The 55,567-nt window shown below is 60.7% G+C and carries 51 protein-coding genes and 3 pseudogenes (2 of these 54 only partly in view); 32 read left to right on the top strand and 22 right to left on the bottom strand.

What is annotated here, in order from left to right; genetic code table 11:
- Positions 1-227, top strand: partial view of a hypothetical protein gene (locus AC2CGW_RS00740; protein ID WP_186666313.1) — the 3' portion only. Its footprint begins 7 nt before the window's first position; 227 of the gene's 234 nt are visible here — the last part of the coding sequence; the start codon falls outside the window, past its left edge; the stop codon is at positions 225-227.
- Between the two features lie 49 nt (positions 228-276).
- Here AC2CGW_RS00740 and sulA read toward each other — a convergent pair whose 3' ends face one another.
- Complete coding sequence (gene sulA, locus AC2CGW_RS00735; protein ID WP_186666312.1) at positions 277-753, bottom strand: SOS-induced cell division inhibitor SulA; 477 nt, start codon at positions 751-753, stop codon at positions 277-279.
- 13 nt (positions 754-766) lie between these two features.
- Positions 767-1,375 (bottom strand): transcriptional repressor LexA, encoded by a 609-nt coding sequence (gene lexA / locus AC2CGW_RS00730; protein ID WP_054894445.1) that lies wholly within the window; start codon positions 1,373-1,375, stop codon positions 767-769.
- A gap of 241 nt (positions 1,376-1,616) precedes the next feature.
- On the opposite strand from lexA, the gene AC2CGW_RS00725 reads away from it, so the two are divergent.
- The 3 genes from AC2CGW_RS00725 to nagZ are packed head-to-tail and all read left to right on the top strand — an operon-like array spanning position 1,617 to position 3,916.
- Positions 1,617-2,330: a TetR/AcrR family transcriptional regulator gene (locus AC2CGW_RS00725; RefSeq protein ID WP_186666311.1), complete on the top strand. Its 714-nt coding sequence runs from the start codon at positions 1,617-1,619 to the stop codon at positions 2,328-2,330.
- 40 nt (positions 2,331-2,370) lie between these two features.
- Positions 2,371-2,892 (top strand): L,D-transpeptidase, encoded by a 522-nt coding sequence (locus tag AC2CGW_RS00720; RefSeq protein ID WP_186719916.1) that lies wholly within the window; start codon positions 2,371-2,373, stop codon positions 2,890-2,892.
- Between the two features lie 25 nt (positions 2,893-2,917).
- Positions 2,918-3,916, top strand: coding sequence for a beta-N-acetylhexosaminidase (nagZ, locus tag AC2CGW_RS00715; RefSeq protein WP_186666670.1), 999 nt, complete (start codon positions 2,918-2,920; stop codon positions 3,914-3,916).
- Positions 3,917-3,947: 31 nt separating this feature from the next.
- Here the strand turns inward: nagZ and AC2CGW_RS00710 are convergent, their stop codons facing one another.
- From AC2CGW_RS00710 to mfd, 3 genes are read right to left on the bottom strand one after another with little or no spacing between them, the layout of a single operon-like run.
- Positions 3,948-7,256, bottom strand: coding sequence for a DEAD/DEAH box helicase (locus AC2CGW_RS00710; RefSeq protein ID WP_484573374.1), 3,309 nt, complete (start codon positions 7,254-7,256; stop codon positions 3,948-3,950).
- 3 nt (positions 7,257-7,259) lie between these two features.
- Positions 7,260-7,835, bottom strand: a complete 576-nt coding sequence (locus AC2CGW_RS00705; protein WP_186719920.1) for a CsiV family protein — start codon at positions 7,833-7,835, stop codon at positions 7,260-7,262.
- Positions 7,836-7,844: 9 nt separating this feature from the next.
- The gene (gene mfd, locus AC2CGW_RS00700; RefSeq protein ID WP_186666304.1) at positions 7,845-11,294 is read right to left on the bottom strand and encodes a transcription-repair coupling factor; all 3,450 of its coding nucleotides are present in this window, start codon (positions 11,292-11,294) and stop codon (positions 7,845-7,847) included.
- 167 nt (positions 11,295-11,461) lie between these two features.
- Here mfd and AC2CGW_RS00695 point away from each other — a divergent pair, with 167 nt between their 5' ends.
- From AC2CGW_RS00695 to sthA, 3 genes are all read left to right on the top strand, one after another.
- A complete protein-coding gene (locus tag AC2CGW_RS00695; protein ID WP_186666302.1) occupies positions 11,462-12,925 on the top strand; it encodes a glyceraldehyde-3-phosphate dehydrogenase in 1,464 nt (487 codons plus the stop codon).
- 132 nt (positions 12,926-13,057) lie between these two features.
- Entirely contained in the window at positions 13,058-14,056 is a 999-nt protein-coding gene (locus tag AC2CGW_RS00690) for an FAD:protein FMN transferase (protein WP_484573373.1), read from the top strand.
- A gap of 202 nt (positions 14,057-14,258) precedes the next feature.
- Entirely contained in the window at positions 14,259-15,653 is a 1,395-nt protein-coding gene (sthA, locus tag AC2CGW_RS00685) for a Si-specific NAD(P)(+) transhydrogenase (protein ID WP_186666298.1), read from the top strand.
- Positions 15,654-15,701: 48 nt separating this feature from the next.
- Here the strand turns inward: sthA and AC2CGW_RS00680 are convergent, their stop codons facing one another.
- Positions 15,702-16,418 carry a glycerophosphodiester phosphodiesterase gene (locus tag AC2CGW_RS00680; RefSeq protein ID WP_125929357.1) on the bottom strand — a complete coding sequence of 239 codons (717 nt, stop codon included), beginning with the start codon at positions 16,416-16,418 and terminating at the stop codon, positions 15,702-15,704.
- A 31-nt stretch (positions 16,419-16,449) separates the two neighbouring features.
- Positions 16,450-17,034: a PilZ domain-containing protein gene (locus AC2CGW_RS00675; protein WP_186666294.1), complete on the bottom strand. Its 585-nt coding sequence runs from the start codon at positions 17,032-17,034 to the stop codon at positions 16,450-16,452.
- 93 nt (positions 17,035-17,127) lie between these two features.
- Here AC2CGW_RS00675 and AC2CGW_RS00670 point away from each other — a divergent pair, with 93 nt between their 5' ends.
- From AC2CGW_RS00670 to AC2CGW_RS00660, 3 genes are read left to right on the top strand one after another with little or no spacing between them, the layout of a single operon-like run.
- Positions 17,128-18,378 carry a lipoprotein-releasing ABC transporter permease subunit gene (locus tag AC2CGW_RS00670; protein WP_065861986.1) on the top strand — a complete coding sequence of 417 codons (1,251 nt, stop codon included), beginning with the start codon at positions 17,128-17,130 and terminating at the stop codon, positions 18,376-18,378.
- A 7-nt stretch (positions 18,379-18,385) separates the two neighbouring features.
- Positions 18,386-19,069 (top strand): lipoprotein-releasing ABC transporter ATP-binding protein LolD, encoded by a 684-nt coding sequence (lolD, locus tag AC2CGW_RS00665; protein WP_186666292.1) that lies wholly within the window; start codon positions 18,386-18,388, stop codon positions 19,067-19,069.
- 56 nt (positions 19,070-19,125) lie between these two features.
- Entirely contained in the window at positions 19,126-20,370 is a 1,245-nt protein-coding gene (locus AC2CGW_RS00660) for a lipoprotein-releasing ABC transporter permease subunit (protein ID WP_186708366.1), read from the top strand.
- A gap of 23 nt (positions 20,371-20,393) precedes the next feature.
- On the opposite strand, the gene AC2CGW_RS00655 is transcribed toward AC2CGW_RS00660, so the two are convergent.
- Together AC2CGW_RS00655 and cinR are read right to left on the bottom strand one after the other, a co-directional pair.
- Positions 20,394-21,731, bottom strand: coding sequence for a heavy metal sensor histidine kinase (locus AC2CGW_RS00655; protein ID WP_186666669.1), 1,338 nt, complete (start codon positions 21,729-21,731; stop codon positions 20,394-20,396).
- Positions 21,728-22,408: a two-component system response regulator CinR gene (cinR, locus tag AC2CGW_RS00650; RefSeq protein ID WP_186708364.1), complete on the bottom strand. Its 681-nt coding sequence runs from the start codon at positions 22,406-22,408 to the stop codon at positions 21,728-21,730. The genes AC2CGW_RS00655 and cinR overlap by 4 nt, the downstream gene beginning before the upstream one ends.
- 207 nt (positions 22,409-22,615) lie before the next feature.
- Here cinR and AC2CGW_RS00645 point away from each other — a divergent pair, with 207 nt between their 5' ends.
- Positions 22,616-23,110, top strand: a complete 495-nt coding sequence (locus tag AC2CGW_RS00645; RefSeq protein ID WP_288376032.1) for a cupredoxin domain-containing protein — start codon at positions 22,616-22,618, stop codon at positions 23,108-23,110.
- A 67-nt stretch (positions 23,111-23,177) separates the two neighbouring features.
- Positions 23,178-24,008, top strand: coding sequence for an NADPH-dependent 7-cyano-7-deazaguanine reductase QueF (queF, locus tag AC2CGW_RS00640; RefSeq protein ID WP_186666287.1), 831 nt, complete (start codon positions 23,178-23,180; stop codon positions 24,006-24,008).
- 82 nt (positions 24,009-24,090) lie between these two features.
- Here the strand turns inward: queF and AC2CGW_RS00635 are convergent, their stop codons facing one another.
- A complete protein-coding gene (locus AC2CGW_RS00635) occupies positions 24,091-24,354 on the bottom strand; it encodes a DUF4404 family protein (RefSeq protein ID WP_063545619.1) in 264 nt (87 codons plus the stop codon).
- Positions 24,355-24,477: 123 nt separating this feature from the next.
- On the bottom strand, positions 24,478-25,041 hold the full coding sequence (gene pcrP / locus AC2CGW_RS00630; protein WP_186666286.1) for an HAD superfamily inactivated hydrolase PcrP: 564 nt from the start codon (positions 25,039-25,041) through the stop codon (positions 24,478-24,480).
- Positions 25,042-25,240: 199 nt separating this feature from the next.
- On the opposite strand from pcrP, the gene AC2CGW_RS00625 reads away from it, so the two are divergent.
- The 6 genes from AC2CGW_RS00625 (at position 25,241) to rssC (ending at position 29,010) form a co-directional block, all read left to right on the top strand.
- Entirely contained in the window at positions 25,241-25,948 is a 708-nt protein-coding gene (locus AC2CGW_RS00625) for an MlaA family lipoprotein (RefSeq protein ID WP_186666285.1), read from the top strand.
- A gap of 167 nt (positions 25,949-26,115) precedes the next feature.
- Positions 26,116-26,304: a LysR family transcriptional regulator gene (locus tag AC2CGW_RS00620; protein ID WP_186666284.1), complete on the top strand. Its 189-nt coding sequence runs from the start codon at positions 26,116-26,118 to the stop codon at positions 26,302-26,304.
- A gap of 104 nt (positions 26,305-26,408) precedes the next feature.
- Entirely contained in the window at positions 26,409-26,588 is a 180-nt protein-coding gene (locus AC2CGW_RS00615; protein ID WP_186666668.1) for a LysR substrate-binding domain-containing protein, read from the top strand.
- 9 nt (positions 26,589-26,597) lie between these two features.
- Positions 26,598-27,014 carry an aldo/keto reductase gene (locus tag AC2CGW_RS00610; protein ID WP_484573372.1) on the top strand — a complete coding sequence of 139 codons (417 nt, stop codon included), beginning with the start codon at positions 26,598-26,600 and terminating at the stop codon, positions 27,012-27,014.
- A 332-nt stretch (positions 27,015-27,346) separates the two neighbouring features.
- Entirely contained in the window at positions 27,347-28,531 is a 1,185-nt protein-coding gene (gene rssB, locus AC2CGW_RS00605; RefSeq protein ID WP_484573371.1) for a two-component system response regulator RssB, read from the top strand.
- Positions 28,528-29,010: an anti-sigma factor antagonist RssC gene (rssC, locus tag AC2CGW_RS00600; protein ID WP_054894422.1), complete on the top strand. Its 483-nt coding sequence runs from the start codon at positions 28,528-28,530 to the stop codon at positions 29,008-29,010. The genes rssB and rssC overlap by 4 nt, the downstream gene beginning before the upstream one ends.
- A gap of 27 nt (positions 29,011-29,037) precedes the next feature.
- Here the strand turns inward: rssC and AC2CGW_RS00595 are convergent, their stop codons facing one another.
- The 3 genes from AC2CGW_RS00595 to dusA all read right to left on the bottom strand — a co-directional run bounded on the left by AC2CGW_RS00595 (position 29,038) and on the right by dusA (position 33,274).
- The gene (locus tag AC2CGW_RS00595; protein WP_186719938.1) at positions 29,038-30,930 is read right to left on the bottom strand and encodes an alkaline phosphatase D family protein; all 1,893 of its coding nucleotides are present in this window, start codon (positions 30,928-30,930) and stop codon (positions 29,038-29,040) included.
- A 202-nt stretch (positions 30,931-31,132) separates the two neighbouring features.
- Positions 31,133-32,059 carry a transaldolase gene (gene tal, locus AC2CGW_RS00590; RefSeq protein WP_186666276.1) on the bottom strand — a complete coding sequence of 309 codons (927 nt, stop codon included), beginning with the start codon at positions 32,057-32,059 and terminating at the stop codon, positions 31,133-31,135.
- 195 nt (positions 32,060-32,254) lie between these two features.
- Entirely contained in the window at positions 32,255-33,274 is a 1,020-nt protein-coding gene (gene dusA / locus AC2CGW_RS00585; RefSeq protein ID WP_484573370.1) for a tRNA dihydrouridine(20/20a) synthase DusA, read from the bottom strand.
- 93 nt (positions 33,275-33,367) lie between these two features.
- Between dusA and AC2CGW_RS00580 the strand changes: the two genes are divergently transcribed.
- Positions 33,368-34,489 (top strand): tyrosine-type recombinase/integrase, encoded by a 1,122-nt coding sequence (locus AC2CGW_RS00580; RefSeq protein WP_484573369.1) that lies wholly within the window; start codon positions 33,368-33,370, stop codon positions 34,487-34,489.
- Here the strand turns inward: AC2CGW_RS00580 and AC2CGW_RS00575 are convergent.
- Together AC2CGW_RS00575 and AC2CGW_RS00570 are read right to left on the bottom strand one after the other, a co-directional pair.
- Positions 34,490-34,612, bottom strand: a pseudogene (locus AC2CGW_RS00575) (pyocin activator PrtN family protein); the annotation flags it as partial. It abuts the gene before it with no gap.
- Positions 34,611-35,102, bottom strand: a pseudogene (locus AC2CGW_RS00570) (DNA cytosine methyltransferase); the annotation flags it as partial. The pseudogenes AC2CGW_RS00575 and AC2CGW_RS00570, both read right to left, overlap by 2 nt.
- A 23-nt stretch (positions 35,103-35,125) precedes the next feature.
- Between AC2CGW_RS00570 and AC2CGW_RS00565 the strand changes: the two are divergent.
- Positions 35,126-35,644: a lysis system i-spanin subunit Rz gene (locus AC2CGW_RS00565; protein WP_484573368.1), complete on the top strand. Its 519-nt coding sequence runs from the start codon at positions 35,126-35,128 to the stop codon at positions 35,642-35,644.
- A 78-nt stretch (positions 35,645-35,722) separates the two neighbouring features.
- Here the strand turns inward: AC2CGW_RS00565 and AC2CGW_RS00560 are convergent, their stop codons facing one another.
- Positions 35,723-38,005, bottom strand: coding sequence for an NACHT domain-containing protein (locus AC2CGW_RS00560; protein WP_484573367.1), 2,283 nt, complete (start codon positions 38,003-38,005; stop codon positions 35,723-35,725).
- A gap of 112 nt (positions 38,006-38,117) precedes the next feature.
- Here AC2CGW_RS00560 and AC2CGW_RS00555 point away from each other — a divergent pair.
- Positions 38,118-38,258, top strand: a pseudogene (locus tag AC2CGW_RS00555) (IS5/IS1182 family transposase); the annotation flags it as partial.
- Positions 38,259-38,676: 418 nt separating this feature from the next.
- Here the strand turns inward: AC2CGW_RS00555 and AC2CGW_RS00550 are convergent.
- Positions 38,677-39,366 (bottom strand): SOS response-associated peptidase family protein, encoded by a 690-nt coding sequence (locus AC2CGW_RS00550; protein WP_484573366.1) that lies wholly within the window; start codon positions 39,364-39,366, stop codon positions 38,677-38,679.
- Between the two features lie 106 nt (positions 39,367-39,472).
- Between AC2CGW_RS00550 and AC2CGW_RS00545 the strand changes: the two genes are divergently transcribed.
- Both AC2CGW_RS00545 and AC2CGW_RS00540 read left to right on the top strand, forming a co-directional pair.
- Positions 39,473-39,901, top strand: coding sequence for a LexA family protein (locus AC2CGW_RS00545; RefSeq protein ID WP_484573365.1), 429 nt, complete (start codon positions 39,473-39,475; stop codon positions 39,899-39,901).
- Positions 39,891-41,162 carry a Y-family DNA polymerase gene (locus tag AC2CGW_RS00540; protein ID WP_484573364.1) on the top strand — a complete coding sequence of 424 codons (1,272 nt, stop codon included), beginning with the start codon at positions 39,891-39,893 and terminating at the stop codon, positions 41,160-41,162. Before AC2CGW_RS00545 ends, AC2CGW_RS00540 begins: the two co-directional genes overlap by 11 nt.
- Positions 41,163-41,218: 56 nt before the next feature.
- Here the strand turns inward: AC2CGW_RS00540 and AC2CGW_RS00535 are convergent, their stop codons facing one another.
- The 3 genes from AC2CGW_RS00535 to AC2CGW_RS00525 all read right to left on the bottom strand — a co-directional run bounded on the left by AC2CGW_RS00535 (position 41,219) and on the right by AC2CGW_RS00525 (position 44,487).
- Positions 41,219-42,430, bottom strand: coding sequence for a hypothetical protein (locus AC2CGW_RS00535; RefSeq protein ID WP_484573363.1), 1,212 nt, complete (start codon positions 42,428-42,430; stop codon positions 41,219-41,221).
- Between the two features lie 600 nt (positions 42,431-43,030).
- On the bottom strand, positions 43,031-43,819 hold the full coding sequence (locus AC2CGW_RS00530; RefSeq protein ID WP_484573362.1) for a sensor histidine kinase: 789 nt from the start codon (positions 43,817-43,819) through the stop codon (positions 43,031-43,033).
- Positions 43,816-44,487: a PDDEXK family nuclease gene (locus AC2CGW_RS00525; protein WP_484573361.1), complete on the bottom strand. Its 672-nt coding sequence runs from the start codon at positions 44,485-44,487 to the stop codon at positions 43,816-43,818. The genes AC2CGW_RS00530 and AC2CGW_RS00525 overlap by 4 nt, the downstream gene beginning before the upstream one ends.
- A gap of 695 nt (positions 44,488-45,182) precedes the next feature.
- On the opposite strand from AC2CGW_RS00525, the gene AC2CGW_RS00520 reads away from it, so the two are divergent.
- From AC2CGW_RS00520 to AC2CGW_RS00480, 9 genes are all read left to right on the top strand, one after another.
- Positions 45,183-45,368 carry a hypothetical protein gene (locus tag AC2CGW_RS00520; protein ID WP_081255346.1) on the top strand — a complete coding sequence of 62 codons (186 nt, stop codon included), beginning with the start codon at positions 45,183-45,185 and terminating at the stop codon, positions 45,366-45,368.
- A 137-nt stretch (positions 45,369-45,505) separates the two neighbouring features.
- Positions 45,506-46,747: a M20/M25/M40 family metallo-hydrolase gene (locus AC2CGW_RS00515; protein ID WP_484573360.1), complete on the top strand. Its 1,242-nt coding sequence runs from the start codon at positions 45,506-45,508 to the stop codon at positions 46,745-46,747.
- A 494-nt stretch (positions 46,748-47,241) separates the two neighbouring features.
- Positions 47,242-47,724 (top strand): formate dehydrogenase subunit gamma, encoded by a 483-nt coding sequence (locus AC2CGW_RS00510; RefSeq protein WP_186666258.1) that lies wholly within the window; start codon positions 47,242-47,244, stop codon positions 47,722-47,724.
- A complete protein-coding gene (locus AC2CGW_RS00505; protein ID WP_484573359.1) occupies positions 47,721-49,271 on the top strand; it encodes a formate dehydrogenase beta subunit in 1,551 nt (516 codons plus the stop codon). Before AC2CGW_RS00510 ends, AC2CGW_RS00505 begins: the two co-directional genes overlap by 4 nt.
- Complete coding sequence (gene fdhF / locus AC2CGW_RS00500) at positions 49,268-52,156, top strand: formate dehydrogenase subunit alpha (protein WP_484573358.1); 2,889 nt, start codon at positions 49,268-49,270, stop codon at positions 52,154-52,156. The genes AC2CGW_RS00505 and fdhF overlap by 4 nt, the downstream gene beginning before the upstream one ends.
- Positions 52,153-52,356, top strand: coding sequence for a formate dehydrogenase subunit delta (locus AC2CGW_RS00495; protein WP_065861968.1), 204 nt, complete (start codon positions 52,153-52,155; stop codon positions 52,354-52,356). The genes fdhF and AC2CGW_RS00495 overlap by 4 nt, the downstream gene beginning before the upstream one ends.
- Positions 52,357-52,452: 96 nt before the next feature.
- Positions 52,453-52,620, top strand: a complete 168-nt coding sequence (locus tag AC2CGW_RS00490; protein ID WP_186666252.1) for a YhfG family protein — start codon at positions 52,453-52,455, stop codon at positions 52,618-52,620.
- Between the two features lie 3 nt (positions 52,621-52,623).
- Positions 52,624-53,232: a Fic/DOC family protein gene (locus tag AC2CGW_RS00485; protein ID WP_426352172.1), complete on the top strand. Its 609-nt coding sequence runs from the start codon at positions 52,624-52,626 to the stop codon at positions 53,230-53,232.
- 94 nt (positions 53,233-53,326) lie between these two features.
- Positions 53,327-55,138 carry an ABC transporter ATP-binding protein/permease gene (locus AC2CGW_RS00480; protein ID WP_426352171.1) on the top strand — a complete coding sequence of 604 codons (1,812 nt, stop codon included), beginning with the start codon at positions 53,327-53,329 and terminating at the stop codon, positions 55,136-55,138.
- A 67-nt stretch (positions 55,139-55,205) separates the two neighbouring features.
- Here the strand turns inward: AC2CGW_RS00480 and AC2CGW_RS00475 are convergent, their stop codons facing one another.
- Positions 55,206-55,567, bottom strand: partial view of an electron transfer flavoprotein-ubiquinone oxidoreductase gene (locus tag AC2CGW_RS00475; protein ID WP_186666247.1) — the final stretch only. 1,303 nt of this gene lie beyond the right edge of the window; 362 of the gene's 1,665 nt are visible here — the last part of the coding sequence; the start codon falls outside the window, past its right edge; its stop codon occupies positions 55,206-55,208.

Here is a 55,567-nt window from a genome sequence, read left to right as displayed (position 1 = left end):
CGTCCTTTCTAGAAATTGTCGAATTGCCTGATGGCCGGATCGAACTGCGCCGTGCCGAGGACGAGGGTTCGCTGGTTACCCTGGATTTCTCCGAAGATGCCAAGGCATTTCTTCAAGGGCAGCATGTAGAAGTGGCCAAAGCCATGCTCAGCGTTGGTGTGCAGATGGCAGGTAAATTGATCGAAGGCGACTTCGAGCGTGATGAGGGGCCGCGTGTTCTGCATTGAACACGCCAGTTGAGTCATCATTGCAGATCGTACAGGCAAAGCCTGAACATCAGCCGAGGCGGATGTTCAGGCTTTGTGCGTTTCCGCAGGTGGCGGCACGAACGAGCTGTTGGCGGATGCTGGTATTGACGTTGCCGAGCCAGCTGACCACGGTGTGACTATGGCCCAGGCGTAGCGCTTCGCAGGCCAGTTGCAGGGCGCTTTGGTTGCTTCCGGGGTGCAGCAGCAGGATGCGTTCGCGATTCAGGCCCGCCTCACGCAGCCAGGTTTGGGTGAGGCTGGCCGGCGGTGCGATCAGTGTCAGCCAGCGCGCATCATCTTCTTCGCTCAGCTCGCGCAGGATAGGGGCCAAAAGGCTCTGGCAGTGCCCTGGCGCGCCGCGCAGGGACAGTTCACTGAACAGTTCAGGTTGGCCGGGCTTGCGCGGTTCCTCTCGACTTTTCAGGCCTGGCAGTACCGGCTGTGCGAGAAAGGCTTCGAACAATGGCAATTGTGCGGGCTGCGATAAATGGGCGGACTGCTGCATGACGCCTCCTGGATCAGCGGCGAATGACGCCGACGCTCAAGCCCTCGATCACCAGCTCCTGATCTTTCAGGTCGACTTCGATGGGGGCGAATTCGGGGTTTTCGGCAATCAGCCAGACCTTGCTGCCCTCGCGCTTGAAGCGCTTGACGGTAACTTCGTCACCGATGCGGGCGACCACGATCTGGCCGTTGCGGGCTTCGCGGCAGGTGTGCACGGCGAGCAGGTCGCCGTCGACGATGCCGATATCCTTCATGCTCATGCCGTGGACGCGCAACAGGTAGTCGGCGCGGGGATGGAAGAAGGCTGGATTGATGTTGCAGGATTCCTCGATGTGCTGCTCGGCGAGGATCGGGGCACCTGCTGCAACACGACCGATGATCGGCAGGCCGCTGTCGTCAGGCTTGGCTTCGAGGCCAGGGATGCGAATGCCGCGGGAGGCGCCAGGCGTCATCTCGATGGCGCCTTTGCGCGCCAAGGCCTTGAGGTGCTCTTCGGCGGCATTGGGCGACTTGAACCCTAGCTCTTGTGCGATTTCTGCGCGGGTAGGCGGGAAACCGTTGTCTTCGAGGCAACGTTTGATGAAGGCCAGGATCTCGGCTTGGCGTGGCGTCAGTTTCAGCATGGCGAGTGGCTCTGTCTTTTTATACAGTGACTGGGATTATATACAGTACGGGGGCTGCTGCAAGCGCCGCGCTTCAAGAAAATCGCCGCGATCTGCCAGGCGTTGTGCCCAGCCCTTGATATTTGTGGCTTGCAGCTTGAGCCACGGCGCTTTAAAAAGGGCGACCGTCGGGTCACCGAACCTTGACATGCGCGTGCTTGAAACGTATGTTTCAAACAACTGTTTGTCAGGCGGATAAGTCATGGCCCAATCGGAAACCGTTGAACGCATTCTCGATGCTGCCGAGCAGCTGTTCGCGGAAAGAGGTTTCGCGGAAACTTCGTTGCGTTTGATCACCAGCAAGGCCGGGGTCAACCTGGCGGCGGTGAATTACCATTTCGGCTCCAAAAAGGCGCTTATCCAGGCGGTATTCTCGCGCTTCCTCGGTCCGTTCTGTGCCAGCCTGGAGCGTGAGCTCGAGCGCCGCCAGGCGCGCCCGGAGCAGAAGCCGACGCTCGAAGAGCTGCTGGAGATGCTGGTGGAGCAGGCCCTGGCCGTGCAACCGCGCAGCAACAACGACCTGTCGATTTTCATGCGTCTGCTGGGTTTGGCCTTCAGTCAGAGTCAGGGCCACCTGCGCCGCTACCTTGAAGACATGTACGGCAAGGTGTTCCGGCGCTACATGCTGTTGGTCAACGAAGCTGCTCCGCGCATTCCCCCCATCGAGCTGTTCTGGCGCGTGCATTTCATGCTGGGTGCCGCGGCGTTCAGCATGTCCGGTATCAAGGCGCTGCGCGCCATCGCTGAAACCGATTTTGGCATCAACACTTCGATCGAGCAGGTCATGCGCCTGATGGTGCCGTTCCTCGCCGCCGGCATGCGTGCCGATACCGGGGTGACCGACGAGGCCATGGCGGCCGCGCAACTGCGACCACGCAGCAAGAGCGCAGTCAGCGGTACGCCAGCCAAGGCTTGAGCACTGGGCGCAGCAGGGCGCTTCGGCTAAGCTAGCGCCCATGCCCGACCTTGATTTCCTGCACATCTCCCTCGCAGACCAACGCCTTTACGGATTTTTCCGGGGGACGTTGTGCGTGCGCCTGGATGTTTCCACTGCGCGTCTGGGAGCGGGTGAACTCAAGGGTTCCGGCTGCACACCGCGTGGCCTGCATCAGGTCAGGGCGAAGATCGGCGCTGGATTGCCGCAAGGGGCTGTACTCCGCAGCCGACGCTGGACCGGCGAAGTCTGGTCGTGCGCTCTGCATGAGCAATTTCCAGGCCGAGACTGGATTCTCACCCGAATCCTCTGGCTCAGTGGCTGCGAACCGGGCGTCAACCGCCTGGGTCGAGTCGATACCTTTAGTCGTTACATTTACCTGCACGGCACGCCGGACAGCGAACCGCTGGGCGTGCCGTTGTCCCATGGCTGCGTGCGCCTGCGCAACCGCGAGCTGTCGGATCTGTTCGAGCGCGTACCGCTCCATTGTCCGGTGCGCATAGACGAGGCTGCCTGCCCGCAATGGGCCTCTCTGGATATTTAATGAAGGACACCCTATGACTGCCAGCCTGCAAGGCTCCCTGATGGTGGATATCGCCGGTCAATGGTTGACCCCCGAGGATCGTCACCTCCTGCGCCAGCCCGAAGTGGCCGGTCTGATCATCTTTGCCCGTAATATCGATAGCCCACGCCAGGTGCGTGAGCTGTGCGCCTCGATCCGTGCTATTCGTCCTGACCTGATCCTGGCGGTCGATCAGGAAGGTGGTCGGGTCCAGCGTCTGCGCCAGGGCTTCGTACGTTTGCCCGCCATGCGTGCCATCGCCGACAACGCCAACGCCGATTACCTGGCCGAACAATGCGGTTGGCTGATGGCGACCGAAGTTCTCGCGGTCGGCCTGGACCTGAGCTTTGCGCCGGTGCTGGACCTCGATCACCAGCGCAGCGCGGTGGTTGGTAGTCGTGCCTTCGAGGGCGATCCACAGCGCGCCACGCAACTGGCCGGTGCTTTTATTCGTGGCATGAACGCCGCAGGCATGGCGGCCTGTGGCAAGCACTTCCCGGGGCACGGTTGGGCCGAGGCCGACTCGCACGTGGCGATCCCGACCGATGAGCGCAGCCTGGCGCAATTGCGCGAGGCTGACCTGGTGCCGTTCACCCGCCTCAGTGGGCAACTGGCAGCGGTGATGCCGGCCCACGTGATCTACCCCCAGGTCGACAACCAGCCGGCAGGTTTCTCGCGGCGCTGGCTGCAGGACATCCTGCGTGGTGAGCTGGGCTTCGAGGGGGTGATCTTCAGTGACGACCTGTCCATGGCCGGTGCGCATGTGGTGGGCGATGCGGCCAATCGCATCGAGGCGGCGTTGAGCGCCGGTTGCGACATGGGCCTGGTGTGCAATGACCGGGCGGCGGCGGAGCTTGCACTGAGCGCGGCGCAGCGCTTGAAGGTGCGGCCTTCGCCACGTATCGCCGGCATGCGCGGGCGGGGCTTTGCGCGCACCGACTACCGGCATCAGCCGCGTTGGCTCGAGGCGCTGGGGGCTTTGAAGGACGCGCAGTTGGTGGATTGACCGGGGTGTCTGCGAAGTAGGCGCCCCGTATTCAGCGCCCTCGCTTGCCCGGCAACGGCGCGAACAGTGCTTCGATCTCGTCATCCCCGAGCCGCCACTGACCGGCCTGCCCACCATCGAGCAGGCCGGCCGCGAGGGCGGCTTTCTCTTGCTGCAACTGCTGGATCTTTTCTTCCACCGTGCCGCGGGTGATCAGCTTGTAGACGAACACCGGCTTGTCCTGACCGATGCGGTAGGCGCGGTCGGTTGCCTGGTTCTCGCTGGCCGGGTTCCACCAGGGATCGTAGTGAATCACCGTGTCGGCAGCGGTCAGGTTCAGGCCAGTACCGCCGGCCTTGAGGCTGATCAGGAACACTTCACTGTCGCCGCTCTGGAACTGTTGAACCGGCGCGCGGCGGTCGCGGGTGTCTCCGGTCAGCAGGCTGTAGCGAATGTCGCGCTTTTCCAGCTCCTGTTCGATCAGTGCGAGCATCGAGGTGAACTGGGAGAACAGCAACACTCGGCGGCCTTCACTGAGCAGTTCCTCGAGCATTTCCATCAAGCTGCCCAGCTTGCCCTTGTCGGCTTGATTGCCCTTGGCTTCCACGCCTTTGACCAGGCGCAGGTCGCAGCACACCTGGCGAAGCTTGAGCAGGGCATCGAGGATGACGATCTGGCTGCGTGAGGCGCCGTTACGGGCGATTTCATCGCGCACCTTCTTGTCCATCGCCACGCGCACGGTTTCGTAGGTGTCACGCTGTGCATCGCTGAGGTCCACCCAGTGAACCATCTCGCTCTTGGCCGGCAGCTCGCGGGCCACCTGCTCCTTGCTGCGGCGCAGCAGGAAAGGGCGGACCCTGCTGGCCAGGTGGGCCAGGCGCTCGCGGTCGCCATGACGTTCGATGGGGGTGCGGTAATCCTGGTTGAAACGTTTCTGATCGCCCAGCCAGCCGGGCATCAGGAAGTGGAAGATCGACCATAGCTCACCCAGGTTGTTCTCCATGGGCGTGCCGGTCAGGCACAGGCGCTGGTTGGCCTGCAGCTCCCGGGCGGCCTGGGCGGCCTTGCTGGTGCTGCTCTTGATGTTCTGTGCTTCGTCCAGCACCAGCACGTGCCAGGCTTGGGCCTGCAGTTGCTCGAGGTCGCGTGGCAGCAGGGCATATGTGGTCAGGATCAGGTCGTACTCGTGCAGTGCGCCGAAGAACCGGGTGCGGCCCGGGCCGTGCAGGGCCAGGACACGCAGGTCGGGTGCGAAGCGCTGGGCTTCGTCAAGCCAGTTGGGCACAAGGCTGGTGGGCATCACTGCCAGGGCGGGATGGGTCAGGCGCCCGGCTTCTTTTTCCAGCAGCAGGTGGGCAAGGGTCTGCAGGGTCTTGCCCAGGCCCATGTCGTCGCCGAGGATGCCGCCGGTGCCCATCTCGCGCAGGGCCTGCAGCCAGTTCAGGCCCTGCTGCTGGTAGGGGCGCAAGGTCGCGGCCAGGCCCTTGGGTGGCTCGACCTCCAAGTCACGCGCATCGCGCAGGCGCCGACCCAGGTCACGCAGTTGTTCGCCACCTTCCCATTGCAGGGGCAGGTGCTCGATATCGTTAAGGCGTGCGGCATCGGCGCGTTCCAAGCGCAGCGTCGGGCCGGTGGCATCCTCGTGCAGGTACAGCTCGCCGAGGGTGCCCATGACTGCCTTGATCCGCCCGTAGGGCAAGGCGACACGCATGGCCGGACTGTCCAGGCGGCCGCGGTTGAGGTCGATCAACAGGTGTTCATCGTCGCCGCGCCGCGCAAGTTCGCTGGGGCGCAGCAGTTCGGGGCTGCTGCGCAGCAACTGCAGGACAATCGGCAGCAGGCTGTGGCGCTGGCCGTCGACGACGATGCCCAGTTCCAGGTCGAACCATTCGTGGCCGGGGGCTTCCTGAATGTTGGCGTACCAGTCTTCCACCTCGTGGAGGCTGAATGCGAAGTCGCGGTGGACATCCACCTTCCAGCCTGCCTCGCGTAGTCGCAGCAGCTCTTCGCGGGCAAAACGCAGCCAGGTTTCGTCGTCGGGCAGTTGGAACATCTCGCCGGCGCTGTCGGGCAGGGCCTTGCTCTGGCGCGTGGCAGGCTTGAAACCGAGCTTGCGCAGGGTGTCGCGCAGGCGTTTTTCATGCTGCGGCTGGCGGCGAATGCGTTGGCTGGTGCTGTCTACCAGGCGGCTCAGCGGCTTGTCGTCGGGGCCGCTGGTGCGCAACCCGTCGTAGTCGAACGAGAGCGCGGCGCGGTGTTGCATCTGGCGCTGCATGCGTCCGGTCTTGGGCATGTAGGCGCTGAATTCGAGGCTGCCAAGGGTCAGGTGGGGGATGGGCTCGATGTTGTCGAGCAGTTCCTGCTTCACCGTTGTCGGGGTTGGCAGTCGGTGGTTCAGGGCGTTGAGTTTGTGGCTGAGTGGCACGATCAGGTGTTCCGGTACATCGGGTGCGAGCGAGAGCTGGATGGCGGTGTGCGGGTCGAGACTGTGGGCGACGGTACCGACTTCTCTGGTCATGACATCGAAGTAAAACAACGGCACCAGCGGCAGGACGCAAAGCAGCGGTTTGTCGGCGCTGTACCACATGCCGCGGTATTCGCCGCTGTCCAGGCGCACCCAGCGAAATTCCGCCTGGCGCTCCTGGCCGCGGCGCAGCAGCGGCAATTCTTCCATGAACATCAGGCGTCCGGTTTCCAGCACCCGTTGCAGTAGCTCGCCGCCTTCCTGGCCCTTGAGCACGTAGCCGCGCTCCTGGCCGTAGGGTGCGTTCTGTGCCGACAACTGGCGCAGGATGCGCAGATCTTCTTCCTTGACGAACTTGGGCGGCTCGTAGAGCAGTTCGTACAGCGAGTGCACCCGGCTGTAGCGTATGCCGTCATCGCTGCGAGTGCCCTTGCGAACGCGCAGGGCGCAGCCCTGATCGCCCAGCAACATGAGCTGGTAGCAGACCATGCGTCCGCGTTTGTCTTCGCCAGGCTGGTGGGTGCTGGGGCGTTGCTCAAGGCCCTGCAGCCAGTGTTGCAGGTGATGGGGCAGGTGATCGCTGGCCGCCGGTTGTGCCGTATGGCGGTGGGCGAGCGTGTAGAGCACGGCGGCGCAGTGCTTGCAGTTCTCGCCGACCGGGCAGGTGCACTGACCGCGAACATGGCAGTGTCCGGCGGAGGTGAAGGTGATGATGATCCGTTGACGATAACGGCTGTCGCCGCTGCCGCTGCAGGTTGCCTCGATGCGCGCATCGCCGTGGGAGAGGATCTCTACCCTGCCTTGCTCGGCATAGCGTTCACCACGCTGCAGGGCTCCGGCGTCGAATTCGCGCTTCCAGCTTGGATTTTCCGCAACCTGCTTCTGCACGTCACTCACGTGTCACTGCTCCATCATTTCCGGATCCAGTGTCGGCAGCTTGCGCATCCCGGACGGTGCAACCTTGATCAACAGCGCCAGGTGCCCGCCGTCGAGGAAGGTCAGCTGGCCGTTCTTCACATTGCTGTTGCTTTGCTTGAATTGCTCGCTGCGCAGCACGCTGCCGTTGCCGTCCAGTTCGTTGACCCAGAAGTTGGCCTCGATGCGCGTGAAGCGGCCCTCGGCGATGCTCAGGTTGCCCTCGATGGGGAAGTGCCCGAACTGCTCGTCGCCTGCGCCCACGGCAATGCGGCTGGGCTCGCTGCCCACCTGCTGCTGCCAGGCCTTGTGCAGCAGCACAGTGTAGTCGGCAGTGGCTTGCAGGCGGGTGGCTTCGTCAGCCAGTGCCAGCGGGCGCTCGGCGTCCTTGGCCAGGCGCGGCGCGCCGGCGCTCCAGTTTTCGGGGGCGAACGGGCTGGTCACGGCAGGCACGGCGTTCTGCCGCAGGAGGAGGATTTCCACCTGATAAGGGCCTTCGGCGAAGGCCGTTACTGGCGCGATGAGCGTCAGCAACAAGGTCAGGCAACGAATGGCGCGCATGGAGCTTCCTTAATTTGACTGTGGGGCCAGGCGCTCGAACAGCGCCTCCAGGGTATTGAAGCGTTCTTCCGGGCGTTCCATCGGCACCAGGAAGCGGAACTGGGTCGCGCCTTCGAACTTATAGCGCTTGGGCTGGCCCTGGATCAGTTTGATCAGGGTCAGCGGATCGACCGGTGTTTCGGCCTCGAACTCAAGCTTGCCGCCATTGGGGCCGGCATCGACCTTCTTGATGCCAAGCTTCTCGGCCTGCAGCTTGAGCAGCGTCAGGCGCATGAGGTTCTTGGTCGGCTCGGGCAGCAGGCCGAAGCGGTCGATCATCTCCACTTGCAGGTCCTTGAGCCCTTCTTCGTCGGCCGCCGAGGCGATGCGCTTGTACAGGATCAGGCGGGCGTGCACATCGGGCAGGTAGTCTTCGGGGATCAGCGCCGGCAAGCGCAGGTTGATCTCCGGGCCGCCGCCCAGTGGTTGCTCGAGATTGGGTTGGGTGCCCTTGCGGATCGCCTTGACCGCACGTTCGAGCATTTCCATGTAGAGAGTGAAACCCACTGCCTGGATCTGCCCGCTCTGGCCTTCGCCGAGCAACTCGCCGGCGCCGCGGATCTCCAGGTCGTTGGTGGCCAGCACGAAGCCTGCGCCCAGGTCCTGGGTGTTGGCGATCGCCTCCAGGCGCTTTTCGGCATCGCCGCTGATCTGTTGGCGGGGCGGGGTGAGCAGGTAGGCGTAGGCCTGGTGGTGGCTGCGTCCGACCCGGCCGCGCAGCTGGTGCAACTGGGCCAGGCCGAACTTGTCGGCACGTTCGATGACGATGGTGTTGGCGCTCGGGACGTCGATGCCGGTCTCGATGATGGTCGAGGCGATCAGCACGTTGAAGCGCTTGTGGTAGAAATCGCTCATCACCTGTTCGAGTTCGCGCTCGCGCATCTGCCCGTGGCCAATGCCGATGCGGGCCTCGGGCACCAGTTCGGCGAGGTCGGCGGCGCATTTCTCGATGGTCTTCACATCGTTGTGCAGGTAATAGACCTGACCGCCACGCAACAACTCACGCAGCAGCGCTTCCTTGACCGTGCTCTTGTTCTGCTCCATGACGAAGGTGCGCACCGACAGGCGTCGCGCCGGCGGAGTGGCGATGATCGACAGGTCGCGCATGCCGGCCACGGCCATGTTCAGGGTGCGCGGGATTGGCGTGGCGGTGAGGGTGAGGATGTCCACCTCGCTGCGCAGCGCCTTGAGCTGTTCTTTCTGGCGTACGCCGAAACGGTGCTCTTCGTCGATGATCGCCAGGCCCAGGTCCTTGAAGCGTACGTCGTCCTGCAGCAGCTTGTGGGTGCCGATGAGGATGTCGATCTTGCCTTCGGCAAGGTCTGCGGCGGCGGCGGCCACTTCCTTGGCGGACTTGAAGCGGCTCATCACTTCGACCGTCACCGGCCAGTCGGCAAAGCGATCGCGGAAGCTGTTGTAGTGCTGCTGGGCGAGCAGGGTGGTGGGGACCAGGACAGCGACCTGGCGACCGCTGTGCACCGCGATGAAGGCTGCGCGCATGGCCACTTCAGTCTTGCCGAAGCCGACATCGCCACAGACCAGTCGGTCCATGGGCTTGGCCGCAAGCATGTCGAGGCGCACGGCCTCGATGGCGGCCTGCTGGTCGGGCGTCTCCTCGAACGGGAAGCCGGCGCTGAAGGTGGCGTAGTCGGCGGCCGGGTCGGCGAAGGCGTAGCCCTTGCGCGCAGCACGGCGGGCATAGATGTCGAGCAGCTCGGCGGCCACGTCGCGCACCTGTTCGGCGGCCTTGCGCTTGGCCTTCTGCCAGGCTTCGGAGCCAAGTCGGTGCAGTGGCGCCAGGGCGTCGTCGCTGCCGGTATAGCGGGCGATCAGGTGCAGGTTGGCCACCGGCACATAGAGCTTGGCGCCCTCGGCGTATTCCAGGGTGAGGAACTCGGCGGCCTGGCCGTCGATTTCCAGGGTGGCCAGGCCCAGGTAGCGGCCCACGCCGTGATCGATGTGCACCACAGGGGCGCCTTCGCGCAGCTCGGTGAGGTTCTTGATCACTGCGTCGTTGGCCGCTTCGCCGCGCTTGTCGCGACGTCGGCGCTGCATCACGCGCTGGCCGAACAACGGGCTTTCAGCCACAAGGGCCAGGCTCGGGTCATCCAGCAGCAGGCCGTCATCGAGCGGGGCGATGGTGATCGCCAGGCGCTCGCTGCCAGTGATGAAATCGTCCCAGCCCTCGACGGTGTGCGGGCGCAGCTTCAGGCGTTCGAGCAGCTCCAGCAGTACCTCGCGGCGGCCTGCCGATTCGGCGGTGAACAGCACGCGGCCGGGGAACTGGTCGAGGAAGTTCGACAGCTCAGCCAGCGGCTGGTTGGCCTTGGCCTCGATGGCAAGGTTGGGCAGGGCGCGGGCCGGGAAGCGCTCGCGGCCAGCGCCTGGCTCGAGTTCGTCGGCGCTGACCACCACGCGCGGCCATTGCTTGAGGCGGGCGAAGCAGTCCTCGACCGGCATGAACAGCTCGGCCGGTGGCAGCAAGGGGCGGCTGAGGTCGCCGCGGCGCTCTTCGTAGCGCCCGCGTACGTCGTTCCAGAAGTGTTCGGCGGCCTGCTCGACACCGGGCAGGGAGAATACCTGGGTGTCTGCCGGCAGGTAGTCGAAGAGTGTCGCGGTCTCTTCGAAGAACAGTGGCAGATAGTATTCGATGCCGGCCGGGATGATGCCGCTGGTCAGGTCCTGGAAGATCGCACTGCGCCGGAAGTCGACGTCGAAGCGCTCTCGGAAACGGGCCTTGAAGCGTGTCACCTCATCCTTGTGCATAGGGAATTCGCGGGCCGGCAGCAGGCGGATCGAGTCGACCTTGTCGACCGAGCGCTGGGTCTCCGGGTCGAAGGTGCGCAGGGTCTCGATCTCGTCGTCGAACAAGTCGATGCGATACGGCGCCTTGCTGCCCATGGGGAACAGGTCGATCAGCGCGCCGCGCACGGCAAATTCACCATGCTCGTAGACCGTGTCGACGCAGCGGTAGCCGCTGGCTTCCAGGCGGGTGCGCATCTGCTCGACGTCGATCTTCTGGCCCACGTCCAGCACCAGGCTGCTGCCCAGCAGGAAACGGGTCGGGGCCAGGCGGTGCAGGGCGGTGGTGATCGGCACCACGAGAATGCCGTGGTCCAGCTCTGGCAGTCGGTAGAGGCTGGCAATGCGCTGGGAGATGATGTCCTGATGCGGCGAGAACAGGTCGTAGGGCAGCGTTTCCCAGTCGGGGAAGGGCAGCACCGGGAGCTGCGGGGCGAAGAAACGCAGCTCCTGTTCCAGGCGGTCGGCGGCCTGGCTGTCGGCAGTCAGCAGCAGGGTAAAGCGCCCGGCGCTGCTGGCGGCCTCGGCGATGGCGAGACTGAGGGCGGCACCGGGCAGGTTGCCCCAGGTTTGTTTGCCGGCCGTGGCCGACAGTTGCGGAAGGCGCAGAACTGACACGGAAGATCCGACTCCAAGCGTTGCGGCAAAGAGGTCAATTGTACCGGCGACGCTGCTCGCTGTCAGGCTCGAAAGGCCATGGCGGCTGGCTTTGCGGGTAGCGACAGGCGCTCATTGCCCGATACGCATCGGGGCGTCATAATGTAGCCCCTTTTTTCTGTCCCTACATGTGGAAGGTTCCCGTGACTCAGAAGCCCGACCAGTGTCTTGGTGAGTGGATCGATCGTGAAGCCCTGGCTGAAGCGATGATCCCGCTTATCGGTCAGCTCTACCGCAACAACAATGTGGTGAGCTCGATCTATGGCCGCAGCCTGATCAACCGTTCGGTTATCTCGATCCTCAAAGCGCATCGCTTTGCACGTCACCGTCAGACCGACGAGACCGAACTGTCCGTACACGAGACATTCCCCCTGCTCAAAGCCATGAGCGAGCTGAAACTGGGCGCCGCCTCGGTCGACCTGGGCAAGCTGGCCAACAAGTTCAAGCAGGAAGGCAACGGTCGCACTGCCGAGCAGTTCGTCCGTGAAGAGCTGGCTGATGTGGTTGGCCAGCAGAACGCTTCGGCGCGCAAGGGCACCGACGTCGTCCTGTACGGCTTCGGCCGCATCGGCCGCCTGCTGGCGCGCATCCTGATCGAGAAGACCGGTGGCGGCGACGGCCTGCGCCTGCGTGCCATCGTCGTGCGCAAGGGCGCCGAGAACGACCTGGTCAAGCGTGCCAGCCTGCTGCGCCGCGATTCGGTCCATGGCCCGTTCGATGGCACCATCACCATCGATGAAGCCAACAACACCATCACCGCCAACGGCAACCTGATCCAGGTCATCTACGCCAAGAGCCCGAGCGAAGTCGACTACACCCAGTACGGCATCGAAAACGCACTGATCGTCGACAACACCGGCGTCTGGCGTGATGCCGACGGCCTGGGCCAGCACCTGGCCTGCCCGGGCGCTGCCCGTGTGATCCTCACCGCTCCTGGCAAGGGTGCGCTGAAGAACATCGTGCACGGCATCAACCATGGCGATATCGCCGCCGATGACAAGATCATCTCCGCGGCGTCCTGCACCACCAACGCCATCGTGCCGGTGCTCAAGGCCATCAACGACCAGTACGGCATCGTCAACGGCCACGTCGAGACCGTTCACTCGTTCACCAACGACCAGAACCTGATCGACAACTTCCACAAGGGCAGCCGTCGCGGTCGTGCCGCGCCGCTGAACATGGTCATCACCGAAACCGGCGCCGCCACTGCCGCAGCCAAGGCACTGCCAGTGCTCAAGGGCAAGTTGACCGGCAACGCCATTCGCGTACCGACACCGAACGTGTCGATGGCCATCCTGAACCTGAACCTGGAAAAGGCCACCAACCGCGAAGAGCTCAACGAGTACCTGCGCCAGACCGCCATGCACTCGGAACTGCACAAGCAGATCGACTACGTCAGCTCCCAGGAAGTGGTTTCGACCGACTTCGTCGGCTCGCGCCACGCCGGTGTGGTCGATGCCGAAGCGACCATCTGCAACGATAACCGTGTTGTCCTGTACGTCTGGTACGACAACGAATTCGGTTACAGCTGCCAGGTCGTTCGCGTGATGGAAGAAATGGCCGGTGTGAACCCGCCAGCGTTTCCACGCTGATAGGCTTGTAAGGCGATGAAAAAACGGGAACCTTCGGGTTCCCGTTTTTTTTATGTTGTGTCTGTGCCGGCCCGGCAAAGGTAAACGTTCGTCCCGCCACAGAAGCGGCACAGGCAACCGAGAATCTGAATCTTGCGCAAAGCCTTCCTGCTTATCCTGATGCTGCTATCGGCCTGCGACCAGCAACCCACGCTGGAGCGCCTGGGCGGTCCGACCATGGGTAGCAGCTACAGCATCCAGTATGTTCGCAGCCCCGGCGGCCCGGCGCCGAGCCAGGTGCGCGAGGCAGTCGAAACCATCCTGCATGGCATCGACGCGTATTACTCCACCTACCGTGACGACTCCGTTGTCAGCCGTTTCAACCAATTGCCGGCCAATCAATGTCTGACCATCCCGCAGGGCATGCTCGAGCTGGTCACCTTCGGCCAGCACCTGGCCGATGTGAGCGAGGGGGCGTTCGACCTCAGTGTCGAGCCACTGCTCAACTTGTGGGGTTTCGGCCCGCAGGCCCGCCAGGAGCAGGTGCCCGATCCCCAGGCCCTGGCTTTGGCCCGTCAGCGCGTAGGTTATCGTCACCTGCACATCGACGGCGAGCGTCTGTGCAAGGACGTTGCGCTGGAGTTGGACTTCAACAGCATCGCTGCCGGTCACGCCGTCGACCTGATCGCCGAGCGCCTGCGGGCGATGGGTATCGACAGCTTTGTCGCCGAAGCCACCGGCGAGTTGCAGGCCGCAGGCCGCAAGCCCGATGGCAGCCCTTGGCGCATCGCACTGGAACTGCCGCGCGAGGATCGCCAGATCGCTCGCCAGGTGATAGCCATCGATGGCCTGTCGGTGTCGACCTCGGGTGACTACCGCAACTATTTCGACGACAATGGCCGGCGCTATTCGCACACCTTCGATGCCCGCCTGGGGCGTCCGGTGGTGCACGATCTGGCTGCGGTCACCGTGCTGGACCGCTCGGCGCTGATCGCCGACGGTTACTCGACGCTGCTGTTGATTCTCGGGCCCGAGCGCGGCTGGGATTTTGCTGTGGCCCACGGCATCGCTGCCGTATTGGTGACCCGGGTCGAGGGTGGTTTCGTCTCCCGTTCCACGCCAGGTTTCCAGCGGGTGTTGAAAGGCGGGTGAAAGTCAGGGCACGGATGATCGCGGCCACGGAAACGGCGAAATGACATGTAGTGCAGGCAAAGATGGCCTACGACGCGACCAAGGGTTAATGTGCGCGGCGTTCACGCTTGATTAGACTGCACCCGAATTTTTTCATGGCGCCCCGGCGGCATGATGAGCCCCGCGGCCAGCCGGCCGGCGGGCCAGTTCTGAAGGAGTACGCATGGCTGTCTACAACTACGACGTAGTGGTGCTGGGTTCCGGCCCGGCCGGAGAAGGCGCGGCAATGAACGCCGCCAAAGCGGGGCGCAAGGTCGCAATGGTCGACAGCCGTCGCCAGGTCGGCGGCAACTGCACCCACCTGGGCACCATCCCGTCCAAGGCACTGCGTCACTCGGTGCGGCAGATCATGCAGTTCAACACCAACCCGATGTTCCGCGCTATTGGTGAGCCGCGCTGGTTCTCCTTCCCCGACGTGCTCAAGAGCGCCGAGAAGGTGATTTCCAAGCAGGTTGCCTCGCGCACCGGCTACTACGCGCGCAACCGCGTCGACGTGTTCGTCGGCACTGGCAGCTTCGCCGACGAGCAGACCGTCGAAGTGGTCTGCCCCAACGGCGTGGTCGAGAAGCTCAACGCCAAGCACATCATCATTGCCACCGGCTCGCGCCCTTATCGCCCGGCCGACATCGACTTCCACCACCCGCGCGTCTATGACAGCGACACCATCCTCAGCCTGAGCCACACGCCGCGCAAGCTGATCGTCTACGGTGCCGGGGTGATCGGTTGCGAATACGCCTCGATCTTCAGTGGCCTGGGTGTGCTGGTCGAGCTGGTCGACAACCGTGGCCAACTGCTGAGCTTCCTGGATTCGGAAATCTCCCAGGCGCTGAGCTACCACTTCAGCAACAACAACATCACCGTACGCCATAACGAGGAGTACGAGCGTGTCGAGGGCCTGGACAACGGGGTGATCCTGCACCTGAAGTCGGGCAAGAAGATCAAGGCCGACGCCTTGCTGTGGTGCAACGGCCGTACCGGCAACACCGACAAGCTTGGCCTTGAGAACATCGGCATCAAGGTCAACAGCCGCGGCCAGATCGAGGTCGACGAGAACTACCGCACCAGTGTGCCGAACATCTACGGTGCCGGTGACGTGATCGGTTGGCCGAGCCTGGCCAGCGCCGCCCACGACCAGGGCCGTTCGGCGGCCGGCAGCATCGTCGACAACGGCAGCTGGCGCTTCGTCAACGACGTGCCGACCGGTATCTATACCATTCCGGAGATCAGCTCGATCGGCAAGAACGAGCAGGAGCTGACCCAGGCCAAGGTGCCATACGAAGTGGGCAAGGCGTTCTTCAAGAGCATGGCGCGTGCGCAGATCGCCGGCGAGCCGCAGGGCATGCTGAAGATCCTGTTCCACCGCGAAACCCTGGAAATCCTTGGCGTGCACTGCTTCGGTTACCAGGCTTCGGAGATTGTCCACATCGGCCAGGCGATCATGAACCAGCCGGGTGAGCTGAACAATCTCAAGTACTTCGTCAACACCACCTTCAACTACCCGACCATGGCCGAAGCCTATCGGGTAGCTGCCTACGACGGTCTGAACCGGCTTTTTTGAGCGGCTCCGGCCGGTGGCCTGAGCCGGTCGGGGAGACCGATTTCAGCCCTACCCGAGGGTGGTCTTGGCCAAACCGGGAAAGTCTGTAATCAGGCTGTCCACGCCAAAATCGGCGAGTCGGCGCATCAGCGCCGGCTCGTTGACCGTCCACACCGACACATGCAAACCCTGCTTCTGCGCCTTGAGCAGGCGTTCGGGGGTGCACAGTGTCCAGTTCAGCGCGAGCATCTCGCAGCCATAGTTCTGTGCGACTTTCAGCGGGTCGAGCCAGGCGTACTCGGCAACCAGCCCGCGCGCGATGTCGGGCACCAGTTCCTGCGCTGCCCCCAGCACTTCCCGCGAGCTCGAGGTGATGGTCACCTTGTCGAGCAGGCCATACTGTTGGGCCAGTTCGCGAATCGCCAGCACCGTGCTTGCCGCGCGGGTGCGCGAAGCACTCTTGACCTCCAGCTGCCAGTGGGCAAAGGCGCATTTCTCAAACAGCTCTTCAAGGCGCGGAATAGGACAGGGCTGCACATGTCCGGGGCCGCCCTTGCGTGCGTCGTAGGTGACCAGGTCCGCTGCCGAGTGTTCGACGACCTTGCCGCGTCGCCCAGTGGTGCGCTTGAGGGTCGGGTCATGGATCACCATCAGCTCGTTGTCGGCCGACAGGTGCAGGTCCAGCTCGCAACGGTCGACGCCGTGCGACAGGCACTGGCGGAAGCTGGTCAGGGTATTCTCGGGCGCTTCGCCCTTGGCGCCGCGATGGCCGTAGATCAGGGTCACGTTCGTTCCTTCAGGTCAAAAGGGAAAAGGCTCAGGATTGCGGATTGTTCTGTTCGATCTGCTGACGCCGCTGCTGTTGCTGGCGCTGCAGGATGTAGCGGGCCAGGAGCTGGCGCTGGGCATCGGTCATGTCGATGAACTCGGTGCCAACCTCGAAATCGCCTTCGGGGCGCGGGTCGCAGTGGGTGACGCGGCCACGCAGCAACAGGCCGTGGGCGCGTGGCATCAGCACCATCTTCACCTTGACCCGGGTGCCGGGCGCGATCTGCTGCGCCTGGGCGAACTCGACACCGCCTTCGGAGATGATCACCCGCTGCGGCTGGCCGATCTCGCCGATCAGCGTGTGCGCGACTACCGCGCTGAGCAGGTCGAGGCGTTTGTTCTGGGCGCGCAGGAAGGCAGCCAGGGTACGGTCCTTGTCGCTGAGCTGGCGCAGCAAGTGCTGGGATTCGAAGTCCGACAGGTGCAGCTCGCTGAGCAGGTTGAACAGCGGTGAATCATCCTGCAACAGTTCTGGCTCAAGGGCTTCGGCGGCGCTCAAGGGGCTGATTTCCAGTGCGATCCTGTCTTCGATGCGGTAGTATTCCCGGCGATCTTCTTCGTCTAATGTCGTCATGGCGAACCCATGGTTGCGGCGGTGGTCCGAGTGTAAAGCCGCCGTAGGCGCCTCGCCACCAGGACGTTCCCTTTCATCCGAACAAGCCCCGACATGTTCAGACCTCTCTTCGTATTCATCGGTACGCGCTACACCCGTGCCAAGCGACGCAACCATTTCGTCTCGTTCATTTCCCTGACCTCGATGATCGGCCTTGCCCTGGGCGTGGTAGTGATGATCGTGGTGCTGTCGGTGATGAATGGCTTCGATCACGAGATGCGCACCCGCGTCCTTGGCATGGTTCCCCACGCCACCATCGAGGGCGACCAGCCCATCGGCGACTGGCAGGCCCTTGCTCAACAAGTAAAGCAGAATCCGCACGTGCAGGCGGTCGCGCCCTTCACGCAGATGCAGGGGCTGCTCACCCATGACGGCAAGGTGCAGAAGATGCTGCTCAACGGCATCCAGCCGGATCGCGAGCGTGAGGTGTCGATCATCGACAACTTCCTGCAGCAGGGCAGCCTCGACCAGTTGGCGCCCGGCGAATGGGGCATCCTCATCGGTGACAAGGCCGCCACCAAGCTGGGTGTGAAGGTCGGCGACAAGGTCACGTTCGTCGCGCCCGAGGTGAGCATCACCCCGGCCGGGATGTTCCCGCGCATGAAGCGCTTTACCGTGGTCGGCACCTTCCATGTCGGCGCCGGCGAGATCGACGGCTACCTGGGGCTGACCAACCTCTCCGACCTTTCGCGCCTGCACCGCTGGAAGGCCGACCAGGTGCAAGGCCTGCGCCTGAAGTTCGATGACCTGTTCAAGGCGCCGCGCGAGGCCTGGAGCATCGTCCAGCAGCTGGGCGAGCACCAGTACTACGCCCGCGACTGGACCCGCACCCAGGGCAACCTGTACCAGGCGATTCGCATGGAGAAGTCGATCATCGGCCTGCTCCTGCTGCTGATCGTCGCGGTGGCGGCGTTCAACATCATTTCCACCCTGGTGATGGTGGTCAATGACAAGCGTGGCGACATTGCCATCCTGCGTACGCTTGGCGCCACGCCCCGGCAGATCATGGCGATCTTCATGGTCCAGGGCACGGTGATCGGCGTGGTCGGCACACTGATCGGCGCGGTGGTCGGGATCATCGCCGCGCTCAACGTCAGTGCGGCGATCGCTGGCGTCGAGACCCTGATCGGGCACAAGTTCCTCAATGCCGATGTGTACTTCATCGATTACCTGCCGTCGCAGATCATCGCCCAGGACGTGTGGATGGTCTGCGGTGCGGCGCTGGTCCTGAGTTTCCTCGCCACCCTGTATCCGGCCTGGCGTGCAGCGCGCACCCAGCCTGCAGAGGCGCTACGTTATGAGTGAGTCGCGCATGAGTGATAAAGCCGTACTGAGTTGCCGCAACCTGGGCAAGTCCTATGACGAGGGCCCGGAGTCGGTGCAGGTGTTGTCGGGCCTGAGCCTGGAACTGCACCCGGGTGAGCGGGTGGCCATCGTCGGTAGCTCCGGCTCTGGCAAGAGCACGCTGCTCAACCTGCTGGGCGGCCTCGATACGCCAACCCAAGGCAGCGTCTGGCTGGCCGGGGAAGAACTTTCGGCGCTTGGCGAGCGTGATCGCGGCTTGCTGCGCAACCGCGCCCTGGGTTTCGTCTATCAGTTCCACCACCTGCTGGCAGAATTCACGGCACTGGAAAACGTCTGCATGCCGCTGCTGATCGGTCGTACACCCATCCCGGAAGCACGTCAGCGGGCTGAGGCGCTGCTCAAGCGTGTAGGCCTTGGCCATCGACTGAATCACAAACCTGCCGAGCTGTCCGGCGGTGAGCGCCAGCGCGTGGCGATTGCCCGTGCGCTGGTCAACCAGCCGGGCCTGGTGATGCTCGACGAACCCACCGGCAACCTCGACCACCACACCGCCCTGGGGATCCAGGAACTGATGCAGGAACTGTCGACGGCGTCGCGCACGGCGTTCCTGGTGGTGACCCACGACCTGAGCCTGGCACGCAAGATGGACCGTGTGCTGAGCCTGGAAGACGGTCGTCTGGTCTCGATCTGATTGCATGGGGCTGCCTGCGCGGCCCCAATCTACTGTTCAACTGGGTGTTCGCGTACATGTTCAGACCCTTGCCCTTGTTCATCGGTGCCCGCTACACCCGTGCCAAGCGCCGCAATCACTTCATCTCGTTCATCTCCATGACCTCGATGATCGGCCTTTCCCTGGGCGTGCTGGCGATGATCGTGGTGTTGTCGGTGATGAACGGTTTCCAGCGTGAGATGAGCTCGCGCGTGCTGGGGCTGGTGCCCCATGCCAGCATCCTTGGCGTACAGCCGCTGGATAACTGGCAAAGTGTTGCCGAAACCGCGCTGAAGAATCCGGCGGTTATCGCCGCGGCGCCTCTGACGGAAATGGAAGGCATGCTCTCCTACAAGGGCGCGATGCAGCCGATCCAGGTCAGCGGTATCGACCCGGCGCAGGAGGGCAAGGTCTCCATCGTCGGCCAGCATATCGTCCAGGGGGCCTTGCAAGCCCTGCAGCCGGGTGAGTATGGCGTGGTGCTCGGGGAACTGACGGCCCGTCGCTTTCGTCTGAACACCGGCGACAAGGTCACCCTGATCGTCCCGGAGGTGAGCAGTGCGCCTGGTGGTATCACCCCGCGCATGCAGCGCCTGACCGTGGTCGGCATCTTCAAGGTCGGTGCCGAGCTGGATGGTTCGCAGGCCTACATCCATATGGCCGACGCCGGCGAGATGCAACGCTGGGCGCCGGGCCAGGTGCAGGGCGTACGCCTGAAGCTGCACGACCTGTACGCTGCACCGCAGGTGTCCAAGGCGATCGCTTCGGGCCTGGGCGATGCCTACCGCGCCGATGACTGGTCGCACACCCAGGGCAGCCTGTTCAGTGCGATGAAGATGGAAAAGACCATGATCGGACTGCTGCTGCTGATGATCATTGCCGTGGCAGCGTTCAACATCATCGCCACTCTGGTGATGGTGGTGAACGACAAGGGCGCCGACATCGCGATTCTGCGCACCATCGGGGCGACGCCGGCGCAGATCATGGGCACCTTCATGGTCCAGGGCAGCCTGATCGGTATCGTCGGCACCCTGATCGGCGGGGTGTTGGGCGTGATCGGTGCGCTCAACGTCAGCGCCATCGTCGGTTGGCTGGAACGCACCAGCGGCCAGCATATCTTCACCTCCGACATGTACTTCATCAGCAGCCTGCCGTCGCAGTTGCAGTGGGGCGATGTCGCGATCATCTGTATCGCGGGCTTGGTGATGAGCTTCCTGGCCACGTTGTATCCGGCCTATCGCGCGTCGCAGATCGAGCCTGCAATGGCATTGCGCTACGAGTGACGTGTGGCCCACGCCAGCCTGCCTCAGCCTGTCTGGGGCAGGTCGATCACGAAGCGTGTCCATCCCCCTTCACAGCGAGCCTGAATCCCCCCGCCATGGGCCAGTACGATGGATCGGGTGATCGCAAGTCCCAGCCCGGCATGCTCGCTGCTTCCTTCATGGCGCATCGGATCCTCCCGATAGAAGCGGTCGAACAGGCGCGGCAGCGCCTGCGCTGCTATCGCGGGGCCGGTATTGGCGATCTCTATGTGCAATCCCGGTGACAGCGTCACCTCGATGGTCCCACCAGGCGGGGTGAAGCGCAGCGCGTTGTCCAGCAGGTTGGACAGGGCTCGGCGCAGCATGTGCCGGTCGCCCGCTGTTTGCGCTTCGCCGCGGCGCAGCAGGGTGATGCCGGCATCCTCGGCCAGTGGCGCGTAGTACTCCAGCAGTGCGTCGGTCTCGGTCGCCAGGTCCAGGGCCTGTCGGCTGGGCATCAGCAGACCGTGGTCGGCCTTGGCCAGGAACAGCATGTCGTTGACCATCTGCGCCATGTGCTGCAGTTCTTCGAGGTTGCCGTGAAGGGCTTCGCGGTATTCCTCCAGGCTGCGGGGGCGGGTGAGGGTGACCTGGGTGTGGGTCAGCAGATTTGACAGCGGCGTGCGCAGCTCATGGGCGATGTCGGCGGAAAACGCCGAGAGGCGCTGAAAGGCATCATCCAGGCGTTGCAGCATGGCGTTGACGGTCTGGCCGAGCTCGGCGAGTTCTTCAGGCAGTTGCGCCACTGGCAGGCGAGTGGTGAGCGAGCGCGCATTGACGCTGGCGGCCACCGCGCCCATCTGGCGCAACGGTCGCAAGCCTCGGCGTGCAGCCCAGGCGCCGAGGAGGGCTGTGGCCAGCGCGCAGAGCCCGACGGTCAGCCAGATCAGCTGCTGCATGCGTTGCAGAAAGTGCTGATGGTGGGTGATGTCGAGAAACAAGGTGATCTGAGCGTTTGGCAAGGCCTGGCACAGGCTGCGGTAGTCCATGCCGTCACTGTGCAGGGTGGCCAGGCCCGGCTGGCGGGGCTCTTGCGGCAAGCCTGCGCGGCTGTCGAACCACAGCGTACCGTCGTTGCCGCGAATGCGCAGGGCCAGGTCCGACTGATGGCTGAGCTCGCCGCGCAGCGCCGGCAGGTGGTCGTCCAAGGCTGCGCGGGAGTCGACATCGGCCAGGTGCGCACGCAATTGCGAGAGGCGAGCGCTGAGCAACTGCTGGTCGAGCTCGACGAAGTGGCGCTCACTGGCATGGCTGAACAGCAACCCGGCGCTCAGCGAAACGGCGGCGGTGCAGGCCGCGAACAGCAGGGCCAGGCGCCCGCCGAGGGAGAGTCGGGGCATCAGTCGTGGCGCTCCTCGAGCACGTAGCCCATGCCGCGCACGGTATGGATCAGCTTGTTGGCGTGGTTGTCGTCGATCTTCAGGCGCAGGCGACGGATCGCGACCTCGATCACATTGGTGTCGCTGTCGAAATTCATGTCCCACACCTGCGAAGCGATCAGCGATTTGGGCAGCACCTCGCCCTGGCGCCGCAGCAGCAACTCGAGCAGGGCGAATTCCTTGGCGGTCAGGTCGATGCGGCTGCCGGCGCGCTCGGCGCGGCGACGGATCAGGTCCAGGCGCAGGTCGGCCAGGGCCAGGGTGGTGTCCTGGGAGGAGCTGGCACCGCGGCGCAGCAGGCTACGTACCCGGGCCAGCAGTTCGGAGAAGGCAAAGGGTTTGACCAGATAATCGTCGGCACCCAGCTCCAGGCCATGGACGCGGTCTTCGACAGCGTCACGCGCGGTAAGGAACAATACCGGCGTGTCCAGCCCGGCCTGGCGCACCGCCTGAAGGATCTGCCAGCCATCCCGGCCAGGCAGCATGACATCCAGGATCAGCAGGTCATGGTCGCCGGTGAGCGCGAGGAATTGACCCGTTTCGCCGTCGCCGGCCAGCTCCGTGGCAAAACCGGCTTCGCTCAGGCCCTGGCGCAGGTATTGGCCGGTCTTGGCCTGGTCTTCGACGATCAGCAGTTTCATGCACTGTCCATTGTCAAAAAGGTAAGCGCACAAGCACTCCAGTTTTCATAGAACAGCCCGGAGTGTCGTGCCGCAGCATTGGCTCAAATGATACGTGACGATCGGCAAGCGCGCCCAAGCTGACAAACTTGTAATCTGCCTGTCAGCCAGCCGCCAGTCCTATGGCCCTAGAGTGGGTCCATCTCTAGCGCACAAACCGGAGTTGCCATGAAACATTTGATTCTCGCCGCTACCCTCGCCGTGGTCAGCCTGCCGGTCTTCGCCGATGGCGCCAAGGCCTTCGGCTTCGGCGAACCGGCGCCGGCCTCCAAGGCCACCCGTACCGTCGATGTGGTGCTCAAGGATATCGCCTTCGAGCCCAAGAGCCTGCAGGTCAAGGCCGGCGAGACGGTGCGCTTCGTGGTGATCAACGAAGGCAAGCTGGCTCATGAGTTCAACCTGGGTGACAAGGCCATGCACGTCGAGCACCAGAAGGAGATGGCGGCCATGGCGGGCATGGACCATGGCAACATGGCCGGGATGGACCACAGCCAGATGGGCCATGGCGGCAACGGGCATGATCAGGGCAACACTGTGCTGGTCCAGCCCGGGCAGCGCGCCGAGCTGACCTGGACCTTCCGCAAGTCGGCACCCATCGAGTTCGCCTGCAATGTGCCGGGCCACTATCAGGCGGGCATGGTCGGTCAGTTGACCATCGAGTGACTTCATCCCCAAGGCGGGCTGCAAAACCGGTAGAATGGCGCCATTCCCGCGCTTTCAGGTCAGATACATGCATCCCGCCGCCGAACACTCCCCGCTGGGCAAGTCCAGCGAATACATCGCCACCTACACTCCGTCGCTGCTGTTTCCGATCCCACGCACGGCCAAATGGGCCGAGCTGGGCGTGACCGCACAGACCCTGCCGTGGCAGGGCGTGGACTACTGGAACTGCTTCGAACTGTCGTGGTTGCTGCCCTCCGGCAAACCGGTGGTGGCCATCGGCGAGTTCGCCATCCCGGCCGACTCGCCGAACATCATCGAGTCCAAGTCGTTCAAGCTCTACCTCAACTCGTTGAACCAGACGGTGTTCGCATCGATCGGCGAGCTGCAGGCATGCCTGGAGAAGGACCTGTCCGCTGCGGCAGGCAAGCCTGTGAGTGTTCAGGTTCGAACGCTGGGTGAAGTCGAGCAGCAGGGGGTGGTGGCCTTGCCGGGCCAGTGCATCGATGCGCTGGATGTGAGCATCAGCAACTACGAGCAACCCCAGCCTGAGCTGCTGAGCTGCAACTCGGAGCGTATCGTCGAAGAAACGCTGCACAGCCACCTGCTCAAGTCCAACTGCCCAGTCACCGGCCAGCCTGACTGGGGGAGTGTGGTGGTCGAGTACAAGGGCAGCGCGCTGGATCATGCCAGCCTGCTGACCTATCTGGTGAGCTTCCGCCAGCATGCCGACTTCCATGAGCAGTGCGTCGAGCGGATCTACCTGGACCTGTTGCGCCTGCTGAAGCCTGAGCATCTGACGGTGTATGCGCGTTATGTGCGCCGGGGTGGGTTGGACATCAACCCGTACCGCAGCAACGGGCCGATCAGTGCGCGCAACGGGCGGTTGGTGCGGCAGTAAGGTCAATGCTTGGCGCCCCAAGCAGCGCGAGGCCGCTCCTGCAGAGCGTGCGCTGACTGCAGGGCGGCGCCGGGTGGTGAAATCAGATCCCCATGCTGTGCAGCGAGTTGGCAATGCTGCGCAGCGTCGCCGTGAGGTCCGGGTGATCGGCTTCGAAGCGCTCGATGGCCAGGTTCACGCCATCGACCAGGTTGTTGTCTGGCGTGGCCTCTTCGAGCTTCAGTTGCGCTTCGATCTGTCGCGCTTCTTCATGCAGGCTGGCGAGTTCTTCTTCCGACAGCGGTACGTTTCGATCCAGTTGCTCGCGCAGGCTGTTGAGGCGCTCTTGCAATTCGCGGGCGGGCATTGGCTGTTCTCCATCAATGACTTGGCAAGCCATGGACCTCGGCGAAGCGGCAAAGGTTCTGGCCTGACTTCAAGCGTAATCCACTTGCCGGCGCTTTGCATGACCGGCATCAACGACGCTGTGTCAGGGTTTTTCACCCTTGCGCCGCCGCTGAGCGATGTCCGCGAGGCAGGTTTCCAGTGATTCCAGGTGGTCGATCACCGAATGCACGCCCAGGCCGAACAGCTCGAGGGTGGCTTTGCCGCGGGCCAACTCCTGCTCCTGTACGCTCATGGCTTGCCACAGATTCGATGCCTGGTCGCACGACGGGCTGCAGGCGGCGAGGCCGACCGTCCACAATCCGGCGTTCAGGCCCGACTGCAACAGGCGCGGCTCGCCACTGACCAGTACGCAGCCGTCGAGGCGATCACTGTTCAATGACATCAAGGCATGCCAGCAGGCATTCGGTGAAGGCCATGGCGAACCGTTGGCGACCTGGCCGGGCAGCCAGTCCGGGAGCACGCTGGCCAGACGCTCGCCTTGATGGTTGTGCAGATCGTCCAGCCAGATGCAGGGTACTTGCTGGCGCCGCAGCTGTTCTAGGGTGTCCAGGGCGCCAGGGGCGGGCAGGGGGCTGCCGTTCGCGGTCTGGACCAGGCAGCCGCGCAGGCCGAACAGCACAGCAGTGAGGGCAGGTGCTTCGTGCATGGCAACATCCCTGAAATACACCGCAGGCTAAACGCCCTTCATGACGGTCGGATGACAGTTGGAAGATGAAACTCTTGTTCACAAAATGTTGAACAAAGGTGTGTAATGCTGGCTGCCTGCCAGATTGCCTTTATACTGGCGCACTATCCAGCACCGCCTTCAGGCGGCTGCCACCGTGAAATCCGATGGAGAAACATCTATGCAGAGGATCGGTGCCGGTGTGATCGAGCGAATCACCCAGGCCTGTGTCTGTGCCAGCCTGTTGCTGGCGCCTGTGGCCGCCACTCAGGCGGCGACCGAGGAAGATCCTTGGGAAGTGGTCAATCGACCGATCTTCAGGTTCAACGACACCATTGATACCTACGCCCTCAAGCCGTTGGCCCAGGGCTATCAGGCCGTCACCCCGCAGTTCCTCGAGGACGGCATTCACAATGTCTTCCTGAACCTGGGCGACGTCGGCAACCTGGTCAACAATGTCCTGCAGCTCAAGCCTCGCGCCGCAGGCATCGACACGGCGCGGCTGATCGTCAACACCACATTCGGCCTGGGTGGCTTCATCGACGTCGGCACCCGCATGGGACTGCAGCGCAACGACGAAGATTTCGGCCAGACCCTTGGCTACTGGGGCGTGCCCAGCGGGCCATACGTGGTCATTCCGCTGCTTGGGCCAAGCACGGTGCGTGACGGCCTGTCCAAGTACCCGGACTCCTTCACCGAACCCTACCGCTATATCGATCATGTACCGACCCGCAACTCGATCTTCGCCCTGAACGTGATCGATACCCGCGCCAGCCTGCTGTCGGCAGAGAAGCTGATGCAGGGCGACAAGTACATTTTCATCCGCAACGCCTACCTGCAGAACCGCGAGTTCAAGGTCAAGGACGGCGAAGTCGAAGACGACTTCTGAGTCAGGCGAACAGAAGAAGGCGACCGCAAGGGTCGCCTTCTTCGTTTTGGCGCAATGTGAGAATGGGGCATTGGGGCACTGAATCCTTTTCACGCCTGGTGCGTTCAGCTTCTCTCCGATTGGCGGCACAATGGCGGTCGTTCTCATTCTCAAGGGTGGCTGGCCCCATGGCGGCATTCAAGCGCTCCGATCTGGCGGACCTGAACGTGTTCTTCACCATTGCTCGCCGCGGCAGTTTCGTCGATGCCGCCAACGAACTCGGGCTGACCGCCTCGGCGTTGAGCCACACGATGAAGAAGCTCGAAGATCGCCTCGAAGTCCGCCTGCTCAATCGTACCAACCTTCGGTGGCACTGACGGCCGCCGGCAGCGATCTCATGCAGTCCCTGGCCCAAGGCTTCGAGGCCATCGGCCACGGCCTCAATACCCTCGAAGACTAACGCAAGGCGCCAGTCGGCCGCCTGCGTCTGAACATTCCCCATGACGCCGGGCGCCTGCTGATCCTGCCGGTGCTTGATCAGTTTTTGTCGCGCTTTCCCCAGGTGCACCTCGACCTGGTGATGGACGACCGCATGCTCGACATCGTTGCCGAAGGCTTCGATGCCGGTATCCGCTTCGGTGCAACCGTGCCCAGGACATGATCGCAGGGGTTGCTCGGCACGCTCGACGATCTGGGCGTGGGTTGCATCGCCTTCTCGCCGTTGGCCCAGGGCATGTTCACCGACAAGTATCTGCAGGGCGTGCCGAGTGAATCGCGCGCCACCCGTGGCGGCTCGCTGCCCTCGCGCATGCTCGGCGATGACAACCTGGCGCGCATCCGCAGCCTCAATGACATCGCCCAGGCCCGCGGCCAGACCCTGGCGCAGATGGCGATTGCCTGGGTGCTGCGTGACTCGCGGGTGTCCTCGACGCTGATCGGCGCTCGCACACTGGCGCAACTCGACGACTCCCTCGATGCCGTGGGCAATCTGCAGTTCACCGCCGACGAACTGGCCGCCATCGACCGTCATGCCACCGATGGTGGTGTCGACCTGTGGAGTGTGTCGTCGAACATCGGTCGTCGCTGAACCCTGATCCTCTCAAGACTTGCCCTCGAGTGGCTCCAGGCATTTACATCCTGTAATTGTCTGGCCGCTCAAGGGCTTTTCTATGCCCAACCGTACGCCAAACGGCCCCGCCAAATAACCGCTGGTGATTAGCACAGCGAACTCGACCCTCGTATGCTTGAAACGCCCCGCGGATGGGAGTACCGTCTGCGCCTTACAGGGCACCACTGCGATTTGCTGGACAGGTTTTCTTGTCCTACACCTCAAAGAGAAGTGGTCACAGAGTATTCCAGTAGCCGTCCGTCGCCCTTGCCGATGCCCGCTACGCCAACCAATCGGCGCCGTTCGCCCACATGCAGAAAACCAGTGCAACGCTGCTGATCATCGATGACGACGACGTGGTTCGTGCAAGCCTCGCCGCCTATCTGGAAGACAGTGGCTTCAGCGTCCTCCAGGCCGGTAATGGCCAGCAGGGGCTCCAGGTCTTCGAAGAACACCAGCCCGACCTCGTGATCTGCGATCTGCGCATGCCGCAGATGGGCGGCCTCGAACTGATCCGCCGGATCACCGAGCACGCTCCGCAGTTGCCCGTGATCGTGGTGTCCGGTGCCGGCGTCATGAGCGATGCGGTCGAGGCCTTGCGCCTGGGCGCGGCCGACTACCTGATCAAGCCGTTGGAAGACCTTGCCGTGCTCGAGCACTCGGTGCGCCGTGCGCTCGACCGTTCGCGCCTGGTGCTCGAAAACCAGCGCTACCGCGACAAGCTCGAAGCTGCCAACCGGGAGCTGGAGGCCAGTCTGCACCTGTTGCAGGAAGACCAGACCGCCGGCCGCCAGGTGCAGATGAACATGCTGCCGGAAAAGCCGTGGACCGCGGGCGACCTGTCGTTCGACCACCAGATCATTCCCTCGCTCTACCTCTCCGGCGATTTCACCGATTATTTCCGCGTCGACGAGCGCCGCATCGCCTTCTACCTGGCCGACGTATCCGGCCATGGGGCGTCCTCGGCATTCGTCACCGTGCTGCTCAAGTTCATGACCACCCGCCTGCTGTTCGAATTCAAGCGCAACGGCAAGATGCGCGAGTTCAAGCCGTCGCAGGTGTTGGCGCACATCAATCGTGGCCTGATCAACTGCAAGCTGGGCAAGCATGTGACCATGGTCGGCGGGGTGATCGACGAGGAGGCCGGCCTGATGACCTACAGCGTCGGCGGCCATCTGCCGCTGCCGGTGCTCTACACCCCGGGCCAGGCCCGCTACCTGGAAGGCCGTGGCCTGCCGGTGGGGCTGTTCGATGAAGCCACCTACCAGGACCATGTGCTCGAGCTGCCGCCGCGCTTCAGCCTCACGCTCATGTCCGACGGCATTCTGGACCTTTTGCCCGGGGATACACTCAAAGATAAGGAAGCGGCCTTGCCGGAAATCGTCAAGACCGCGGGGGGCAGCCTGGACGGGCTGCGCCAACGATTCGGATTGGCTACGCTTGGGGAGATGCCGGATGATATCGCCCTATTGGTGTTGAGCAGGAACCTTCAATGAGTACCGGTAGAATCCAGTTCGCCGAGCAGAGCGGTACCTTCGTACTGAAATTCGTCGGTGAAGTGCGCCTGACCCTGTGTTCGGCGCTGGATGCGACGATCGAGAAGATCTTCACCGCACTGAACTTCTCGGCCATCGTCATCGACCTGACCGAAACCGAGAGCATCGACAGCACCACCCTGGGCCTGCTGGCCAAGTTGTCGATCCTGTCGCGGCAGAAGGTCGGCCTGTTGCCGACCGTGGTCACCACCAATCCGGACATTTCCCGGTTGCTGCAGTCGATGGGGTTCGACCAGGTATTCAACATCGTCGACCGTCCGCTGCCATGCCCGGATTGCCTGAGCGACTTGCCATCGCAGGATCAGAACGAAGAAGTGGTGCGCTCCAAGGTGCTGGAAGCGCACAAGATCCTCATGGGGCTGAACGATTCCAACCGCGAAGCGTTTCGTGACCTGGTGAGTGCGCTGGAGCGTTCCTGACTCGGCGCCAACGGCGCCCTGTATCCGCTAGCGCTCCACCTCATGGCTGTGCACGAACTCCGTCGCTTCACCTCCTTCGGCACTCAGCTGGACAACCCGCACCGGCCGCCCCTGCTCGTCGAAGAATACCTGCCCCAGGCCCGCGCCATTCCACAGCCGCTCCCCGGCCTTGCTTCGGCTTGGCACGCGTGGCACCACCTCCATCGATCGGCGCTTTGTGAACCAGTTGAGTGGCGAGCGTGGTGAGTACAGCCAGCGGTTCAGGCGGTCGAGCACATCCAGCAGGCGCACTGGAAAGGTGTTCTTGATCCCGCTGCTGGTGACCTGCCACAAGTGTGGGCTGCGTTGGCGGTGGCGGATCAGCACCTCGTAGACGAATGAATAATGCACATCCCCGGACAGGATCACGTAGTGCCCTGGCGTGCGGGAATGACGGAAGATATTCAGGATCACCTGCGCGGAGCCGCGATGGGCCATCCAGTTCTCGGCGTCCACCAGCAGCGGGTAGCCCAGCGCAGTGAACACCCGCTGCACCGTCTCGATCAGCTTGACCCCGAAAATCGGCGCCGGTGACACGATGATTGCCGATGGATGATCGAGCAGGGCCTGCTGCAGTTCGCACAGCGCCTCCCAGTCGAGCAGCCCGGACGGTTTGCCCAGCTTGCTTTCGCTGCGCCAGCGCCGGGTGCGGGTGTCCAGCACGCGCAACGGTGGGTTGCTGGGCAGGTCGTACTGCCAGCCCTGGAAACGCAGCAGGTCGCCGATCAGTGTATCCAGGGCCTCACCGTCCAATGCGCCCTGCGGTGCATTTGCAGTCAGTGCCTGCAACCCTTCGACCAGCGTCGTACAGCCCTCGGGGTCATTGCCCCAGCCTTGGCACAGCAGGTAGCCGAGCAGGGCGTTGCCGATGATCCGGCGCGAGAAGGGGTGGCCATAGGCGGTCTGTTCCCATTGCGCCGACAGGTTCCAGTCATCGGTGATGTCGTGGTCGTCGAAGATCATCAGGCAGGGCAGGTGGGCCATGGCGCGCGCCACTTGACCCAGGCCGTCGCGGAACGCCTCGATCAGCGGCAGTTCGTTCTGATAGCGCTGCTGGCGCGCGGCAGTGAGCCCCTCGGGCGCCTCCAGCTCCACCAGTGTCCAGGGCGTGGGCGACCAGACCAGCAGGTACATGGCCATGACCTCGGCAAAGGTCACCAGGTGGTTGTCGGCATTGCTCGACGAGAAGATCGGCTTGCGCTTGCCCCGGAAGAAGCGTTGGCGCAGCGGCTCATTGCCCTGCTGGGCGGGCAGCAGGTCGGCGCGATGGTAGTAGCAGGCGGGGTGACGATAGAGCGCCTGGCTGCTGTCGACCAGCGCGCCGTCGAGGGGCTCGTCGAATAGCTTCAGGCGTTCGATCAACCCGTGGATGGCCTTGAGCGTGGGGCCGGCGACATCGTCTGCATAGACCTGGTCGCCGGTCATCATCAGCAGTGCCGGGCGTTGTTCGGGAGGGGGATTGTCGAGCAGCAGGCGGTCGGCGCAGAGCAGGCCGTCGGCGGCGGGGTGATGGGGTTTGCGGCACGAGCCGTGCAGCAACGGATCGATACGTTTGCGCAGAACGAAGCTCGGGCGGCAGGCACCTGGGTAGAGCAGGTGCGGTGCCCAGTCGGCGATGCCCTGGCCATTGTCCAGGTGCAGGTCGTAGCCCAGCGCGACGTCCTCGGGCAGTGCCTGGTCGATGTGCACTTCCAGCAGATGGACGAAGGCATGCTGGCCGATCGGAACGACCCGACACTCCAGGTGGGTACTGACCTGCGCGCCGTCCAGCACGAATCGAGGGTTCAGCGGGCGCGAGCCGACCAGCCAGATGGCCAGGCGTTGCGGTTCCAGGCGGCGCAGCACGGGGCCGGCGAGGACGAGGGGGAGGGTGGTGGTCATTGCTTCCATCTGTTGGGAGGCTGCCGGCCCCATCGCGGGACAAGCCCGCTCCCACAGCGGCACCTATCCCATGGCAGGGCACATGCTTCTGTGGGAGCGGGCTTGTCCCGCGATAGGCCGGCAGCCTCTTTTTCGAATACACAAGCGCAAACGGGCGGGAAATACTCAGTACTTCCCGCCCGTTCCACAACTCGGATATGTATCAGCCTTTGTCGGCCATCAACGCCTCGAGCTTCTCCTGGTCGCGCGCAAACTGGCGAATGCCTTCGGCCAGCTTCTCGGTGGCCATGGCATCTTCGTTCATCGCCCAGCGGAACTGGCTCTCGTTCAGCACCTGCTTGGCTTCGCCAGCATTGCGTGGTGTGAGGATGCGCGGCAGCTCGCCTTGGTCGTCGCTCAACTGCTGCAGCAGTTCAGGGCTGATGGTCAGGCGATCGCACCCGGCCAGTTGCTCGATCTGCCCGACGTTACGGAAGCTTGCGCCCATGACCACGGTGTCGTAGCCGTTGGTCTTGTAGTAGTCGTAGATGCGTGTCACCGACTGCACGCCTGGATCCTCGGCGCCGACGTACTCCTTGCCGGTGCTCTTCTTGTACCAGTCGTAGATCCGGCCCACGAACGGCGAGATCAGGAACACCCCGGCGTCGGCACAGGCCTGGGCCTGGGCGAAGGAGAACAGCAGCGTGAGGTTGGTCTGGATGCCTTCCTTTTCCAGCTTCTCGGCGGCGCGGATGCCTTCCCAGGTAGAGGCCAGCTTGATCAGTACGCGATCCTTGGAAATGCCGGCAGCTTCGTACAGGTCGATCAACTGGCGAGCCTTGTTCAGCAACGCCGGCTCATCGAACGACAGGCGTGCATCGACCTCGGTGGAGATACGGCCGGGGATGACCTTGAGAATGCCCGCGCCCACGGCTACCGCGAACTTGTCGCAGGCCAGGTCGACGTTGCCTTTGGCGTCGGCCTTGACCTGTTTGAGCAGGTCGGCGTAACCCGAGATGGCCGCGGCCTTGAGCAGCAGCGAAGGGTTGGTGGTGGCATCGACCGGCTTGAGACGGGTGATGGCATCCAGGTCCCCGGTGTCGGCGACCACGGTGGTGAACTGCTTGAGTTGTTCCAGCTTTGAGGTCATGGGCGTGCTCTGTCCTGATGCTCTGTCCTGTGAGTGTCTTGACATTACCCGAGCCCTGACGGCCACTCAAGGCCAAACACAGGCTAAGGCAATCCTGCGTCATGCGGGCGCGGGCTGGCCCCGCGCTGGCCACATGGCAGCCCCAGGATGGGGGCGTCGAATCCCCCTTCGAGTCCAACCCCCGCCCAGGGTTCCCTAGCGTCCGACCAGCAACTCTGCCGCCTGCTCGACCACCTTCAGCGGCTCGGCCGCCTTGTGAATGTCTGCCGACAGCAACTGGCGGAACCGGCGCGCCCCCGGGAAGCCCTGGCCCAGGCCGAGGATGTGCCGGGTGATGTGATGAATGGCCCCGCCACTCTCCACATGCGCTACCAGATACGGCATCAGCCGCGCCATCGCCTCGCTGCGCGTCACGACGGGGACGTCGCTGGCGAACAGTTGTTGATCCACCTCGGCCAGCAGGTACGGGTTGTGGTAAGCCTCGCGCCCCAGCATCACGCCGTCGAAGGTCTGCAGGTGGGTGCGGCATTCGTCGAGGGTCTTGATCCCGCCGTTGAGCACCAGCTCAAGGTCCGGGAAGTCCTGTTTCAACTGCGCCGCCACCTCGTAGCGCAGCGGCGGCACCTCGCGGTTCTCCTTTGGCGACAGGCCTTCGAGGATCGCGATCCGCGCATGCACGGTAAAGCTGCGACAGCCGGCTTCGCGCACCTGGCCGACAAAGTCGCACAGCTCGGCATAGCTGTCGCGGCCATTGATGCCGATGCGGTGCTTGACCGTCACCGGAATCTCGACCGCATCGATCATCGCCTTGACGCAGTCGGCCACCAGCGCCGGATGGCCCATCAGGCAGGCCCCGATCATGTTGTTCTGCACCCGGTCGCTGGGGCAGCCGACATTGAGGTTGACCTCGTCGTAACCCGCTTCCTGGGCCAGGCGAGCACAGGCGGCGAGTTCAGCCGGGTTGCTGCCGCCCAACTGCAAAGCCAGCGGGTGCTCGGACTCGTCATGACGCAGGAAACGCTCCGCATCGCCGTGGAGTAGGGCGCCGGTGGTGACCATTTCGGTGTAGAGCAGGGCGCGTTGGGAGAGCAGGCGCAGGAAGTACCGACAGTGGCGGTCGGTCCAGTCCATCATGGGTGCAACGCTAAACCGGCGGGAGGGCTCAGGGCGCGTGGTATTTGGTTTAGAGCCTGGTTTTGCTGTGTTTTCGTTCAACGTGTTTCGTACCGATTTTCGGGGGTTTTGAGGCGTTTTTACCAAGCGCTTGGTACAATGTACCAATCGACACTACACGTGTACCAATTCCCTATGGCAACGATCAGACTGCGCAAGAAAGCCGATGGCACCACCAGCTACACCGTCCAGATTCGCATCAACCGCGACAAGGTCACAGTCTACCAAGAGAGCCAGACGTTCGCCCGCAAACAGGCGGCTGTGGCATGGGCGAAGCGACGCGAGACCGAATTGTCGGAGCCGGGCGCAATCGAGCGGGCGAACCGTGTGGGGCGTCCGATTGCGGCGATGATTGACCGGTACCTGGTAGAAGCGGAGAAAGCCCGGCCGCTAGGCGTGACCAAGCGACAGACACTCAGAGCCATCCAGAAAACCTACCTCGCTGAAGTAGTCGACTCCAATATCACCCAGCAGGTACTGGTCGACTACGCATTGTGGCGAATGAGTCCCGAGGGTGGTGGAGTCAAACCGCAGACGGCAGGTAATGACTTGGCGCACCTTGGGTCGGTTCTGTCGCTGGCCAGGGCAGCGTGGGGTTACGAGATCGACGCGCGAGCTATGCCTGATGCTCGTCTTGTCCTCAAGCAATTCGGCTACAACATGCGTAGCCGCGAGCGGGATCGACGTCCGACATTGGATGAGCTCGACAAGGTTCTTGAGCATTTCTTCGAGATGCTGAAGCGTAGGCCAACCGCTATCCATATGCCCAAGGTGGTGGCGTTCGCGATCTTCTCGACACGAAGAATGGATGAGATCACCCGAATCCGCTGGGAGGATCTGGACGAACACCGTCAGGCGGTGAAGGTGCGTGACATGAAGAACCCTGGCCAGAAGATCGGCAATGATGTCTGGTGTCACTTGCCGGATGAGGCATGGCAGATCTTGCAGAGCATGCCGCGTCGGTGTCCTGAGATATTTCCGTTCAACACGGACTCAGTCGGCATGTCATGGGCGAGAGCTTGTAAGGTGGTCGGGATAGATGGGCTCCATTTTCATGACCTTCGCCATGAAGGAGTGAGCCGGTTGTTTGAAATGGACTGGGATATCCCGAGAGTATCCAGTGTTTCCGGTCATCGAGATTGGAACTCTCTGCGCAGGTATACCCACTTGCGGGGGCGAGGTGACCGTTACAAGGAATGGAAGTGGTTTGATCAGATTATTCGGGCGCCAGTAACGCTTGGCGCCCGTGCTACTTAATCAGTTTGCCCTGAGGCCTTTGTTCAACTGCGCGCATTCTCTGCGCGCAGTTTCTCGTTGCTGGTCGAGGTATAGGGCCAGGTCTGCAATATGAATGCCTTTCGCACTTTTCTGGCTCGCCTCCGGCTGTGCCGTTCCACGGCACCACGCCGTAATGACCCCCGGTAAGGTATGCATCACCCTTGCTGCGTCGCATGCCGGGCCGAGGGTCTTGCACCGCGAATGCGCCTTGACCTGTGGTGCTGCCAGATATGACGCAGTTGGCGTGACTGGCATACGGTGTGACCTGGTACTTGCCGAAACCTGCCCCGCTGCGCCGTGGGTCGGCAACGCTGAACGTTCCTTGGCCTGGGCTTTTCACGCCGATCACTGCGCCGGTAGTGTCCTCCCAGCGGCGTACACCGTACTGTTGGTATTGCAGGGCGCCGGTCTTGGCGCGAGGGTCCGCGACGGAGAACGCCCCGTTCGTTGGGTTGGACTTTCCGGCTACGGTACCCATGGATTTAACCCAATCATTGACCCCCAAATAGCCGGAATAGGCCTCTGGAACGATCACGAAGTCCCGCAGATAGCCGTCTTCGATCGCCAGGTCGTTCAGGCAGCGCCAGTCCTTGAGCGTGCACTTGAGGTGCTGCAATGATCGCGCCCGATGTGCGGCTGGTGATCTTCGCCCTCCTGCTGGGCGCCTACGCGGGCGCCCGTGGGGCCTGGACGTGGCAGGACAAGCGCTGTGGCAAGGAACTGGCAGAGCAGGCGGCGAGCTACCAGATCGAGCGCGAAGCCGCAGCGGCTGCTGTCATCGACCAGATGCAGATCCACCAGGACCAGCGCGAAGAGCTAGAGGCGCGTCTGGCCGCCTCGGCTGAAACCCACTGGAAGGAATTGAACGATGCACAGAGCACACAGGCTCGTTTGCGTGACCGGCTTGCTACTGCTGATCAGCGGTTGTCAGTCCTACTCGACGTTACCTCAACCCCGCACCGTGGCTGTGGGTTGCCAGAAGCCACCGGCCCCGCAGGCGTGGTTCATGACCCCTCACGTGCCTACCTTGACCGAGCGCATGCTCAGCGAATTATCGCCATCACCGACGAAGGCGACCGGGCAATCATCGCCTTGAAGGCTTGTCAAAGTTATATTAAAAAGCTACAGAAGTAGTTTATAGTTATGAAGTTTGTATTTCACAGATTTAAGTATAGTTTAGCCCCGCTAAGTGCGGGGCTTTGGGTGGTGGAGCTATACAGTTTTACGATCTTTGAGTGGGGTCTCCTGTAATTCAAGGAAGTACTGCCTCAAGGGTATATTTCCCTTCAGTGATTTGGCGGTTTTCTTGGCGATGCGCTTGGTTGCGGTGTTCACAAAGTTGGAGTCCGCCGCAGTAAATTCGATTCCAAGTTTTAGGGTCCAGTGCAATGACCCTTCGTGGTTGTCTACTAATGATGTGAATGCGTTAGGGTCGTTTAAGTCTGCGAGAACAGAGTCAATAAAAAACAATGTGGTATTTCTAGTATTGTTGTCGAGTTTTGTGTCAATCTCAGCTTGTAACTTTGCTTCGTGAAGCGCGGGACGGAAAAACTCGTAAGCGTAAGCTCTACGCATATTGTAGGTTAGGAGGCAAAGTAGTTGGAGTTCAGGAATGTGACTTAGCCAGCTATTTTTATTTGAGCAGGATTTTAAGAATAGTACTGATGTATCGAGCATGGCTCGCGAAACAGCGTCCTCGATAACTCTGTATGGTGTTTGATAGGCTGCTAATAATAAGTCTGAGAATGATGAAAGCTTTACTAGCTCTTCTGCCTCATCTTTTGGTACAAGCTTGCTGAGCTGATCTATTCGGGAGGGCGCGTCCCTAACGATACCCAGGTAAAAATACTCTATACCGTGCCAATATATGTTAAAGGGCTCATGGATTGGAGCATCTAAGCCCTTTTGTTGATGTTTCAATGTCGCGTAAAAAAATTCTTTGAAAGTTTTGTGCTTGAAGAAAATAGAGTTTTTGTCTAGGTCGTGGCCAATTATTTCTGACTTTTTTAGGAATGAATTAATTAAAGTTTCTAAGTTCTGGCCTGTTCTACGCTGGCCGAGATAGTCATCGAAAATTGTACGAAGGTCACCAAGGCTCAAATTGTCCAGATCATGATCGATCATATGGCCTGCGACAAACCCTATGATGCGTTGAATTGTCTCGTACTCCTTCTCGGATCCGTTTCCTTTCTGGAGATCCCAGCGTCCTAATACTAGCTCTGTATATTTTGCATAAAGTTCTGGTAAGGTGGAGGGTAGCTCTTTTATGTTTTCAGATAGTAATCTTCCAAGTAATATCGCGCTGAGTGGGGTTCTAGGTAGGGCGCGCATTAGAGCTGAGTTCTCTAGATCATCTCTGAATTTAGTGGATACTTTTACATTGTTACATAGCTTTTCCACGAAGTTCATAATTGCTCCGTGAGAAAGTTCTTTTACCTCGTAGTGGTCAAAGTATTTCCTGATCTTTTCTTGTAATTTTTCTTGGTGTATGATTCTTGATGCTACTACAAGCTTGACATTTAGCTTGGGTGCGATGCTTTGAGCTATTCCGCAAATTGTTTCAACTTTCTCGTGTACTTCATCAAGTGTTTCATCTAGTCCGTCGATGAATAGCACTATTTCCTTGTTTGTTTCATCCAGCTCTAATTCGATGCTTTCAATAAGCGATGTAATGGGTTGAGTTAGGGACTTCAGATCGCGATATGTAGTAAAGTAAGGTACGGTTGTAAAGTTTTCACTGGTCTTCTGATTGCATAGTTCCTTCGCAGTAGTTCGCATGAGCTCAGATTTCCCAGCGCCCATGCCACCCTCTACAAATATAAATCTATTTTTCTTAAGCTCATCAATCAGTGTGGACGGCTTTATAGATTTGGATCGAAACTTCCGTTTGGCGTCCTTGGGGATTTTTACGATTTGTTGTGGAATGTCTAGGCGCCCGAGGCTCGTAGGAATAAGTGAGTGTTGGTTTTCGAGGTTTGAAATGAAAGCCAACTGTTCCTTTATGTATCTGTTTATTTTTATATTGGCAAATTCCCAGTAGGATGGGTAGTACTTGTCCACAAGTTGCGTTATCTTTTCGCAATCAAAAAACTTGATTCGTGTATTTTTGTACTCGTGGTGAATGCTATCTTGGGCATTTCTCGTTATTTCTTTTGAGGTAATAATCCATATCTCGGTGAGGTGGATGGTCTTTTTGCCTCCCTCGATAGGGCGAGCCTGTTCGCATTCTCGTATTTGGCGGCGAACATCATCGTGATTTTGTTTGATTGAAACTGACTTCACAATGACGCCAACATAGTCTTCGTTCATGAGGAGTTGATCATACTTGATCAAAACAAAGTCAGCTCCCATTTCACGGCTTCCCTGAGTATAATTGACCTCAGTAATCGTAGGCATTTGCCTAAAAAGTTCTCTTAGGACCGGGTGTAATTCCTTTACTTCATCGTTCAGGCTTCTGATACGATCGAGCTTCCAGCTAACAGTATTTAGAGACACGTGGCTTATATCCTATGGGTGGCACTAGGCTAGTAACCATTAGATTAATCCATAGAGAGGATTCCGGAAAGGGGAGTGCGCAGCTCTGTCAGGTATCTATGAGGGGCTTACCCAAGGAGATGAAAAGGGTTGCGACGCAGGTAGAAAGGTAAAAGGGCGCAAGAGAAGTCTTGTCGTTGATACCTTGAGCCTGCTTTTGGCAGTGGGCATCAGTGCACCAGCGTGCAGGACCCAGGATCGAGACGCAGCCGACGCAGTGGGTGGTTTATCGTGCACCACGCTCAGTTGATGGGGTGGAAATTTATGCAATCCATCATGGGTGCAACGCTGAACCGGCGGGAGGGCTCAGGGCGCGTGGCTTTTGGGCTTGAGGCTATTTATAGGGGCATTCTGTTCTACACGGTTTGTGCCATTTCCCGGAGTTTTTCAGGTTTTTGGTGTGCCAGTGGCGCGATTCACCACCGCCAATCACCCTTTTACCACCGAAAAATATGGCAACGATCACAGCAAGGAAAAAGGCCGATGGGACGTCATCTATACCGTCCAAATCGGCCTCAAGAAAAAAGGTGTCCTAGTCTGCCAAGAGTGTCAGGCGTTCGCCCGAACGCAAGTAACTCAAGCCTGGTACCAAGACAGGCGCAAGAGCTGTCCGAAGACTGGCTGAGGTTCTTTCAATCCGCAGGTAATATCAATTCAGGACCCTGGTTGCGGACACTGCCTACATCCTTACGGACTGCATGCCACTTGAAATCGCCTGCGGCTCGGCAGCAGGTCCGCATTATCTCTTCTGCGCGCTCAATCGATGTATCTGGCGAGATCCACTCACGAGCAACCTCGGGCGAGAGCACAAGAGGTTTGCGGTCGTGTATATCGACGAGCCCTTGGTCAGCTGCAGCGGTGATGATCACGAAGCCGTCCCGTTCGTCTGGTTCAAGTGCTGGGTGAGCTTCGGCCAGCGCCGCGAAGAACAGCGGGGCCTCGTCCGCTGCCTGGATGTAGTAGGGTTGCTTGCGCTTTGGGTCCGCAGGATCGGCTATCCACTCGTACCAGCCATTTGCGGGTGCTAAGGCTCGGCCATTCGGCCAAAGCGATTTGAAGAACTTCCCCGTCACCACCGTTTCTGCCCGCGCATTCATCGGGTCAGGACGCTTCCCCTTCGCCCAAAATGGCGCCCATCCCCATTTCACTCGATCTACTCTCAACCCTTCTGGCAACGCTCGTATTATCTCCACACGGGTGGAGGGGGCGACGTTGTATCGATTGATCTGCTCGTGGTCATAGCCATTGATCACCACCAGGTCGAGGCCCAACTGCCGGAGGTAGTTGTCCATGGATTCGTAGATCGAGTAACGCCCGCACATACCTCACCTCGCTCGTTCGTCGGCTTCCGCACGCCTCGCGTTGACGTAGGAAGGATCTGATCGTTAACTGTACATATATACAGTTTTCTATCTGGAATGATCCTTCATGACCATCACTTTCCTGGGAGTCCCGATCGGTGGCCCTGCATTGCTGCCCGTGTACTCGTTTCGAGTGCCCGCTGGCTTCCCTTCGCCAGCGGCGGATCATCTGGAGCGTCACATCTCGCTCGATGAACTATTCGAGCTCCGGGCGCCCCATGTGTACCTGGTGCAAGTGGAGGGCGACAGTATGCAGGGCGCTGGCATTTTTTCTGGCGACCTTCTTATCGTAGACCGCAGCAAGGAAGCAGAGCATGGCGACATCGTGATCGCTGCGGTCAACGGCGAGCCCGTCTGCAAGCGCCTGCAAAAGCGGGGTGGGGTGGTGATGCTTCAGTCCGAGAACCCCAGTTATCCGCCCCGGTACGTGATGGAAGGCGACGACCTGGTCATCTGGGGTGTTGTTCGCTACAGCGTGCGCGATCATGCGCAGTGACCAGGTGTTCGCGCTGATCGATTGCAACTCGTTCTACGCGAGCTGCGAACGCGTGTTCCGGCCGGATCTGGCCAAGACCCCTATCGTCGTACTGAGCAACAATGACGGCTGTGTTATCGCGCGCAGCTACGACGCTAAACCGTTCGTGAAGATGGGCGAACCATACTTCCAGTGCCGTGAGAGGCTGAAGCGGCACGGCGTGGTGGCTTTCTCCTCGAATTACGCGCTGTATGGCGACATGAGTGAGCGGGTAATGTCGATCATCGAATCGATGGTGCCTGCGGCTGAGGTCTATTCGATCGACGAATGCTTCGCCGATCTCACAGGCGTGCAGGGCAGCTTGACCCAGTTCGGCCGCGAGATACGGGCCAAGGTGTTGCAACGTACCGGCATACCAGTGGGTGTCGGCATCGCACGCACCAAGACCCTCGCGAAGTTGGCCAACCACACCGCCAAGCGACTGCAGGCGCACACGGGCGGCGTGGTCGATATCACGACGGACTTCGAGCGTGACTGGGTGCTGCGCAATACCGAGATCAAGGAGGTGTGGGGTATTGGGCGGCGAATGACCGAGCACCTGCAGAGCATGGGGATTCAGAAAGCCATGGACCTGGCAAAGGCTGACCCGCGTATGTTGCGAGACAAGTTCAGCGTGGTGGTGGAGAAGACCGCGCGCGAGCTGGCTGGCGTTCCCTGCCTCGAACTGGATGAGGCAGCACCCCCGAAGCAAGAGATCTGCTGCAGCAGGATGTTCGGCAAGCGGTTGAGTGAGCTTGCCCCGATCAAGCAGGCTGTGGCCACCTACACTGGGCGAGCGGCTGAAAAGCTGCGGGCGCAGGGCTCGGTATGCAAGCGCATGCGAGTGAGTATCCGTACAGGCATGTTCAATCCTGGTGAGCTGCATCATGCGCAGGGAGCGCTTGTGGAGCTGCCTTATCCCACGAACGACACGCTGCTGCTCACCAGGGCAGCGACAAGTGCGGTAGAGAATGTTTTCAGGGAGGGCTACCGGTACAGCAAGGCCGAAGTGTTACTACTCGACTTGCGACAGCCAGGTGAGTTTACTGACGATCTGTTCGCAATCACGCAACCGATGGCAAGCGATAGACTGATGTCGGTGGTCGATCAGATCAACGACCGATATGGGCGAGGGACAATGAGGGTGGGCAGCGTCCCCCGCACCCCCGTTTGGGGAATGCGGCAAGACTTGCTGAGTCAGTCTTACACGACACGTATCGACCAGCTTTGGAAAGTGACGTGAATTTGTGATAAGCATGAGACCGATATAGTGAAGGGGAATGCGGCATAGAAAGCCAATTAGCTTATAAATTTCAAAGCGGATTTGAGTTTGTTTATTTCCATCTGGATGTCGTCAGACTCTGTACGTAGGGAAATGAAGCTTATGATGTCGTTTTCTGTTTTGTATCGAAATGGGTTGCTGATGAAGAAAAGCAAAGTATGTTCAAGAAAGCGGCAAAGTTGAAACAATTTTAATTCAATGTTAACGGGGCATTTCCCGCCATGAACATGATGATTTCGTGCAAGTCGAAGAGAACGTATTATCGATTGATGTGCAGCCTTCTCTCGGTAGAAAAACGATAGTCTTCGGATCAACATTTCAGTGTCGTCAGTAGCTAAAAGCTGTTCTATTGCCACCCATAATTTCAGAAAGCGTAGTTCGGTGCTCTTCGATGATAATGCATTGCTGTAATTAAGTAGGCATTTTTCAATGTGATCGCTGAATGGGAGTCTTTTTATTTGGCTAATTTTGTTTTGGGTGTGTGATATGGTATTTTTATAGTTTTTTAGGCTTGCGGGGTTTCTGGGTTCATAGTTTGTATTTATCCAGATCGCGTCTGCATGACATTTTCCTGAAGGCACATGTAAGGACTGCAGTTTTCCTAAATCAATCACTAGTCGAGATGGGTACTTCTCCTCGTCATTAGATCCAAATATATTCAAGTTTTTTTTAAAGCCTACCTGCATGAGACCGGAGAGTATGGCAAGCGCATCATTTGCTTTCATGACAGCGGACTCTGAACTCTTGGCTTCAGTGATAACCACAGCATAGGCGTGGTTCTGCTCAATTTCAATCGTGTGCGAACTGGCCGAAATCGCTCGGGTCCTGGAGTGTAGGTATTTTTTTGGGAGGCTGTTGGTTATCTTTATTTTGCATTGGTTGATGCTAAATTGTGGAAATGTGTATAGGTTCTTTAGTTGTATTGTCGTAATCAGAATAAAGCGTTCAGGCTTGAGCTTTGTATGGCATAGCTTGTCAAATTCGGTGAGGATTCTGTTGTAATCCTTGGTTTTGCTTTCGGCGAAAACATTCAGTATTGATTGACGGAAAATTTTATGAGCTGAGTTGTTGTCCAGTTGATGGTTGTGCTCGACCAATCCAAAAAGACTGTCAATGAAAAACTCTGCGGGTATCTGATATCCAACTTTCCCACTTGGCCCTATGGAAAGTAGCTGCATCGTTTCATCAATCAACCCAGTGGGAGGTGCTTTAATCCATCTTGTTTTCATAGCGGGCTCGGTCAACGATTTGGGCGAATAGTTTTAAGTCAAAGTGGTTAAGTGGTGATAGTCTCCGCACTAAAAGACTTACCAGTCACAGGTATCAACTGGGCTTAATTGGCAAGGGGCTACGCTATCGAGAATATCGTCAAGTTCGGCCCTTTTCTTCACGGAGCTCAGCTATATTGGCAGAGATCGCATCAGCGTTCGCGTCCAAGGTGCGTAATGCGCCCATGACATTCTCGTGCACGGGAACAGATCCCCTCTGGCTAACCCATAGCGACAACTCCTCGAGAGCAGCCCTTATAGCGATCTGGTTTAGAAGCAAAAGCTCAAGAGTATCACCGGTGAGGGAAGCTCTATCGTCCATTGGCAAGGTCCTTTGCTTAAAAGTTTAGGGGCGGGAACTAGGGGATTTGAAAAGCACTTTAGATCTCGCCGCGCTATTTCTACAAGATCATAGCCAATGACGTGGGCTTATCTTGACTTCCTGGTTAAATCGGGCTGAATCGAGTTCTATTCCGCAGGATAGTAGATGCTTCGGTGGTTTTGTTGGGTGCATGTATTCATCTGACCAGTTGCTAGGATTCGATAGATAACTGATTGCAGTTAATCATGCCGATTAAAATGTATGGATACAATAAATTTCTGATATTTTCTGCTGTTTATCGTGGTCGGTAGAATGTCGCCAGTTTCAATGGATATCTGGGCATGATGGAGGTCGCAAACTTTTTTTGCTAGATGCAGGCCTAGTCCTTGCCCCTCTATATCCTTAGAATGCTGCCCTCTGAATTCTCTGTCAAAAAGAAGAGGGATTTCTTGTCCGTCTACTAAGGGGCCGTAAGATGATGCAGTTACCACGACCGAGGAGTTTCTGGTTTCATCAAATTCAACGTTAATGTGATAGCCGGGTGGAGAGTATTTTACCGCGTTCTGTAATATTACGAAGGGTAACATGTCAAACACCGAGAGTACTGGTATCTCCATTCGGCTCTCTCCTAAAAGGTTGATTTTTGATTTTTTTCGGGCAGCGTGGACTTGTAGTAGATAGCGAGCTTTGTGAAACTTTTTATATATTCCGGCACTATACCGAACTTGTAGTTCGGTTATGCCTGGGTTGATCTCGATATCAGTATAATTAAGTCGTGCAGAAAGCATTCCGCTAGCATGAAATAATGTTTCAGCGAGTTCTTTTGGTTTGGGTAAAAGTGAATCGTCCGATGATAGTGCTTGAGCTCTATCAGTGATTAAGGCGCTGAACTCGCGAGCTTCGTGGAGTGTGCTCTCTAGCATTGAACGAAGGCGGTGGTTCTCTCTCTTTAGATCTTCAATGGCTTTCGAGGGATGGACGCCATCGTTTAATCTTACATGTATACGCTTCCTTGCAGGCGGACTCATGACTTAATTAGCTCCCTAATTCCCATGGATAGAGTAGTGGCTGCAAAATTCATAATCAGTTTTTTAGCTTCGGGCGAAAGGTTCGTTAAGAGTTTGGGGTTGTCAATTTTTTCTGCACCGTTCTGTCGAATATTTTTAATGTAAGCCTGTTCCAGTTGAAGTATTTTGTAGGCATCGAGTCCTTCCTGTGAAAGCCGTGTGCGTACTTTGATCCAACGTTTTTTGGGGTTGCCTAGTTCCTTCAGGGTTCTTTCAATGGTAGTTTGCCAGACGTCAATTGGTGTGTCTTTGGGAAATATTACATCGGCTTTGTTTAAGGAAGATGCAATTGCTGATGACTTGGTTGAATACTGTATGAGGTACTTGTCTGGATAGTATTTTCGAATTTCTGATAGTACGTGCAAGCCCCCATTTGGATCTCCGGGCCTTAGGGTGGTTCCGATGCCTTGGATGTCACAAGCTACAATAGGATATGACTCGACGGTTTCGATTGTTTCGATATTCTGAAGGTCTTTAACTCTAAATCCGGATCGCTTCAAGGTTTCTAACATCGGCGGCGGGTTATCATCAATAATCAAGATTTCAAATTTGTCTTTAAGTCCTTTGATAGATAGAGGGTCTATATCAATTTCGTTAAGTGACCTGGGTGTGCCAAATGTGAAAAACATTCTCTGTGGGATCCTTCCTGTGGCTGCTGATGGGAGTCCGCTGTAGCATCGCCAGTATTGAGGAGTTTGACAACCTGGATCTCGCTACCCTGTCGTCAGTGCCGTTTGACTATGGCAGTCTGCCGAGCAAACCGTGCGGGTTCAGATACCCATACCGCGGGCAGGTTGATCCGCCGACTTTTAGGGTGAGGGCTCAAAGCAAGTGGTACAAAACTGGTACTAAGGTTAGCGGGGCTCCTGGAGGCTAAGTGATTAGTGGCCTATAGCGAATACCTGCCCAATCCATCATGGGTGCAACGCTGAACCGGCGGGAGGGTTCAGGGCGCGTGGTTTGTGGGTTTGAGGCTTGTGATGCAGTCCGTTCGTTCAACGTATTCAATACCGATTACCAACAATTTTGTCGCGTTGTGCTTTTCGCTCGGGGCGCTATACCAACAGAGTCGCACAGGAGGCGTTCAAGACGCCAGTTTACCAAGAGCACCAGGTATTTGCCTGTAGAGCCTTGCTTGCCGCGGCCCCGATGGTCAGTCCGTCAGGGAAACATTGCCCGCGAAACCCCCTACGGTCTGGATAGCTTCCCGCTGACTTTGCCGAGCATCCGCCTTACGATAGATTGTTCGCCTCAATCAACTCGCGCCATGTCGAAACCCACAAACAGCCGGCATCCGAAGGGAAGACTCATGCATCCATACGACATGCCCCAAGCCGAAGCGGAAAAGATTCACGTCGAGATCGCCAAACTGATGGCAGAGACTCGCAAGCTCAATGCCGAAGCAGGCAAATTGACCCGAGAAACCTTCTGGTACCCGATCGGCATCGCGACCGGTCTGGTGACAGCAGTGGCGGGCATCACCGCACTGACAATCAAGGTCTTTGCCTGAATTCCCAGCCCCGCAATCGCGGGGTTTCGTGGATCAAGGCCAATGGCCTGCACTTCATCAAATGGTCTACAAAGCTGGCGCCAGCGCCATCGATGGTCAAAGCTGCAGGTTTCCCTTGCATTGATAAAGGACTTCGCATGCCCATCCGACGCTCATCGATCGCCGCTGCCATCGCCTTGTCATTCCTGTCGTTTTCCGCACTCGCCGCCAACCTGGCTCCCGACGCGCTATTGAAAAAGGCCGAAGCCGAGCAGAAGGCCTATCTCGCCACCGTCAAGCAACTGGTCAATGTCGATACAGGAACCGGCCAGGCGCCGGGGCTGAAAACCGTCAGCGCCCTGCTGGTCGAGCGGCTCAAGGCGTTGGGTGCCGAGGTCGCGACCAGCCCGGCCAGCCCGTCGGCGGGTGACAACATCGTTGGCACCTTCAAGGGCATCGGCAGCAAGTCGTTCTTGCTGATGGTCCACTACGACACGGTGTTCCTGCCCGGCACTGCGGCCAAGCGGCCGTTCAAGGTCGAGGGCGAGCGTGCCTATGGTCCTGGCGTGGCCGATGCCAAAGGGGGTGTGGCGATGATCCTGCATTCGCTGAAGCTGCTGCAGGACGAGAAGTTCAAAGGCTTCGGCACCTTGACCGTACTGTTCAACCCGGATGAGGAAACCGGCTCCAGCGGCTCGAAGGCGATCATCGCGGAACTGGCGCGCAAGCATGACTACGTGTTCTCGTACGAGCCGCCGGACAAGGACGCGGTAACAGTCGCGACCAATGGCATCAATGGCGTATTTCTCGAAGTGAAAGGCAAGTCTTCCCACGCAGGGTCCGCACCCGAGGCTGGGCGTAATGCCGCCATGGAGTTGGCCCACCAGATGCTGCAGTTGAAGGACCTCGGCGACCCGGCCAAAGGCACCACGGTCAACTGGACGATGGTCAAGGCGGGCGACAAGCGCAACATCATTCCCGCCAGCGCCACGGCCGAGGCGGACATGCGCTACTCGGACCTGAGCGAAAGCGACCGGGTGCTGGCCGACGCGCAACGGCTCGTACAGAAGAAACTCATCGAGGGCACCGAAGTGACGGTGCGCCTCGACAAGGGCCGCCCGCCGCTGGCGAAGAACGCCGGCTCCGAGCAGTTGGCGAAAACCGCCCAGACGCTCTACGCGAAGATCGATCGCAATATCGAGCCGATTGCCATGCGTTTCGGGACTGATGCGGGCTATGCCTACGTGCCCGGCAGCGAGAAGCCCGCAGTGCTTGAAACCATGGGCGTGGTGGGGGCGGGATTGCATGCCGATGACGAGTACATCGAGTTGTCGAGCATCGCGCCGAGGCTTTATCTGACAGTGGCATTGATCCAGCAATTGTCCGAGGCGGCGAAGTAAGCGCGCGTAGGCTCAGGTGTTTACTGTCCTGGGATCAATGGCTATGCCGGTTTGATTTGCGGGGTGGCTGCTTGGAGGGCGAGCCCGCTCCCACAGGGGGCGGGCAGCGTATTACAGGCTTTGTAGCCGCGGGCGGTAACTCAGGGGTAAAGGTGCGACGTTGCTTGGTCATCAGGCACCTGTCTGTGGCGAGTATTCTCGCCTAAAGGGGTGTCCGGCATAGATCACTACACTGCCTCAGTGCAACTGATCGGATGCGTAATGTCGCTCGCGTCGGTTTCAGGATGCGCCCTGTCGTTTGCACGCTACCGTTTCCCGGCAACGGTGCCATTCTTATCAGGATGTCCGACGACCGAGTGCGCACAGACGCACCGGCTTGGACGAGGAAGGCGACCGTGATCCTGTGACCGTGACAGGCCCGGAACGCCACAGCAGAACACCGCCGGACACCTGCCCGCACCCTCGGGCGGATCCGGGTTGCCGAGGTCCGCTGTATGCCTGAAGAGACGCTTGACCTGCCCTTGATCCAGCGTGTGCTGGACAACCACAAGGAGGTGCCCGGTGCGCTGTTGCCGATCCTCCACGCCATCCAGCAAGGCCTGGGCCATGTACCCGATGAAGCAGTCCCCGAGATCGCCCATGCGCTGAACCTCAGCCTCGCCGAGGTGCGTGGGGTGATCAGCTTCTACCATGATTTCCGCACTTCGCCCCCGGCACGCCACACCCTGCGCCTGTGCCGCGCCGAGTCGTGCCAGAGCCGCGGCGCCGAAGCCCTGGCCGCGCAACTGCGCGAACAGCTCGGGCTGGACGACCATGGCACCACTGCCGACGGAGCATTGAGTCTGCGCCCGGTGTACTGCCTCGGCGCTTGCGCCTGCTCGCCAGCGCTGGAGCTGGACGGCCAGGTGCATGCGCGGCTCACGCCCGAGCGTCTGCAGGCTTTGGTGAAAAGCTGCAGGGTGGAGGCGGGCGCATGATCAAGCTGTGTATTTCCTGCGATTCGCTGGCTCGCGCAGTGGGCGCCGACCAGGTCGCCGAGGCGTTCGAACGTGAGGCTGCACGGCGGCAACTGCCGCTGCAGATCCAGCGCACCAGCTCGCGTGGCCTGTATTGGCTCGAGCCATTGCTGGAGCTGGAAAGCGCCGAAGGGCGCCTGGGCTTCGGGCCGGTCATGCCGGAAGATGTGCCGGGCCTGCTGGAGGCTCTGGACAAGGGGGGCGAGCATCCACTGGCATTGGGCCCTGTCGAACAGATCCCCTATCTGAAGACCCAGCAGCGCCTGCTGTTCGCCCGCGCCGGTATCACCCGCCCGTTGTCGCTGGACGACTATCAGGCCCATGGCGGCTTCGAGGGCTTGCGCAAGGCTGCATTGATGGACGGCGATGCAGTGGTTGCCGCAGTGCTCGATTCCGGCTTGCGTGGCCGAGGCGGGGCTGCGTTCCCGGCCGGCATCAAGTGGCGCACCGTGCGCCAGGCGCCGGCCGGGCAGAAGTACATTGTCTGCAATGCCGACGAAGGCGACTCCGGCACCTTCGCCGACCGCATGCTGATGGAGGGCGATCCCTTCCTGCTGATCGAAGGCATGATCATCGCCGGCCTCGCTGTCGGCGCAAGCAAGGGCTACATTTATGTGCGCTCCGAATACCCGGACGCCATCCGTGTGCTCAACGAGGCCGTGATGCTGGCCCGCGAAGCGGGTTATCTGGACGTCACTGGCAGCGGCGTGGCGTTCGAGCTCGAGGTGCGTGTGGGCGCTGGCGCCTATATTTGCGGCGAGGAGACGGCGCTGCTGGAGTCGATCGAAGGCAAGCGCGGCATCGTGCGCGCCAAGCCGCCACTGCCGGCGCTCGAGGGCCTGTTCGGCCAGCCGACGCTGGTGCATAACGTCCTGACCTTGGCTTCTGTGCCGATCATCCTGGCAAAAGGTGCCGCGTTCTATCGCGACTTTGGCATGGGCCGTTCACTGGGCACCTTGCCGTTCCAACTGGCGGGCAATGTGCGCCAGGGCGGGCTGGTCGAGCGGGCTTTTGGCCTGACCCTGCGTGAGCTGGTCGAGGGGTATGGCGGTGGTACCGCCAGTGGTCGTCCGTTGAAGGCCGCGCAGGTCGGCGGCCCGCTGGGCGCCTGGGTGCCGCCGTCGCAGTTCGATACGCCGCTGGACTACGAGGCCTTCGCTGCCATCGGCGCGATGATTGGCCATGGCGGTGTGGTGGTCGCTGACGACACACTGAACATGGCTGGCATGGCGCGCTTCGCCCTGCAGTTCTGCGCCGAGGAGTCCTGCGGCAAGTGCACGCCGTGCCGGATCGGGTCGACCCGCGGCATGGAAGTGGTGGATCGGCTGATCGCCAGCAGCGATCCTGCTGCGCGCGAGGATCAGGCCCACCTGCTGCGTGACCTGTGCGACACGATGCAGTACGGCTCGCTGTGCGCCATGGGCGGGATGACCGCTTACCCCGTGGCCAGCGCCCTCAAGCATTTTCCTGCCGATTTCGGTCTGGCCAGCCCGGAGGCCGCCCAATGATCCATTATTTCGACCCCGCCAACAGCGATATCGACCTGGGCACGCCTGCCCGCGACAGTGAAGTACAGGTCAGCCTGAACATCGACGGCCGCGCGATCAGCGTCCCCGCAGGCACCTCGGTGATGCGCGCTGCTGCGCTGCTGGGCACCAGCATCCCCAAGCTGTGCGCCACCGACAGCCTCGAAGCCTTCGGCTCGTGCCGCATGTGCATGGTCGAGATCGACGGCATGCGTGGTTATCCGGCTTCATGCACCACGCCGGTCAGCGAAGGCATGGTGGTGCGCACCCAGACTCCGCGCCTGGCCGACCTGCGGCGCAATGTCATGGAGCTGTACATCTCCGATCACCCGCTGGACTGCCTGACCTGCTCGGCCAACGGCAACTGCGAGCTGCAAACGGTCGCCGGCCAGGTGGGCCTGCGCGAAGTGCGCTATGGCTATGACGGGGCCAACCATCTCAACGAGGCCAAGGACGTCTCCAACCCGTACTTCGACTACGAGCCCAGCAAGTGCATCGTCTGCAGCCGCTGCGTGCGTGCCTGCGAAGACATTCAGGGCACCTTCGCCCTGACCATCAGTGGCCGAGGCTTCGAGTCGCGGGTGGCGGCGGCCGGAGGCGAGAATTTCCTCGCCTCCGAGTGCGTGTCGTGCGGCGCCTGCGTGCAGGCCTGCCCGACTGCGACCCTGACCGAGAAGAGCCTGGTCCAGCTCGGCCAGCCGGAGCGCGCGGTGATCACCACCTGTGCCTATTGCGGGGTGGGCTGCTCGTTCCGCGCCGAGATGAAGGGCGATCAACTGGTGCGCATGGTCCCGGACAAGAACGGCGGCGCCAACCACGGCCACGCCTGCGTCAAGGGGCGCTTCGCCTGGGGCTACGCCACTCACCCGGATCGCATCACCACGCCGATGATCCGCAAGCGCCTTGAAGACCCATGGCAGGAAGTCAGCTGGGATGAGGCGCTGGCCTATGCCGCCAGTGAGTTCCGACGCATCCAGCTCAAGTACGGGCGCGATTCGATCGGCGGTATCACCTCCAGCCGTTGCACCAACGAAGAAGCCTATCTGGTGCAGAAGCTGGTGCGTGCCGCCTTTGGCAACAACAACGTGGACACCTGCGCGCGGGTCTGCCATTCGCCGACCGGCTATGGCCTGAAGCAGACCCTGGGCGAGTCCGCCGGAACCCAGAGCTTCGACTCGGTGATGCAGGCCGACGTGATCCTGGTGATCGGCGCCAACCCGACCGACGCTCACCCGGTGTTCGGCTCGCAACTCAAGCGCCGCCTGCGCCAGGGCGCGCGGCTGATCGTCATCGACCCGCGCCGCATCGACCTGGTCGACTCGCCCCACGCCCGCGCCGAGTTGCACCTGCAACTGCGTCCGGGCACCAACGTCGCCATGCTCAATGCCCTGGCCCATGTGATCGTCGATGAAGGGCTGCTCGACCAGGCATTCATCGACGCGCGCTGCGAGAGTGCCGAGTTCACGCGTTGGCGTGAGTTCGTCGGCCTGGCCGAGAATTCACCCGAGGCGCTTGGGCCGGTGTGCGGCGTGCCTGCCGAGCAGATCCGCGAGGCGGCGCGGGTGTATGCGGGCGCCGGCAATGCGGCGATCTACTATGGCCTGGGCGTCACCGAACACAGCCAGGGCAGCACCGCGGTGATGGGCATCGCCAACTTGGCCATGGCAACCGGCAACATCGGTCGCGAAGGCGTGGGCGTCAATCCGTTGCGTGGTCAGAACAACGTCCAGGGCTCGTGCGACATGGGCTCCTTCCCCCATGAATTGCCGGGCTACCGGCACATCTCCAACGAGGCGGTGCGCAGCGAATTCGAGCAGGCCTGGGGCGTGACCTTGCAGCCCGACCCGGGGCTGCGTATCCCCAACATGTTCGAGGCCGCGCTCGACGGCAGCTTCAAGGCGCTGTACTGCCAGGGCGAGGATATCGCCCAGAGCGACCCGAACACCCAGCACGTCACCGCGGCACTGATGGCCATGGAGTGCGTGGTGGTGCAGGACATCTTCCTCAACGAAACCGCCAAGTTCGCCCATGTGTTCCTGCCGGGCAGTTCGTTCCTGGAAAAGGACGGCACCTTCACCAACGCCGAACGCCGTATCTCGCGGGTGCGCAAGGTGATGGAGCCGCTGGCCGGCAAGGCCGACTGGGAGGCGACCGTGGCCCTGGCCAATGCCCTGGGCTATCGCATGGACTACCGGCACCCGTCCGAGATCATGGACGAAATCGCCCGCCTGACGCCGAGCTTCCACCGCGTCAGCTATGCCGAGATCGACCGCCGCGGCAGCCTGCAATGGCCGTGCAACGAGGCCGCGCCCGACGGCACCCCGACCATGCACATCGACCAGTTCGTGCGCGGCAAGGGGCGATTCATGCTCACCGGTTATGTGCCCACCGACGAGAAGGTCAATGCCCGTTATCCGTTGTTGCTGACCACCGGCCGCATCCTCAGCCAATACAACGTTGGCGCCCAGACCCGTCGCACCCACAACGTTGCCTGGCACGATGAGGATCGTCTGGAGATCCACGCCAGCGATGCCGAAAGCCGCGGCATCCGCGACGGCGACTGGGTTGGCGTGGGCAGCCGTGCGGGGCAGAGCGTTTTGCGTGCGCGGGTCAGTGCGCGGGTGGCGCCAGGCGTGGTGTACACCACCTTCCACTTCCCTGAGTCTGGCGCCAACGTGATCACCACCGACAACTCCGACTGGGCCACCAACTGCCCCGAGTACAAGGTCACGGCGGTTGAGGTGGTGCGAGTCTTCCAGCCCTCGGAATGGCAGAAGCGCTACCAGCATTTCAGTGACGAACAGCAGCGCCTGCTCAAGGAGCGGCGTAAGGCCGAAGGCCAGGAAAAAGCCGAGGTGCGCCGATGAGCAGTGACAACCTGGTCAAGATGGCCAACCAGATCGCCCACTATTTCGACAGCGAGCCTGATCGTGCGCTGGCGGTGCAGGGGGTGAGACAACACCTGAACAGCTTCTGGACCCCGGCGATGCGGCGTCAGTTGAGCGAGTGGATCGAGGCCCATGCGGGGGAAGGGCTCGATTCGAAGGTGCGGGAGGCGTTGGGGTAGTTACCAGGCCTCGGCATCGCCCATGCCGAGGCCGCGCAGGTATTGGCCGATTTCGCTATAATCGAACTTCCATCACCCCGTGAGAGGCGTTGAACGGTGAAAGGCATCAGCTTGGAAACCAAAAGAGCAGCTTGGGAAAAAACTCGCCGCTCGAACTACGCAGCCAGTCTGCGGCTTGAGGGGTTTGATGTCACGCCTGACTCCGCGGAGCGTAAGCTCCCGTCCAAGGAAGAGTTGTTGCGTCATTACCGCAAGCAGGATTGATCTTTGGACAAGTATGGTGTCGGACAGGACGCCTACTGTTATCCCGGTACGGTCGTCCTGTGCAATCTGCTTGATCTTCGTGATGATTCAGCGCTTGCCAGGGCCGAGCGGGACTTTTCCGAGCTCGCTGCCAGTCAGCTCCCATTCGAGCTCCCTCCTTACGATCTTCCCTATCTCCAGAGGCTTCATCGCGCGCTTTTTCAGGATATCTATGCGTGGGCTGGAGAAATTCGCACGCTCGATATTTCCAAAGGCGGCACACGTTTCTGCAATGTGAGCCGCATTGAAGCCGAAGCTTCAAAAGTATTCCGCAGCCTTGCACAGCAAGGTTGGTATGAGGGCTATTCGCGTGCGGATCTGGTTCACGCTGTGGCAGAAAGCTTTGGCGATTTGAACATGGTCCATCCGTTTCGCGAGGGAAATGGGCGAGCTCAGCGGATTCTTTACGAACATGTGATCTTGAACGCGGGTTTTGAAATCGATTGGTGGTCAGTCGAGCCTGATGAGTGGGTGGCTGCGAACATAGCGGCAGTTGTTTGCGATCATTCGCCTCTGGAAGCGGTTTTCGACAGGTGCATCGGGCGGACCGTCATCGGCTTGTCGCCGGTTTAGCGTTCATGGCGACGCCCAACATGAAACCTCCGTCATCTTCGCCAACCCCGGCCGGTGCTAGGCTCGAGTAAATACTCGCCACGGAAACCCCACCATGGAAATGAACTGGCACCAGGCCCTGCAAGAGAGCCTGAGCTGGCTTGCAGTCTCTTCATTGATCACACTTGTCGGCTTCACCGCCGCCGCTTTCCTGGCGGTGCGCTTTACCCGCTGGGGCCAGCAGTTCTGGCAGTTGGCGGGTGAGTACTTCAGTTTCAGGCGCAGCTGGCGCCCGCTGCTCGTATTTGCACTGTTGTTGTTCCTGGCGCTGTTCTCGGTGCGCATGAACGTGCTGTTCTCGTTCTGGTACAACGGTTTCTATAGCGCCCTGCAGGGCCTGGACCAGACGGCGTTCTGGTACCTGCTCGGGGTATTCGCGGTACTGGCAACCATTCATGTGCTGCGTTCACTGTTCAACTACTACGTCACCCAGTCGTTCAACATCCACTGGCGGGTCTGGCTGACCGAGCGCCTGACTGCCGACTGGATGCATGGCGATGCCTACTACCGCGGGCAATTCTTAGATGAGCCGGTGGACAACCCTGACCAACGTATCGAACTGGACGTCAACGCCTTCGTTACCGGCTCGGTGTCGCTGGCCCTCGGGGCAGTGAGTGCGCTGGTATCGCTGGTGGCGTTCACCGGCATTCTCTGGGGGCTGTCGGCACCACTGGCGGTTGCCGGGGTGGAGGTGCCGCGGGCGATGGTGTTTGCGGTCTATGTCTATGTGCTCATCGCCACCTGGATCGCTTTCCGCCTCGGGCGGCCGTTGATTCGCCTGAATTTCCTCAACGAAAAGCTCACGGCGAACTTTCGCTACGCACTGATGCGCTTGCGCGAGAATGCCGAGAACATTGCCTTCTACCAGGGCGCGCAGGTCGAGCGGGGCACGTTGCTCGGGCGCTTCTTCGCCTTGATCGGCAATGTCTGGGCGTTGGTCTGGCGGAGCCTGAAGTTCAATGGTTTCAACCTGGGTGTCAGCCAGGTCGCGGTGGTGTTCCCGTTCATCCTGCAGGCGCCGCGTTTCTTCCGCGGAGCGATCAAGCTGGGTGATGTGATGCAGACGTCGCAGGCGTTCGGACAAGTGCAGGATTCGTTGTCGTTTTTCCGTGAGTCCTACGACACCTTTGCCAGCTACCGCGCGACCCTCGATCGTCTCACCGGTTTTCTCGATGCCAACCACCAGGCCAGCGAGCTACCGCACGTGGCTACCCGCGAGCTGCCGCGGGCCTTGGATATCGCTGGCCTGCAGGTGCTGCGCCCGGATGGCCACCGCTTGATTGCCGACCTGAGCCTGAAGCTGCAGGCCGGGCAGGCCTTGCTGATCAAGGGGCCTTCGGGCAGCGGCAAGACCACGCTGCTTCGGGCCCTGGCGGGATTGTGGCCTTATGCAGAAGGGGCGGTCGCGCGGCCGTTGGGTGAGCAGGCGCTGTTCCTGTCGCAGCGGCCGTACCTGCCGTTGGGGGATCTGCGCACCGCCATCGCCTACCCGGCCCAGGTCGGCCAGGAGCAGGATGCGCGGATGCAACAGGCATTGCGGCAAGTGAACCTGGCGCATCTGGCCGAGCGCCTCGAGGAAAGCCGCGACTGGACGCGCATCCTGTCGATCGGCGAGCAGCAGCGCCTGGCGTTTGCGCGAGTATTGTTCAACCAGCCGCATGTGGTGTTCCTCGACGAGTCCACCTCGGCGATGGATGAAGGCTTGGAACATGCCTTGTATTCGCTGCTGCGCAACGAAATGCCGGAAACCTTGCTGGTGAGTGTCGGGCATCGCAGCACGCTGGCCGGGTTCCACAGCCACCGGCTGGAGGTCGATGGCCAGGGTGGATGGGCGTTGTTCGAGCAGGACGCGGTGGTGCTGTCCTGAGCATCAGCCGTAGACGAAAAAGCCCCCTGGCATCGCTGCCAGGGGGCTTTTTCATATGGCGCAGGCCTTACATGTTGGGGTAGTTAGGGCCGCCGGCACCTTCTGGGGTGACCCAGGTGATGTTCTGCGACGGATCCTTGATGTCGCAGGTCTTGCAGTGCACGCAGTTCTGCGCGTTGATCTGGAAGCGCTTGCTGCCGTCTTCCTGGGTGACCACCTCGTAGACACCGGCCGGGCAGTAACGCTGCGCGGGTTCGTCGTACAGCGGCAGGTTGGTGGCGATCGGCACGTTCGGATCGGTCAGCTTCAGGTGGCAGGGTTGCTCTTCTTCATGGTTGGTGCTGGAGAGGAACACCGAGCTGAGTTTGTCGAAGCTGAGCTTGCCGTCGGGCTTGGGGTAGTCGATCTTCTTGGCGTCGGCGGCCAGCT

It is taken from the genome of Pseudomonas sp. SYWMCR5 (assembly GCF_057197165.1).
The sequence above is the reverse complement of the archived record's forward strand: the minus strand, read 5'-3'. Positions and strand labels throughout refer to the sequence as shown.

What these genes read in the sequence shown, in the direction of transcription:
- sulA (WP_186666312.1), bottom strand. Translation starts at nt 753, where the DNA reads ATGCAGCAGTCCGCCCATTTATCGCAGCCCGCACAATTGCCATTGTTC.
- lexA (WP_054894445.1), bottom strand. Translation starts at nt 1,375, where the DNA reads ATGCTGAAACTGACGCCACGCCAAGCCGAGATCCTGGCCTTCATCAAA.
- AC2CGW_RS00725 (WP_186666311.1), top strand. Translation starts at nt 1,617, where the DNA reads ATGGCCCAATCGGAAACCGTTGAACGCATTCTCGATGCTGCCGAGCAG.
- AC2CGW_RS00720 (WP_186719916.1), top strand. Translation starts at nt 2,371, where the DNA reads ATGCCCGACCTTGATTTCCTGCACATCTCCCTCGCAGACCAACGCCTT.
- AC2CGW_RS00705 (WP_186719920.1), bottom strand. Translation starts at nt 7,835, where the DNA reads ATGCGCGCCATTCGTTGCCTGACCTTGTTGCTGACGCTCATCGCGCCA.
- AC2CGW_RS00695 (WP_186666302.1), top strand. Translation starts at nt 11,462, where the DNA reads ATGTGGAAGGTTCCCGTGACTCAGAAGCCCGACCAGTGTCTTGGTGAG.
- sthA (WP_186666298.1), top strand. Translation starts at nt 14,259, where the DNA reads ATGGCTGTCTACAACTACGACGTAGTGGTGCTGGGTTCCGGCCCGGCC.
- AC2CGW_RS00675 (WP_186666294.1), bottom strand. Translation starts at nt 17,034, where the DNA reads ATGACGACATTAGACGAAGAAGATCGCCGGGAATACTACCGCATCGAA.
- AC2CGW_RS00670 (WP_065861986.1), top strand. Translation starts at nt 17,128, where the DNA reads ATGTTCAGACCTCTCTTCGTATTCATCGGTACGCGCTACACCCGTGCC.
- lolD (WP_186666292.1), top strand. Translation starts at nt 18,386, where the DNA reads ATGAGTGATAAAGCCGTACTGAGTTGCCGCAACCTGGGCAAGTCCTAT.
- AC2CGW_RS00660 (WP_186708366.1), top strand. Translation starts at nt 19,126, where the DNA reads ATGTTCAGACCCTTGCCCTTGTTCATCGGTGCCCGCTACACCCGTGCC.
- cinR (WP_186708364.1), bottom strand. Translation starts at nt 22,408, where the DNA reads ATGAAACTGCTGATCGTCGAAGACCAGGCCAAGACCGGCCAATACCTG.
- AC2CGW_RS00645 (WP_288376032.1), top strand. Translation starts at nt 22,616, where the DNA reads ATGAAACATTTGATTCTCGCCGCTACCCTCGCCGTGGTCAGCCTGCCG.
- queF (WP_186666287.1), top strand. Translation starts at nt 23,178, where the DNA reads ATGCATCCCGCCGCCGAACACTCCCCGCTGGGCAAGTCCAGCGAATAC.
- AC2CGW_RS00635 (WP_063545619.1), bottom strand. Translation starts at nt 24,354, where the DNA reads ATGCCCGCCCGCGAATTGCAAGAGCGCCTCAACAGCCTGCGCGAGCAA.
- pcrP (WP_186666286.1), bottom strand. Translation starts at nt 25,041, where the DNA reads ATGCACGAAGCACCTGCCCTCACTGCTGTGCTGTTCGGCCTGCGCGGC.
- AC2CGW_RS00625 (WP_186666285.1), top strand. Translation starts at nt 25,241, where the DNA reads ATGCAGAGGATCGGTGCCGGTGTGATCGAGCGAATCACCCAGGCCTGT.
- AC2CGW_RS00620 (WP_186666284.1), top strand. Translation starts at nt 26,116, where the DNA reads ATGGCGGCATTCAAGCGCTCCGATCTGGCGGACCTGAACGTGTTCTTC.
- rssB (WP_484573371.1), top strand. Translation starts at nt 27,347, where the DNA reads ATGCAGAAAACCAGTGCAACGCTGCTGATCATCGATGACGACGACGTG.
- rssC (WP_054894422.1), top strand. Translation starts at nt 28,528, where the DNA reads ATGAGTACCGGTAGAATCCAGTTCGCCGAGCAGAGCGGTACCTTCGTA.
- AC2CGW_RS00595 (WP_186719938.1), bottom strand. Translation starts at nt 30,930, where the DNA reads ATGACCACCACCCTCCCCCTCGTCCTCGCCGGCCCCGTGCTGCGCCGC.
- tal (WP_186666276.1), bottom strand. Translation starts at nt 32,059, where the DNA reads ATGACCTCAAAGCTGGAACAACTCAAGCAGTTCACCACCGTGGTCGCC.
- AC2CGW_RS00580 (WP_484573369.1), top strand. Translation starts at nt 33,368, where the DNA reads ATGGCAACGATCAGACTGCGCAAGAAAGCCGATGGCACCACCAGCTAC.
- AC2CGW_RS00565 (WP_484573368.1), top strand. Translation starts at nt 35,126, where the DNA reads ATGATCGCGCCCGATGTGCGGCTGGTGATCTTCGCCCTCCTGCTGGGC.
- AC2CGW_RS00550 (WP_484573366.1), bottom strand. Translation starts at nt 39,366, where the DNA reads ATGTGCGGGCGTTACTCGATCTACGAATCCATGGACAACTACCTCCGG.
- AC2CGW_RS00545 (WP_484573365.1), top strand. Translation starts at nt 39,473, where the DNA reads ATGACCATCACTTTCCTGGGAGTCCCGATCGGTGGCCCTGCATTGCTG.
- AC2CGW_RS00540 (WP_484573364.1), top strand. Translation starts at nt 39,891, where the DNA reads ATGCGCAGTGACCAGGTGTTCGCGCTGATCGATTGCAACTCGTTCTAC.
- AC2CGW_RS00535 (WP_484573363.1), bottom strand. Translation starts at nt 42,430, where the DNA reads ATGAAAACAAGATGGATTAAAGCACCTCCCACTGGGTTGATTGATGAA.
- AC2CGW_RS00530 (WP_484573362.1), bottom strand. Translation starts at nt 43,819, where the DNA reads ATGAGTCCGCCTGCAAGGAAGCGTATACATGTAAGATTAAACGATGGC.
- AC2CGW_RS00525 (WP_484573361.1), bottom strand. Translation starts at nt 44,487, where the DNA reads ATGTTTTTCACATTTGGCACACCCAGGTCACTTAACGAAATTGATATA.
- AC2CGW_RS00520 (WP_081255346.1), top strand. Translation starts at nt 45,183, where the DNA reads ATGCCCCAAGCCGAAGCGGAAAAGATTCACGTCGAGATCGCCAAACTG.
- AC2CGW_RS00515 (WP_484573360.1), top strand. Translation starts at nt 45,506, where the DNA reads ATGCCCATCCGACGCTCATCGATCGCCGCTGCCATCGCCTTGTCATTC.
- AC2CGW_RS00510 (WP_186666258.1), top strand. Translation starts at nt 47,242, where the DNA reads ATGCCTGAAGAGACGCTTGACCTGCCCTTGATCCAGCGTGTGCTGGAC.
- AC2CGW_RS00505 (WP_484573359.1), top strand. Translation starts at nt 47,721, where the DNA reads ATGATCAAGCTGTGTATTTCCTGCGATTCGCTGGCTCGCGCAGTGGGC.
- fdhF (WP_484573358.1), top strand. Translation starts at nt 49,268, where the DNA reads ATGATCCATTATTTCGACCCCGCCAACAGCGATATCGACCTGGGCACG.
- AC2CGW_RS00495 (WP_065861968.1), top strand. Translation starts at nt 52,153, where the DNA reads ATGAGCAGTGACAACCTGGTCAAGATGGCCAACCAGATCGCCCACTAT.
- AC2CGW_RS00480 (WP_426352171.1), top strand. Translation starts at nt 53,327, where the DNA reads ATGGAAATGAACTGGCACCAGGCCCTGCAAGAGAGCCTGAGCTGGCTT.